Raw genomic sequence first — 57,671 nt, 5'->3', positions numbered from 1 at the left:
GTGCTGCATGCCGTTGCAAGTAAAAACAGAATGCTGAGGAAAAATCCAATTTTTATCCAACTCATGTAATTGTCCACCTTAACCGCCTCCTGTAGCTTCGCATGGTTGTATATCATCCTTTTTTTGAAGCGCTTACAAAACTTTCCCTATCATCATATGTAGAAGGAGAAAGCGCGATATCCCCATTTTCATTTTTATATAAATTTTTTTCTTTTGAGTGGCTCTGATATGACAGTAACCAAGAGAAAGACATCACGAGGACGTAAAGGTCTGCACAACAAAAAAAAGAAGAATGCAGATCACCTGCTTCCTTCTTTTGTATTCCTCCAATTATGATTCCGTTTTCTATGACTTTATTAGCATCTTTTCAAAAGTGTTATAGCCATTTGTTTCGCCTATATAAGTATAGCCACATTGTTGGTAAAAACCGCTAAGCTTGTCATTGCCCGCAATACAATCCAGACGGATTCGATCCTTGCCTGCGAAGCGGATACCTTGCTCAATCCACTGCATAAGCTCACGGCCCAGTCCCTTCCCCGTGTTATCGCGATCTACAACCAAACGATGCAGATACACAGAGGTACCTCCCTCGGAATTCATCCCGTCTAATCCCCACAATCTACAATCCCAAGCACTGGCTGCTGCTGTAAGATCACTGCGCCTGCCAAGCGATGATCGTCTGAGGTTCGGAAAATAACCACTTCTCCGCGTGAAATAGCACCACCCAGATTGTGATCATCTTCTCCTTTTAGTAATTTGCCCCATTGCGTGGAACCCTTGCTGTGCAGCCATCTGGCCGTCTTTAAAATTAACTCCTGAATCTCAGCCTGATCTTCATTACTTGCCTGATAAGCCACTAATCCTGGTTTGACGGATGGATCGACAATCGTCATTGATGTCATGCTGCACCTCAACTCTATTTTTTTATGTATAAAATATAGCATAAAAAAAATAGAGTTTGACTTCATCTGTTCTTTTTTGCAACAGCGGTTCCTTCCGCTTGCCGGAAATGATTCTTTTTGCTCCTGCTCATCAGCCATACCAGCATACACTTGATCTTCTAGTAGTAGCTTTCCCATATCGCCCAAGCCCTTTACAGAATTTCAATGGTTTCTACACTGAAATTTCAAATAGTCTCAAAATAATATTATATTCGCTAAAAAAAGAATATTACTTCTATAAATTGGTTGTTATATTGATTTTGAGAACTCCTACCTTATATGTACGTATATGAATAAAAGGGAGGAAATTTCAGATGGGTGCTATCGAAGATTACCGAAGCGAGCTTTATAGAATTGCTTGGAGAATGCAGTATCGTACAAAACGCAATCGGAAACGTGAAATTTCTTTAGAATCCAAGCCTAATCTCTTTCAAACCTCGTTTTCGGAAGAGTCTGATAACAAAATAATGATGCAATCATATATTAATAGATTAAGGTCTGAGACAGGTAAAAAAGTCATCTATGAAATTTACATAAACGATAAAGCAGAAGGCCAAGTTGCCAAGGAACTCCATATTACACAACAGGCGGTGAACAAATGGAAAAAGAAGGCGCTTCACGATTTATGTCAGATGATGAGTTTATGAAATTAGTAGAACTCGCTCAAACCAAATCTGATGTAGAGGCTATGAATGCAATTTTCCAATATTTCGATCCAGATATTAAACGATTAAGTAAATTTATCCGGATGCCAAAAGAGGATGCCATCCAGACCATGAAAACTGAACTTCTAGAGTTCATCATGAAAAAATAATGTGTCCTTGGCGATAAGCTGCTTGTGGTTACTCTACCAGAGGCAGCTTATTTAGCTTTTGCTGTAGTCAAGTTGAAAAGGACTCCTCAACTCTTCTCACATCTTGAACATAATACAGGATAAATTAAAGATTTATCCCAGCACCTATTCTAGCTAGAGGGGCTATTCAAATTCAGAGGGGAATTTTCCTAATCTAGAAAAAATTCATATTCGGTTGTGTAGTTACAGCCCCCAACTCCTATATAAGTGTAGGGGATAATCGAGCAAAGTACATGAATTAAAAAATTTATGTACTTTGCAATTTTCATGATTTGGTTGTAATTTACAGCCTTAAATCACCTACATAAGTGAGAGGGAATTGAAGACTAGCATCAAAGAATGTGGAGCCATTTAGATGGTAGCGACTCCATCAATTCCTCACAAAAAATCAGGAGGGTGATATATTATGGCAAGATCACGAGAGTATGCAGCAACAGTAACGGCAAGTCCGTATCAATTACTAAAAATGAGTGAAGCACAACGTGTCGCATTAGAGAGCGGGAATTTCAGAGGTGGTTCTGCCAACACAGCTGCAATCGTAGCAGGGCTGACAGGAATAACAGCTACGGTTCTGGGGCTGGTCTTCGTTGCAAGCACACCAGTAGGGGTAGCAATGGGAATTGCTTCCCTCGCCTCTACGCTATTTGCCTCAGGCACGGGTTCGACAGTCGAAAATGTCATTAGCAACGGTATTGCGGGCATTGATAAAATCAACAATCAAATTGCCCTTTACGGTGGAAGATACGATCTTTATCAGATTAAATTCCCGTTCCTTGAGTACACTCTACAAGACGGTACCGTTATCCGTTTTATTTCGGGTAATGGCGTTGTGCAAAAAGCACACTCCGGAAATGGATGGGAAGTTTTCTAAGAATGATTCCCAAATAACTGAGAAAAAGGTCGGTTGAGTTTGACAACCGACCTTTTTTATACAAACTAACTACTCCTTCTGGAAAGGTTTATCGATTGAATTTTTGAACGAATGGTAGTCGAATTCGTTTGTTATCATATATTCCTGCCTATTATTTTTTTCCTGATCAAAGATAGATACTAACTTATTATTCTTAAATGTAATTTCATACTTCGATGTTGAATCCTGATTGCTTTTCGGGCGGATGATAATAGTATAGTAAAAAGGAACTTTATCCCCGTTATTCATTCCGTTTGTTTTTTTTAAGCTCAATGCCAGATAATTGATCCAATATTGTTTTAACTCCACTCTTTTCCATCACATGCACGTTATAATCGGTTGGTTCATTAGTAATTTTAGTGTGCGTTCTTATGATCTGAAGGTAGACATTATCCATATCGACCTGATCTAACACAGCTTTTTGAATAGAGGTCTTTAAATTCAAAAAAATAATAAGTGCCATAAATGCCCCATGCTAGTACTAAAACAATAACAACTGCAATCTTAATAGTTCGATTCTTCATCAATTCACTTCCTTATTTTTTAGTATGATCTCTTTAAAAATATAGCTACTGTAAACGAGGAAATAGGATTCACCGATTAGAAAAAGCAACTTATGTATCCATGTTTCTTGTGACATAATTAAAAATAGGATAATTCCCAATGAGATCATAACCATAATCACTTCTACAATCGTATCGGTTACATTACTGCTCCTATGCTTAATTTGGTATTTTTCGTACAACATCCGACCAATCAAACGGATGGCGTATATACCCATCAACCAATCATAAATATAATGGGGTGGATTATTATATACAATTCGCACTGTTAGGGTAGCCAAGAAAATTATCAAAATAAGAAAATTGGATTCTTCAGCTTCGTCAGCATAGTTCTCTCATCTCAATCCATTTACAATTATTATACATTATCTATTTGATATTTTCATAAAAATAAACATACTTCGCAAAAGAAGGTAATTTTTCGCAATAAAAGGGTGTTTCTGAATCATTCCAGGAGCACCCTTTTTTTATGAGCCGGTTGCAACCCTAAAGGCTGGTTAAAACCAGCCGGGGTATCTGTAGCAAGTAGAATGGCTGATCGGTAGGTAAGGGAGTGAGCCAAGACAAGAGCGGGGAGGCTGGCTCATGCTACTGCTCTAAGGCGGGAAGAGAGTCCATCTAAGAGCCAGTATATACCGCTGGGGCGCTATTCACGCCGATAACTAGAGCGCCTAAGCCGGGAGAGAGCACCCCGACCAAGGCGCTCTACGTTCCTGTCGTTCGTCTTACGCAGCCCACAGAGCGTAAGAGCTGTGGGCTGAATCAAAGAGGGCATGCATACATCATGAGACGCTACGCCGGAGCTTCGTTAATCAACATTGTATGCATGCAAAGAGCAGCACCATGATTCCGCTGCACTCCATCGTCGTGCCCCTGTAAAAGGCTAAATCCCTAGGAATTTTGAAGAGAAGTAAGGAGGTTCTTGAAGAAATCTAGGAACATGACTTGCTTCGCTGCAAGATATTTTCCCTGGTGTTCACTTATCACAGCCTACAAGAGCAAAAAGGAGATTTTCGATAATGTTACAATAACAGCAAACAAAATATATTTTTTTACAAAGAAGGAATCTTCATTCTATTTAACGGTTGTTAAATAGAATTTGATAACTCCCTCCCTTATATACACGTATATGAACATAAGGGAGGTAAATTTCGTTGGGAGCCATTGAACATTATAGACGCGAACTTTATAGAATTGCTTGGCGAATGCAGTATCGGGAAAAACGTGATCGCAAACGTGAAGTTTCTATGGAATGCAGTCCTGACCTCTTCCAACTCTCTTTTTCGGAAGAATCTGATAATAAAGTGATGTTACAATCTTATATTAATAAATTAGAGTGTGAAACAAGCAAAAAGGTCATCTATGAAATTTACATAAACGACAAAACAGAGGCCCAGGTAGCCAGAGAACTCAAAATCACTCAACAGGCGGTGAACAAATGGAAGAAAAAGGCTCTTTGCGAATTATGTCAGATGATGAGTTTATAAAGTTAGTAAAACTTGCCCAAACCCAATCCGATGTAGAGGCCATGAATGCAATCTTTCAATATTTCGATCAAGATATTAAACGATTAAGCAAACTTTTACGTATGCCAAAAGTGGATGCTACTCAGAGTATGAAAACCCAACTTCTTAAACTAATCATGAAAAAATAAGAAATCCTTTATCGAAAGCTGTTTCTGGAACCTACCGGAAGCAGCTTATTTCGTTTTTGCTTCGACATTCTTCAGCATGGGCTAAACAGTTCAAAAGGCATTTTCTTTGATCAGAAAAAAATTCATTGTGCGGTTGTGTAGTTACACTCCCCAACTCCTATATAAGTGTAGGGGATAAATCGGGCAAAGTACATGAATCTCAAAAGGTTATGTCTTCGCAGTTTCCGCAATTTGGTTGTAATTTACAGCCTTAAATCACCTACATAAGTGAAAGGGAATTGAAGACTGATATCAAATAAATGTGGAGCCATTTAGATGTCAGCGACTCCATCAATTCTCGTCTAAAAAAAATTTGGAGGTAGCTAAATATGGCACAAGTTCATTCTCAACACACACAATATCTTTCAAAAGATCAATTAAAGGAAATGGTCGAACAATATACTGGAAAATCGGCTTCTTCATTAGGATGGGCAATCGGTTCATTTGGAATTAAAATGTGTGCTAAAGCTATTCAGGCAAAACTTCCGCCTGTGGTCTATGCATGGATTGGGGCTATTACTACAGTTGTAGCTGGTGCAGCCCTTCTTCGTGATATCAGTACCTATACTGAAAGACAGGATTTTGTAGGCCTGCTGCAAAATCTTATCGACAATCCTAGACAGTTCAACAGATTCAAAGTAGTGTCAACAATTTGGATGGAATGGCATGAAGGCCCGACAATGGGATACTACACTTACTATACGACAGTTTCCTATGATGTAGCCTAAGAAGTAACACACAAAAAGAGAGGGTGGATCAATTCCACCCTTTTTTTATGATTTCTTTAGAATTTATGCCGATGTGAATGAGGAAATATGATTCTGCTATGAGAAAAAGCGACTTATGCCACCATGTTTCTTGTGACATAAATAAAAATAGGATAATTCCGAGTGAGATCATAAGCATAATCAGTTCTACAATCGTGTCGGTTATAATACTGGTTCTATGACTGTTCTGATACTTTTCGTACATCGTTCGACCAATCAAACGAACGGCGTATGCACCCATCAACCAATCATAAATATAGTCGGGCGGATTATTATATACAATTCGCACCGTGAAGGTAGCCAAGAAAATCATCAAAATAAGAAAAATGGGATTCTTCAGCTTCGTCAGCATAGTTCTCTCCTCTCACTCCATTTACAATTATTATACATTATCCGTTTAGAATTTTCATAAAATAAACATACTTCTCAAAAGAAGGTAATTTGTCACGATAAAGGGGTGTTTCTGGATCAATCCAGGAACACCCCTTTTTTTATGAGCCGTTTGAAACCCTAAAGGCTGGTTTTAACCGGCCGGGGTATCTATAGCAAATAGGCTCGCTGATCGGCAAGTAAGGGAGCGAGCAGGGAAGCTGGCTCATGCTAGTGACTCTAAACGCCCGCTTAAGAGTCAGTACGCACCGCTGGTCCGTTATTCACGCCGATAATTAGAGACGCTTAGGCCGGGCGAGAACACCCCGGCCAAAACGCTTTACGTTCCTGTCGTTCATTTCACGCAGCCCAGGGAGCGTAAGAGCCGTGGGCGGAATCAAAGATGGCAAGCACACATCATGAACCGCTACGCTAATCATCATGTATGCATGCACAGGGCAGTACCATGATTCCGCTGCGTTCCATCATTGTGCTATGGAAGTAGAGGCGAAGAAGAAGGGATGTTCATTCTATTTAACGGTTGTTAACTAAATTGATAACTCCCTCCCCTATGTACACGTATGAACATAAGGGCGGTAAATTTCGTTAGAAGTTATTGAACAGTATAGACGCTAACTTTATAGAATTGCTTAGCGAATATGGTATTGGGAAAGACGTGATCACAAACGTGAAATTTCTATGGAATGCAGTCCTAACCTCTTCCAGCCCTCTTTTGCGGAAGAATCTGATAACAAAGTGATGTTACAATCTTATATTAATAAATTAGAGTGTGAAGCAAGATTTCCGGAACTGCACTGGTTTAAGGGAAAATCAGGAATAAAGTAAGCCTGTCAGATACTAAAACAAGGATCTACAACAGTAAGAAGAGTCACGGAATTTGATTCATATAATCCATTTTATGTTATAATCATTAAATGGAGGCAACATTTATCTTTTTTATCCATCTATAACAACAAATACATTTTTGGAGGTAAAAAGAATGAATTTCATCTCAAAAATTGCATGTATTTCTGTTTTGAGTCTTACTTTAAGTGCGGGAGCAGTATGGGCTTCTTCGGTACATATTATCGTAAATAATTTGAATATCCCCTCTGATGATGTTTATCAATCTCACGGCACTACGATGGTCCCGTTAAATGCTGTTCAAAGTTTACCCGAGGTATCCATTACATGGAATAATACTACTAAAACAGTGATAATAGATCGTAGTGGTAAAAAAACAATTTTGAAAGTTGGACAAAAAAATATAACCATTGGTTCAAAAAAAATTACATTGCCTGTTGCTCCAACTTTAAGAAACGGACGAGTTATGGTGCCTCTGCGATTTATAGCCGATTCATCCGGTGCGTATGTCTCCTGGAATCAAAAATCTCAAACGGCATATGTAGCAAAGGCAAGCAATGAAATAAAAAAGAAATATACATCTGATAAGCTTAATGTATCCAGAGGAGCAGTAATCAAACTCCCTAAAATTAGCAATTTAAAAGAATTTACCCCCAAAGGGTACGAAAATCTAAACACAGACTATTATTTTCCTGAAGGTAAATCAGATTCGTTTTTCATTCAGGAAATGGATGTAATCTCTTTCTATAAAGCTAGCAACGATCATGTTGAATTAATATGGACGGCACGCTTTGACTCAACAAAAAAAGAAAGCAATGGTCTATCTTTTTTGCCATATAAGTTATTAGAACAAGATGGTCTGAGACCTACGATTCAAAATCGAGTAGCCCATTTTAACTTTATGTCCGCCATTGGAGAAATCAGTTACAGTGTCATTGACAATAATGGGAAGGAAATAACCCAGGGACAAAAACTAGTTGATCCAACAAATTTCTTCATTGATATCCCAGGCGAACAAAAATAAACCAAAAAAAGGCTATGTCTTTCTAAATTATTGCGCATAGACATTATGAATAACGTAGTGCTTCAATCCACACACCTTCTAAATCGGGGTCTTCTGTCCGCAGATAGGTAAGCGCGAGAGTGCCTAAACCGGTGCACCTAATCGGCCTAGACACTCTCACATCAACCTAATTATATCGCCTATTTTCCCCAGTAAATGTTTCGGAATTTGGTAAAAAAATTTTAAACATACTGGCTTAGCCTATAGCAAAATATTTAGACAATTATTAGTTCCTCATATAGCAAATATGAGATCATGCGCTTCCTGCATAGTCAGATTATTCGTCTTTACGCCCTCTCTTATCTCTTAGGTGGTATAATAGCCAGTTAGAAGAATCCTACCTACTACGTTTAAATAAACTACATTAGTCACGAACGAGTTTTTTGCTCCATATTTCACAGGGGTTTTGAATTCCCGAACACTTCACCATTATATAAAATAGATTTTTTTGTCTTGATGTAAATTTCGCATATATTTAGGTGAAATCCCCTTATATATATTTATTCATAATAAAAAAACGAAATAAAGTATTATCCAGAAAGATTATGTCTTATAGTAACATTTATACCGCAACCTTCCACATCTGTTGCTTTTGCAGAACGAGCTCTACAAAGTCAACTTTTAATCTGTGCAGCAGGCACAATGCGGTACAATCCTGCAGTATCGCCAGTTGCGGGCCGTACCTCCTGAATGACCCAACCTAACGACAGCACCTGCTCCAGCCGATCATATTCGGCCTGCGTCAGTTCGGATGTGACAGCTTCGCTTCCTTCCTCCAGAGACAGCTCTGGCTCACCTCCAAGCGCCACGGCAATCCACGTACGAATGCCACGGATCGTATTGTACTTGATCTGATACCCGTCTGTTACCGCGCTGACAAACACCTCCGGTTCATTGGCCGCCAGCCCGGTGGCAAGCTCCGCATAATCAAATTGTCCGTCCGTTGGCAGCTCATTTTGCTGCACCCGACGGATGAGTTCCTCAGGGGACCAGCCTAATGAACGTAAAGATTCCAGCATGAGCGCGTCCCACTGGGAAATACGTACTCTATTCGTTGATTCAGTCATCGTTTTTTACCTCCTATAGGTTATGTACACGTACAACCAATCTTAACCTAACGGCTAACCGGGTACGCCACATAATGTCCGGGACTAATTTCTTTCAGCTCGCCAGCATCGTTGCTATCCTTGTCCCATACCCATGAACCGTCGGGTTGAGCCAAGCTATTCTGCCGCTCGCCGACCGCTCTCGGATCAGGCACAGGGATGGAGGAGAGCAGCGCCTGCGTGTAGGGGTGAGCGGGCTGCTCATACAGTTCATCTGCGTCGGCTACCTCCACCAACCGTCCATGATACATCACGCCGATTCGATCCGAAATATGCCGCACCATCGACAAGTCGTGAGCGATGAACAGATACGTCAGTCCGAACTCCTGCTGGAGATCCTCCAGCGTGTTAATGACCTGCGCCTGGATGGACACATCCAGGGCCGAAATCGGTTCATCACAGACGATGAACTCGGGATTCACGGATAAGGCACGAGCGATGGAAATCCGCTGGCGTTGACCGCCGCTAAACTCGTGCGAATAGCGGTACAGGTGCTCTCGCTTCAGCCCTACCTTCTCCAGTAAAGCCACTACGGCATCCTTACGCTCACTGCCCTGATGCAATCTGTGAATATCCATCGGCTCACCAATCAGGTCAAGCACGTTCATACCCGGATTAAGCGAGGAATATGGGTCCTGAAAAATGCTCTGAATACGCCGACGTAGCGGCTTGAGCTGCTTGTCATTCAGCTTGGAAATATCCTGACCGTCAAAGCGTACCGTACCTTCCGTATAATCGTATAACCGTGTCAGGCAGCGTCCAACTGTCGATTTGCCACTACCGGACTCACCAACCAATCCGAACGTCTCGCCGCGCTTGATGTGGAAGCTTACGCCGTCAACCGCCTTGAGCACCTCGGAGCTGCGCCCTAACAAATCCTTTGCGGTCACAAAATGCTTCTTAAGCTGGTGTACCTCCACCAAGGGCTGATCCTCACCCGCCACATGGTTGGCCTCTCTCAACGCTTCATTCACCGTCATTCCCCTCCTCTGCACGATCCGCTTCGGACGTCTCGTAGACTCCGGCAGGCACAGCGTCCGGCTCGTTCAGCCAGCAGGCTGCTCGCTGCTCAGGGCGCAGCTCCACCATCGGCGGCCGCTCCGCACAGCGGGCAAACGCGTGCGGGCACCGTTCCATGAACGGACAGCCTGATGGCGAGTTCAGCAGATCGGGGGGCGTGCCCTCAATCGGCACCAGCCGCTCACGGAAGCCGTTCGTACGCTGGGGTACAGAGCGCAGCAGACCCTGCGTATATGGATGCCCAGGACGATAGAAGATATCGTCCACACGCCCCTCCTCCATCACCATGCCTCCGTACATTACGATGACACGGCTGCACACCTGGGCGACGACGCCCAGATCATGGGTGATCAGGGCAATCGCCATATCGGATTGCTGCTTGAGCGTCTTGAGCAGCTCCAAGATTTGCGCCTGAATCGTCACATCCAGCGCTGTAGTCGGCTCATCTGCAATCAGCAGTTCCGGACTGCACGAGAGCGCCATTGCGATCATCACCCGCTGACGCATCCCTCCGCTGAATTGATGCGGGTATTGATTCATTCGACGCTCCGGTTCAGTAATACCTACCTGTCGCAGTAGCTCCACAGCTGCCTGCGTAGCTGCTTCCTTGCTCAATCCTCGATGCCTGCGAATCACCTCGACCAGGTGATAGCCTACTTTTTTGACCGGATTCAGCGAGGTCATCGGGTCCTGAAACACCATTGCGATTTGGTTACCGCGTATTTTACGCCATTGTTTTTCTGTCAGCGCGGTCAAACTTTCTCCACGGTAACGGATATCGCCGTTCAGCCGCTTGCCGGGCGGGGCAATCATCGACATGATCGCTTTCGCCGTAACGCTTTTGCCGCTACCGGATTCTCCTACAATTCCTACCGTTTCTCCAGCATCAATATGAAAGCTAACCCCTCGAACGGCCTGATTCTCCCCCTCACGAGTGAAAAACGAGACCTCCAGCTGTTCGACGGACAGCAGATGTTCTGTCATTGTGTTTTCGCCCCTTCCTGTCGCTCCTGGAGCCATTGTTAATGGATCTATGCTGTAAATCACCGTTTTACTAATTTGGGCTCAAAGCCTACACGCAGTACATCTCCCAGTACATTAAAGCTCAACACGGTCAGTAAAATAAGCAGTCCCGGAAACAATGCCATATATGGTGCCTGTGCAATATAACCTTGGGCATTATTCAGCATACTGCCCCACGTAGCGTTCGGCAGTTGAACACCAAAGCCGAGAAAGCTCAGTGATGATTCCATCATAATGGCTGAAGCGATATTGTTCGTCGCTCCTACGATAATGACTGGAATCAGATTGGGAACGATGTGCTTCAGGATAATGCCAAATGTACTTTGTCCTGAAGCCTTAGCGTATAGTACATACTCCCGTTCGCGCAGCGTCATCGTCTCTGCCCGCACCACCCGGGCGATATTCATCCACATGAGCAGGGCGATAATGACAATGATATTGCCAACGCCTGGCTTCAAAAACACACTAAGCAGCAATATAACCAGAAAAGACGGAATCGACATGATTAGCTCCAAAATCCGCATAAGCAGGTTGTCAATCCACCCGCCAAAATAGCCGCTCACAATGCCTACCACTGCACCAATACTGGTCGCAATAATCATAGACGCAAAGCCAACCAGCAATGATACACGACCGCCATACAGCGCTCTTGTAAAATAGTCCCGACCGTAATCGTCCGTTCCAAACCAGTGTGCGCCTCCGGGTGGTTGGAGGCGCTCCAGTACGTTCAGCTTATTCGGGTCCTGCGGTGATAAAAATGCGAAAATCGCTCCCAGCGAGAATACGATCAATAGTATGAGGGCGACGGCGCCCATTTTGCTCGTCATCAGCTCGATCCCGATGTTGCGCCATTTGCTCCGATTCATGTTTTCACCTCGTTGATTTAATTCTCGGGTCCGCCATGCTGTACAAGATATCTGCCAGCAGATTGCCCAGGATCAGCAGCAAAGCGGAAAATAAAGTAATCCCCATAATGACGGGATAATCCATTCCTTTTACAGCCGTCATACCCAGCGAGCCAATGCCCGGCCAGGAAAATACCGTCTCCGTCACAATGGCTCCCGCCACCAGGTCCGCAACCGACATACCAAGCAGCGTAATGATGGGCAGCAGCACATGCTTGAGCACGTGTCGAAACAAAACCAGTCGTTGTCCAGACCCGAACGCGTATTGAATCTGCACGTACTCTTCCTTAAGCTGCGTAATCGTGCTGGAACGGATGTACCTCACATAGACAGATAGAAAGCCAAAGGCCAGTACAAAACATGGCAAAATGCCATGCTTGATCACATCCAGCACCGAATCCGTTCCGATCGTACGCATCCCTGTACTTGGAAGCCAATGCAAATAAATTGCAAACAGATAAATAAGCAAAATGCCAAGCCAAAACAATGGGACTGAAATACCGATGTACGACATTAAATTAATGAGCTTGTCGATCCAGCGATTCCGATTGGCCGCAGCAATCAAACCAAGTGGAATTGCAATCAACACAGCGAGTATGATGGAGGCGCCCATTAACCCCGCTGTCGCCGGGAGACGGTCGAGAATCTGATCCAGTACAGGCTGATGATTAATTAGCGAATAACCTAGATCTCCTGTCAGGCTTTTTTTAAGCCATAATATGTACTGTACATAAGCGGGCTGGTCCAGCCCCAAGCTATGCCTCATTCTTTCAATATCTTCCAGATGCATATTCGGTGTAACAAAAGAGAGAACCGGATCACCTGGAGCCAGCTTGATCAAGCCGAAGCAGACGATGGACACAAAAAATAGCATCGGTATAACTTGCAGCAACCTTCTGGCGATGAGTTGTCTCATACGTTTTCCTTCCCCTTGCTGTTTTCGAAAAAAATAAGCTGGTTACCCCAGCTTATTTTTTGAAAACCCTGTCTTATTTGTGATAAATTTTGGACAAATCCTCGAAAATCACGACCGGCTTCAACACAGCCTGATCAATACCGCCATACTGCTTGTCGAAGGCCACAATCGTTTTGGTGTATGCAATTGGGTAGATAACCGCATCATCAGCCAAAATTTCTTGTACCTTTTTATAAATTTCTCCACGTTTAGTCGTATCCGACTCACCCGCGCCCTCTTCCAACAACTTATCTACTTCTTTATTAGAATAATGCGAATAGTTGGAGGACGATCCCGTGCTATACAAAATACGATACGCATCAGGGTCATACCCCATGATATAGCCGCTGATCGCCAGATCGAAATCCTTGGCATTCGTATCAACGAATTTTTGCGACCACGCTGAGGAATCCATACTGTTCACATCCAGCTGAACGCCAATATCCTTGAACTTCTGCTGGATATACAGCGCCTGTGCTTCCTGAACCTTGTTGCCGCCCGGAATGATAATGCGCAGCTTCAGCCCTTCAGCGCCGGCCGATTTCAGCAGCTCCTTCGCCTTGTTCACATCATTATTGAAAAATGCAACATCATTCGTGTGATACAGTACATCCTGTGTCAAAGCGGACTTTGCAGTATCTGCATAATCTTTGGAGCCATACGATACCTGGATCAATTCATCCTGATTCAGTGCATAAGAAAGCGCCTGACGTACTTCTTTTTTGTTCAACTGCTTTGTATCACTGTTTTCATTAAACATCAGGTAAGCCAAGCGGCCTTCGCTGTAAGGGAAAATGTCAAACTTATCTGTCGCTTTAATGGTGTCTACGTTTTGTGGGTCGAGATAGTTTACATTGATTTCACCATTTTGCAGGGCTAAATTAGCAGCATTCGAATCTTTAACAATTCGATATGTCACAGAATCCAGATGCGGCTTGCCGCCAAAATAGTTATCGAACCGTTCAAGTGTAACGTACTCGCCAGTTTTGTACTCTTTAAATTTGAAAGGACCTGATCCAACCGGAGTGTTGTTTTTCGTGCTTTTCTCAATATCCGCTTCATTCTCAAAAATGTGCTTCGGAATCGGGGATACCTGTACCAGGGCCGCCTCAAAAGCTGGGGCTGGCTGAGGAAGCTTGAAGTCCACCGTCGTATCATCAACCTTGCTCGCCTGTACCGGCTTGCCGTTGACCATAAAATTACTTCTCAAGAAGCTGTGCTGCTTCTCATCTAAAATTTTGTTAATCGTGAAAACGACATCGTCAGCTGTCAGCTTCTCGCCATCATGCCAAGTCAGATCCTTTTTCAGTTTTAGTGTATAGGTCAACTTGTCTGTCGAAGGAGTCAGGCTATCTGCCAAATAAAACGTCTTCTTGCCATTGTTCACTTGGAACAAAGGTGCAAATATCGCTTGATCTATCGTCAGACTTACCCGGTCACCCGCATAGTTCGGATTCAGCACCACCGGATCGGCTTGCACGCCGATAATCAGGCTGCCACCATCTTTGGGCTGTCCGTTATCGGCTGTAGTTGCATCTGTGCCAGACGCACTACCATTCGTCGCAGACGAAGATCCCGAATTTCCGCCGGAGCATGCACTTACTACCAACATTAATACGATGAATACGAATATACCTGTCAAATTACGACGCATCGCTCTAGCCTCCAAATTCTTTAAGTATGTATTGAAAAATATTATAAATCGGAATAGTCGGATTTACAATCGTTCAAAAACTGTTTATTCCCCTTGTCATTAGCATTGCAGACATTATGTGATCGAATTAGCAAAAAAGACACCCGTTAAGGGCGTCTTTTAGAAGACCAGCAAACTGATTAATGCCAAGATGGCAGGCAGACCTTGCTTTAATAAAATAGACTTATTAGCCGTTAATGCACCATACACTGCAGCCACTACTACGCAAATGACAAAAAATAATTCGATTTGCTGCCCGATCACAGGATCGGGATAGATCAAGCCCCACACCAATCCAGCAGCCAGAAATCCGTTATACAGCCCCTGATTGGCTGCCAAGGATTTGGTCACTCCTGCCAGTTCCTTCGAGGTACCGAACGTACGCATCGCGCGTGGAGTCGTCCACAAAAACATTTCCAATACTAAAATGTACACGTGCTCCAGCGCTACAATTCCAACCAATATTGAACTAAGTAGGCTCAAATCGCTTCCTCTTTTCCACATGAAATTACTCTGAGGTCATCTTAGATTGATCCTCAAAAGTATAGTTCATCTACCAAAAGCAGTAAAGAGACCGAGCCTATGGCCCGGTCTACTATTTACATGAAGTCTAAAGCCTTACATCGTTCTCGCAAAATCCAACAAAGCTTTGGACATACTGTTGATCTCGTCCGTAGATGCATTGACTTGCTGTGTTAGCGCGGCTTGTGTTTGTGTCAGCGTAGACATATTCCCGATGTTGTGCAGAATTCGCTCGATGAGTGTTTTCATTTCGTCCAGACTGGTCTCGATATTCCCGGTCGCATCCGCACTATGGATGGCAAGTTTTCTGACTTCATCTGCAACTACTGCAAACCCCCGTCCCTGCTCGCCTGCACGCGATGCCTCGATTGCAGCATTCAGACCCAATAGATTCGTTTGATTCGCAATCTCTTTAATGAAGTTCGAAATGTTTTGCGTCTCTTCTGCACTGACTTTGGCCTGATTCGCTGCCTCTGTCGATTGCTCTTGAGCCGTAGCCAATTCCTGTGCCTGGTTACTAACCGAGTTAACACCGTTCACCATTTCTGTAATGGAATCGGAGAGATGCTGAATTTTGAGCGTAAGCTCGTCTGCAACAGCCTGCTTTTCCTTTTCCACTGTGATATCACGGATGGTTCCGGCAATGCGAATAGGCACTCCTTTGCTATCGCGTATGCTTCTTCCACTGTTTTGATACCAGCGATATTCTCCATTTTTACTTTGTAGGCGACATACCATATCATATGGCGTACGATCTGAATAGTCATTTAAATGATCGACTACAGCCTTAACTGCATGTTCGGCATCATCAGGATGTATACGCGAACTCCAGCTGCTTAATACACTTGGAAAGTCCTTCTCGTCTGTAAAGCCCAAGGTGTTGCGGAATTGCTGGGACCACCAAAATATATTATCCGGGTGCTCAATGTCTCCATCCACCAAAATGACGTCATAGGGTGCCTCCACCAAAACACGATTGATGAGATCAAATCTGGTAACTAGCGCCTGAAGCTCCTCGGACTTAATCTTCTGATCGTGCACATCCAACAGAGCGCCCGCAATACGAAGCGGCACTCCCTGCTGGTCACGGATCGTCGTTCCGGTAGCCCGGAACCAGCGATATTCTCCATGCTTCAGCCTCAAACGATACTGTACGTCATAAGGGGTTTTCCCCGTAGTATCCAGTAAATGATCAGACAATTCTGCCAAAGATCTGTCATAGTCTTCGGGGTGTAGTTGAGATGACCAGCTGTCCAATACATTGGGGAATTCCTTTTCGCTCTGATATCCCAGCATAGAACGGAATTCTTCGGACCATGTGAACGTATTACTTGGATTGACGGGATCACCCGCAATGACCTCCATGTCCCATAAGCCAATCTCTATCGCCTTGGTAACAAGCTTCAAACGGATATCAACATGTTGAGCATCATTTTTCATGGACTCTATCGCTTGGTTGACATTGTTTGCGATTTCTTGAATTTCAGGAGATGCTGAGGAAACCTGTATTGCAGCAGAATAATCCTTTTGCTGTATTCTTTGTGAGAGTTTGCGGCTTTCTTCTACTAAAGGAGCAAGTGATTGAGACTCATTTTTCTTGAGAAACATATATGATCTTCCCTTCTAAGCCAGTTATATAAAACGGTATAATTTAATATCGGAATTTTATTAAGAATCATTATAAATAAATCTATAATCGTATAGGTATTAAGACTTATTTTTCGTGTCCATATACCTATATATCCATACAAAAAACATCGAAAAATGTCGAAAAAGGAAGTATGTTAACAAGTCTGGAAACAAAAAGAACACCTCTGCATTACTTCGCAAAGGTGCTCTTGGTATCCACTATTCGGTTCAATGTATCTTATTTAATTGAAGCAACGTATTCCTCGCCTTTTTCTTTATCATATTGTCCTTCCCATTTGGACATGACTACAGCCGCAAGCGAGTTTCCTAAAACATTGACTACCGTACGCGCCATATCCAGAATACGATCAATACCAGCGATAAAGGCCAGACCTTCCAGCGGGAGATTCACTGCTCCCAGCGTAGCGAGCAACACGACAAAGGAAGCGCCCGGCACGCCTGCAATCCCTTTGGAGGAAATGATCAGCACGAGTACCAGCGTGATTTGGGTCGTGATCGGCATATCAATGCCATACATTTGGGCAATGAAAATTGCAGCCAGTGCTTGATACAGCGTGGAGCCGTCCAGATTAAAAGAATATCCGATCGGAATGACAAAGGATGTGATTCCTTTCGGACACCCGAATTTCTCCATCTTCTCCATGATCTTAGGCAGAACACTTTCCGAGCTGGCCGTCGAATATGCAAGCAACAGCTCACTTTTCAAAATTTTAACCATCGTCCAGAGACGGGTACCGCAAAGCTTGGCGATAATTCCAAAGACAACCACAATAAACAGTAACATGGAGCCATACACTGACAGTACAAGCTTCAATAACGGCCATAACGAGGCTAATCCAAACTTGGCCACTGTCGTGCCAATCAGTGCAAATACACCGAACGGAGCGAGGCGCATGACCTGATTGGTTACCCAGAACATGGCGTCGGCTACACCTTCAAAGAAATTCAGCACAGGCTTGCCCTTGTTACCAATCGCTGCCACTCCTAGTCCGAACAATACAGAGAAGAATATAATAGCCAGCATATCTCCTTCGCCCAGGGCTTGAATAACATTGGTAGGTACGATGTGCACAATCGTATCTATAAAGTTATGGCCTGACTTTTCCGCAGTCTCCACATAGGAATGGATATCGCTCTTGGCCAGGTGGGACATGTCCACGCCCTCACCGGGACGAACCAGATTGGCAACAAGCAGACCAAACAGGATCGCAATGGTCGTTACAATTTCGAAGTACAGAATCGACTTCCCGCCGAGTTTCCCCAGTTTCTTCATATCTCCGACGCCGGCTACACCAATAATGAGCGTTGAGATTACAATAGGTACGACAATCATCTTGATTAAGCGGATGAAAATATCACCGATCGGCTTTAAGTAGACTTCCACCCCTGAATTGCCGTAAAATAAGGCACCAACAATAATACCTAAAGCCAGACCGATAAAGATTTGCATTGTTAAATTAATCTTTTTCACTTCATGTCCCCCCTGGCTGGTTTGTATATTTTTGCAGTATGCAGCTCTTAATATTCAGATGATGTTATTTATACTACAATCCGAACTATAAAAACCGACAGTTATCTACACATGTATTTGTTTTTTTCTATAAATTCACAAGTATTAATGCTAAGCCTGTGAATTTATCTTACATTGACTTTCTGAAACAAATACCCGGAGGTGAATATGGATGAAGCTAAATACCCTTCTTTTCCTGCTGATGCTTATCTTTGTACCCCTAGCAGGTGAGTTGAATATTCACCCGTTCGATAATACATTTCGTCTCAGCTTTGGTACGCCCGTATTTTTTTTCTTTTCTGTTATCTATACGTCATATTCCACCTGCATTATCGGGAGTGTTTGCAGGGATAGCAGTAGTTGCATTTCGTATTTCACTCAATCATTACCTTCATCCCGGCTCTTCCTTTGAAGAATTAATGACCTTGCATGGACCTACCTTTTTTTATTATATGGTTTATGGCCTGCTCTTTCAGGTTCTTAACATTAATGCTGAGCCTTACCGCGCACTGCGTGTGGGCATCCTCTCTGTGGGAATTGAGGTTGCCGCAAGTGTGGCAGAGCTTAGTGTCCGGCGAAGCATTGACGGTGATTTCTGGGACATCGTTAAGATCAGCAAAGTGGCTTTTATGGCCATGATCCGCAGCTTCTTTGTGCTTGGGTTCTATAATATGATTCGATTAAATCAATCTGTTCAGCATGAAGAGGCACAAAGACAGCAAACGGAGCGAATTTTACTCCTGGTATCGGACTTGTATGAGGAGTCAGTCCAGTTAGGCAAAACTTTGTCACATGCAGAGCAAATCACCCGTGAAAGCTATGAGCTATACCGCGAGCTGCAGCAGGATGAATCTCTGAAAGATAGAGAACATTACGCCAGACAGGCACTTCGTATTTCCGGACAAGTCCATGAGATTAAAAAAGACAGCCAGCGGATTTTTGCCGGTTTGTCCAAGCTCATTGATTCGGAAAGCGACGTGCATTATATGACCTCACAGGAACTTGGCGAGCTGATCGTCCGAACAAACAGCAAATACGCTCAATCGCTAGGCAAGTCTATCCGTTTCACGCTGAATTTCGATCCTTTGTTGCCCAAACTGCATGTTTATACAGTTCTCACTCTGATTAACAATCTGACCTCCAATTCAGTAGAAGCGATGAAAGACAGTGGAAGGATTGACGTCTCCATTCATTTTCTACCAGGACAAGAGGATATAATATCCTTTAGTGTCACCGATAACGGTCCAGGTATTCCTCAGCGCAAACGGGAAATGATCTTCACACCGGGATACACGACCAAGTATGATGAGGGAGGACAGCCTTCGACCGGCATGGGTTTATTTTATGTGCGTGAAGTCGCGGAGAGTCTTGATGGAACGCTTGAACTACTACAGAATGAAGATGAGCATACAGATAAATTACAGACCACTTTTAGAATCATATTACCTTTACGGAAACTGACGGAGAAAGGAAGATAGCCCGGATGCGTTTTTATATTGTAGATGACGATCAGGGGATTCGTTCGATGCTGGCAGACATTATTGAAGACGAGGGTTTAGGAGAGGTTGTTGGGGAAGCGGAGGATGGTTCCTACGTGAATAGCGGCCTGCTGGAGCTGAACCGAATTGATGTATTGCTGATTGACCTGCTGATGCCGCTTCGTGACGGCATTCAGACCGTGCGTGCACTCGGTGATCAATTTAGCGGAAAAATCATTATGATTTCTCGGATTGAATCCAAAAACATGATCGGTGAGGCGTACTCACTCGGTATTGAATATTATATTGCCAAGCCCTTAAACCGACTGGAAATTATTGCAGTTATCCAAAAAGTAACCGAACGCCTGCGCATGCAGCAGTCGATTACAGATATTCAGCGCACATTGCAAGGACTGTCGATGTTCACATCGAATAGCCCATCATCTACACTGGAACCGACTCGAAACATTGTAAGTTCGGGACAGTTTCTGCTCTCCGAAATGGGGATGATTGGCGAAGCCGGAAGTGTAGATTTACTGGATATGTTGGAATACTTGGACCAATATGAGGAGGAAACAGGCAATCTATCCCCCTATCTGTTTCCCTCGCTAAAGGATATATTTGCTAATATAGCGTTGAAACGATTAGGAGACTCAGCTTCAGCAATAGAGCTAAGCAAGGAAATCAAGGCATCGGAGCAGCGTGTCCGCCGCGCTATTTTCCAGACATTAAGCCATATTGTATCGCTCGGGTTGACCGACTATACCCATCCTAAGTTTGAAAATTATGCATCCAAATTTTTTTGATTTTACAGAAATCCGCAAAAAAAATGTTGGAACTGCAAAACAATGTGGAGCCTTCACTATCTCAAGCCCGCATTAATACGAAAAAGTTCGTGCAGGTGCTCTATATGGAAGCAAAACGGCTATTGCATTAAAAGAAAAGCACCCGCATCTCTCCATGTGGCTATCACATGAAGAATAAACAGGTGCACATTGTCGATGATTTAAATGTCCTTTGAATTGAGACTCATCTTCTGCTACTCCATAGCTTCCAAGAAACCTACGCCATCGGACAGCAGACGCTTCAAGACATTTAGTTCTTCCGAGCTGTAACGATCTAAAAATTGAAATAACTGATGCTGTGCCTTAGCATGCAGCCGATCATGTACAAGAAAGAGCTTTTTCCCCAACGGGGTTAGCCGAAAATAAATCTCTTTTTTGTTGTCGTTCAGCTGGGTTCTGCGAATCCAGCCTTCCTTGAGCAGCTTGGTGCTAACTTTCGAAACGGTCCCCTTGCTCAGCTCCATTCGTTCCGCTAAGGTTGTAACATTGATCGGCTCATGCCTCCCAATACAATCCATAACGTGCACATCCGTCATATTGAGCGAAGTCATTCCGTCAAAGTGCTCGCGGATTTCCTCGAGAAAGATCATGCCCTCTCTCTGCTGATGCTGCTCCAGCTGGTGATTCATCTTAATAAGCAAATCATAGACATGCTGAACCGATGTCGCCTTCTCCATACGAACAAGTAGTCACTCCTTTGGCATACTCCTCCTTTCATTATAGCCCACATTTGTTTCACAGGAAACAATATGGTCATGATCATACCTTTTTCCTTTATATTAACGTGACAATGCATCCTTAATAACACTCAATATATCCGTTTGTTTCACAGAAACAGCCCAAGCGATATACCCATCCGGACGGATGAGAACCGTATGCACATCTCTCCATCCAACGGGCAATTCTTCAGCTACGGCCTCCACATATGAAATATGTGAAAGTGAGATATGGCGAAACTCATTCGATACCTTAGTATCCTGTGCAAGATGGAGAAGCACAAATCGGCCTTCATGAAGAAGATCGTAAGCATACGATGTCACTCCGTTAGGCAACCGCAATTCAAAATCAGCAAACCGTTTCCCGTTCAGCGGATGCTGCGGTATATTGCCAGCCCCTGGATAACATACATCCAGTGCACTAATCTGCTCTGCCATAGACCGATTAATTTCCGGATGGCGGAACCATTCCTCATGTAATTGGCGGTGCGCCAAGACAGCAGGCGTAAAATCCATTAAGCGGGTCTGAACCTCGGTATTCCGTAAAAACTGCGTATTAACCGGATAGCGTTCGTCATGATAGCTATTCAGCAGCGTGTCTGGAGCCCAGCCACGAATCACTCCTGCTAGCTTCCATCCCAGATTCGCAGCCTCTTGCAAGCCAACATTCATTCCCTGCCCACCTGCCGGGAAGTGGATATGCGCAGCATCACCTGCTAGCAGGATTCTCCCTTTACGATAGGTCTGCGCCTGCCGCGTTGCATTCCCAAATCGAGATAACCAGCGAGGATTGGATACGCCAAGATCCGTACCAAGCAGATCGTACAGCTCTGTGCGCACTTCTTCCAGCGTTACAGGTGCGTCTTTCGGGACATCCATCAATCGAAGTGTAGTCAAAATAACCCGATAAATACCTGGAGACACGGGGGCAATCATCACCCCGCCTCGTTTACTATATTCGGAATGTACGCCATTTTCAGGCGGATTGGCTAACTCTACATCCGCTAATACAGCAGTCAGAGTAGTATCCGTGCCCGGAAAAGCAATCCCCGCTTGTTTCCGCACGATGCTCCCGGCCCCATCCGCTCCTACGACATAGGCAGCAGTCATCACCGATACATTGGCTTGTGGTCCAGACGCGCGTACACTCACCACTTCTACGCCCTGCTCCTGCTCCCGTACAGATACCACTTCCATGCCACGATGGACGACAACTCCCAGCTTGAGCGCATGCTCCTCAATCAACTGCTCTGTAATCACCTGTGGGATAAACAATGTATAATTGGAGGAACTATCAAGCACAGAAAAATCCAAGCGGGTATCCAGCATGGCAAAGTGACCTGTACGTATAGGTCTGCCGTGCTTCATAAACCGCTCCTTCAATCCACGCATATCAAACATCTCAAGTGTCCGTGGATGTAGCGTAAGCGCACGCGACTGGCGAATAGGCTCCTCCAAACGTTCAATTACACATACGCTTACCCTCGCCAATGCCAACTCAGCAGCCAACCACATCCCAACGGGTCCGCCGCCTACAACAATCACTTCGTAATCCATGTTCACACCCCTATCTAAAAACTTTATTCCCACCACATATTGTTTCAACAGAAACAATATATATATACAGAAAGCTCCCCTTAACGTTTCCGTATATACTAAACAACACATATAAATGTCGTTTATTGTTTCCGTTGAAACAATACTATTGTAATTTAATTGAGAACAATTATCAACTACTTTATTAAAATGATTTCTGCCCTTTATTTTAAACCACGTATTCATTTACATTTTGGAAAATATAATTGTATAATCGTAAAATAAGACTAAGCTAGAAACAAGCTCTCATAGAAGGGATGATCCTACATGTCGGATGCCAACCAATTATTCGGTCAAGCGCTGGTTAAATCACTGGTCGGGGAACGTGGACATATTCGCGTGGCTCGGGCTTTGCCAGATATTAACGTCGAGCTAGCAGGGAAGAAAAACGCAGAAATGCCCTACAGCATTTATCAACTACTGAAACATATGATTTACTGGCAGCAATTTATGTTGGAGCATTTGGAAGGACGGAAGCCCCAGCTTCCGGGCAATGTCATGGAAAGCTGGCCCGAAGAAACTGGACCGCAAAGCGAAGAGGCATGGCAGGCTGTCATTAATGAATTTTTACAAGGCGTAGATCGGGCAGTGCAAATTGCCGAAACCGCGCAACTGGATGAATCACTGGCTCATTTCCCAGGTGAAACAAAAGCGGGATTGCTGCGAAATATCGCTTCCCACAATTCCTATCATTTGGGTGAAATTGTACTGCTGCGCCGTATTTATGGAGCTTGGCCACCACCAGGAGGCGGCTTTCCTGCATAAAGGCACACCTACCCTTGCCATACGTGTCACAACTCCAAAATGGCATTGGGATTTAGGCACAGCGTAGAGTACGCCTGCGTATCCTATGAAGGAACCCGCTAGCGAATGGAAGCCGTTCATGCATAATCAGGAGTCATCGGAAAAACGGTTCCCATAATGCAAGCTCAAAGAGAGGCTTCTAGGATATGGTAAGAAACTTATATTTAAATCGTAATATTGCCTGTATGATCGTGATCAGCCTTATTGCTAACATGAGTGGAAGCATGATCCTTCCACTCTTTGCTATTTATGTAGAGCAATTCGGGATATCAACACTTGGCATGAGCATTTTATTTTCTTTGTTTTATGTGGGAAGATTTCTTGGTGGAGGCATGGCAGGACAAATATATGAAAAGATCGGTGCAAAACGCTTGGGGTTGAGCTTACTCATCGCCGAAATTGTTTGTATGCTTCTGTTCCCGGTTGCAGGAAGCTTCATTGTTTTATCTATACTTAGACTTCTTCAAGGCTTGGTGGCTATAGGGCTAACCGTCTTCGTCAGAGTCACGATCAACCATATGAGCACCGCAGAGAATCGAGGCACGCTCAATGGATATATCAGCAGCAGTGAAGGTGCTGGTATGATTTTAGGCCCTCTTATAAGTGGAGTTATCGTTTTTTATTTTTCTTTATCCTTTCCATTCTATTTCGTTGCTTTTTTTGCCTGTATATCCTTCGTTGCCGTTTCAAGAATGACTTTCGCTAATTCTCTCTTAAAGCCACAGCCACAGCATCCCCCCTTTCAAAAATCGCAGAGAAGAATCAAATTAACGAAACAGTTGTTGCTTTATTCCACCGTTCATTTTCTTGAAATGAGTGCATTTGCTATATTTTTAACATACTTCTCAGTATATGCGACCTACAAGCTCCATTGGAGTCCAGCAGAAATCAGCTTAGCCTTTACAATCATCGGCATATCAACCTTTGTATCAGCACCCTTTATTGGCAAAATATCTGATATACTCAAGGATCGCTTGCTGCTATGTATCATCGGTCTATTGTTGATCATGATGGAAATCATCCTATTTCTGTGGTTCACAGAACCGTGGATCGTATACTTAGGGATGTTCATCGGAGGTATAGGAGGAGCCAGCTATCTGGATTCCTTTTACTCGCAGCTAGGAGATGTTATTCCTGAAGACAATAGAAGCTCATTTATCGGCAATGTCGTATCTTTATCCGAATTGGGGGCCATTGCGTCTCCGATCATCGCAGGTGCACTCATGGAACGTTTTAGCCTCAGTACCCCCTTTTATTACAATATGATATTAGTATTGATTGCGATTGTTATTCAATATGTCATTCGATTAAAATCGAACTCCGTAAAAAAAAGGCCAATCGCATAAGCAACTGGCCTCCTTTGTGTTCATCACAGTTCCAACTCGACTGCAACGCCGAAATGATCGGATACAACGGGTCCTGTTTTCCCGTTCAGTACGACCGTTGAAGATTGAACATGTGCGGCCTTATTGGAAAAGATGTAGTCAATACGGAGCGGCTCCGCATTACTTTCCCAGCCAGCAATAGCCTTGATAACCGTGTGTCCTGCATCACGTACAGCTGCATTCGAATAGGTGTCCGACCAACCGGATTGCAACACATAGTCATATCCTTCTCCGCGCACTTCAGCCGCGTTGTTGAAATCCCCCATCACAAACATAGGAGCCGGAGCTAAAGGAGCGAGCACTTCGATTGTACGATCCCATAGTCCGCGGAAGGATTCCTCATCATTCCACCAGTTATAATGCCCACTGACAAACCAGGCCTGCACTCCGTCCACCACAGTCTGAATGCCCACAATTTTACGCGAGCGGTAGTTGTCATAGTCCTGTACCGAGGAAACATATTCGTTCACCGTAGCTGTAATCGGTGCTTTGGACAGAATCGCCAAACCCTCGTCATATTTGGCAAAACCCACATGCGCAGGAGCCCACGTCCAGTGATAGGCATCGGACAATAGCCCATTCAGTACATAAGCATAGTTATCACGTTTAATGACAACTTCAGGATCTGCACTATAGTACGCGCCCAAATCGTCCGCTGACAAAGGAGTCTCTTTCATGGACTGATTCACTTCCTGCAAAGCAATGACATCAAACTGCTGTTCATCAATAAAAGCAGCCAATTGCTTCAGCTTATCGTGCTGGTTTTCTTCCATCCAAGCATGTGCATTTAAGGTTAACAATTTCAAGCTAATCACCTATTGAGTATGTCTTGTATATCTGATTTAAGCACATCGGCCTTTGGTCCGTAAACCGCTTGTACCCCATTATCTACTTTAATTAAGCCCAAGGCGCCTAGCGCTTTCCACGTCTTTTCATCCCCGACAGCTTCTGTATCCTTCACCGTCACACGCAGACGGGTCATGCAAGCATCCACCTCGACAATGTTCTGCTCACCCCCAAGTGTCTTGATGATATCCGCAGCCAATTGATTTTGAGTTGAAACCGCTGCCACACCATCCGTTAATGTACTCTCTGCCTCGGAAGTCGCTTGAGGCTCCTCATCCGTATAGTTCCCCAGTCTTCCTGGCGTAGCCATTTTGAATTTACCGATCATAAAATACGCGATAAAGTAGGTTGCTACCGCAAACACAACACAAGTCAGCACGAAGTTGATTATATCCTGTACCAACCCCGCATTTATAGACAATGGCAATCGAGTCAGCAGTTCAATCATACCAAATGAATGTAAACGCAGATGTATGATATCAGCCATTCCGAACGCGATTCCGGTAAGAATAGCATAAACTACATACAACACGGGCGCTACGAACATAAACATGAACTCCAGCGGCTCCGTCACCCCTGTTAAAAAGACGGCTGCTGCTGCAGAGAAAATCATTGACTTGTACTTGCTGCGTTTATCTTTATCTACGCGGCGATACATAGCCACGGCCAGCCCCATAAGGATACCCGCTCCGCCGATCATCTGTCCTACTTTGAAGCGGGCAGGCGTTACGTCTCCCAGCAAGCTGTTGTAGGCTGCCGGATCCGTACCACGAAGTGCACTGAGATCACTAGCCCAAGCCAGCCACAGCGGGTCTTGCCCAGCAACAACGCTTCCTGCTCCAGAACCCGTGAGCACCGTGTAAACGCCACCAAGTTGAGTATAGTTAATAGGAACGGTCAGCATATGATGAAGACCAAAAGGAATCAGCAGTCTTTCTAGTGTACCATAGACAAACGGCGCTACAAAAGGAGCCGACTCTCCCGAAGTCGCCAACCAGACGCCAAATTGGTTAATCCCTCCTTGGACAAATGGCCAGACAGCAGACATGATCAAACTAACGATTACAGACCATAAAATCACGACAAAAGGAACAAAACGCTTACCGTTAAAAAAAGCTAGAGCATCGGGGAGCTTGCGGTAATTATAATATTTATTAAATACCACGGCCCCAACGAAGCCGGAGATGATACCGACAAACACGCCCATATTGAGTGCAGGCGCCCCCAAAATAGAGGTGAAATAACCACTAACTGGAATCGTTGCACCGAAGAGGGTATGGGTAGTTGCTCCCTCTTGTGTTAGCATCTTCGAGGATACGCCCAAAATCGTTCCTGTTGAAATATTGATGAGAACAAAAGCAATTAAGGCCGCAAAAGCTCCGCCCGCTCGTTCCTTAGCCCAGGAACCACCAATCGCCACGGCAAACAGGATGTGTAAGTTGTTGATAATACCCCAACCCAGATTCTCCATGACCCCGCCGACAGTCACCCAGAAATGAATATCGCCAGCCAACATCGCTACTACTTTACCAAGTGAAATCATAATCCCGGCTGCTGGCATGACAGCAACAACCACAAGAAGTGCCTTCCCAAGCTTTTGCCAAAAATCAAATGATAGAAGTTTTTTCATGCTCGTTCAGTCTCCATCCCTTATAGTATGTATAGCATGGGTAGTGCTCAATAAAAAATATTATGCAATCGGTTGCACGATTATTATAATGATATCGCTTTCTATTGGCAATACCCTAGTTATAAATATCTTGGTTAATGATGATAGAAATACTCGAAAAAGCCGCTAATTTGTTGAAATTGGAGCAATATCGTATGATAGAACATAATATTTTCTGCTTGAGATAGCAAAAGGAGACGAAGACGATGGCAGTAACCATCAAAGATGTCGCAAAACGTGCTAAAGTTGCTACTTCCACCGTATCCCGTGTCATTCAAGACAGCCCCAAAATCAGCGAAGCCACCAAGGCACGCGTTCGCAAAGAAATGAAGGCGCTTGGCTATGAACCCAACTATTCCGCTCAAAGCCTGGCTAACCGTGTCACACAGTCGATAGGCATTATTATGCCTGAATCGGACGTGGCGATCTTTCAGAATCCTTTCTTTCCAGAAAGCCTACGCGGGATCAGCGAATGGGTAAACGAGCACAACTATACACTGTCGATTGTCACAGGCAAGACGAGTGATGAATTGCTATCCCGCGTAAAGTTGATGACCCGGACCGGACGCGTTGACGGCTACATTGTCCTGTACTCCAAGCAAAAGGACAGCATCGTGGAGTATCTTCATAAAGAGAAAATCCCCTATACCGTCATCGGCAAGCCTCAGCAGTTTGTCAGTGAAACTACCCATGTAGACAACGATAACTACCAGGCTGCCAAAGATGTGGTCACTTATTTGACGGGGCTGAAGCATGAGCGCATTGCTTATGTTGGCGGTGATCAGGAACACATCGTAAATCTTGAAAGACTCCGAGGCTACCAAGATGCACTACGAGAGGCTGGCTTGCCTCTACCAAAAGAATACGTGGTTAGGGAGCCCTTTAATCTGGAGGACATGCGCACGTTATTACAGGCTTCCCCGCCACCTACAGCGATGATCGTTAGCGATGACCTTGTAGCCATGGCCGTACAGAAAATGCTTGCTCAGTTAGGCGTATCCATGCCAGAGCAGCTCTCCATGGTGAGCTTTAATAACTTGATGCTGGCTGAGCTGATGAATCCCCCTCTTACTTCCGTGGATATTGATATCTTCAGCCTTGGTTATCAGGCTGCCAAAAGTCTGATCGAAAAAATTAAAGACCCGAAAGAATTGACCAAGCACATCATTGTTCCCCACCGAATTGTAGAGCGCAAATCAAGCCAGACACTATGAATCTCTAAGAAATGAACAAGAACTGATTTTGTGGATATTCATAAAATCAGTTTTTTTTGCGTTGACAGGGCAAACGGTTGCACTATATACTGAACTCGCTCATATATTGGTTCCGTTAAAACAACGATCTCATTTTCCGAGAGGGGTACGCAATCATGGTTTACAACCGATTATTTGACGTAGATAGTTGGAAGCTGACAACACACACTCTACATAGCACACACATGCGATTACAGGAAAGCTTAACGTCCATAGGCAACGGTTATATGGGCATGCGCGGCAATTTTGAAGAAACTTATTCAGGGGATCATCATCAAGGGACGTATATCTCCGGTATATGGTTCCCTGACAAAACAAAGGTAGGCTGGTGGAAGAACGGCTATCCTGAATATTTTGGCAAGGTCATCAATGCCATGAATTTCATCGGCATCCGTCTGATTGTAAACCAAGAGGAAGTGGACTTATTTACGGCACAGATCAGCGATTTTGTGCAGGAGCTGGACATGAAGCAGGGAATCCTGCGGCGCGCTTGTACTGTGAACGACCAGGTTCGTATCACTACAGAGCGTTTTCTGAGCATTACTACACGTGAATTATGCCTGATTGATTATCAGGTCGAAAATATAAGCGATCAGCCTTTAAGCATTGAGCTTGTTCCTTATTTGGACGGCAATACGAAAAATGAGGACACCAACTATGACGAGGTATTTTGGCTGGAAGAGGCCCGTGAGGTTCAAGAGCAATTCATCAGCCTGTCCACAACGACGATAGATAATCCCTTCGGTATTCCGCGCTTTACCGTAAACGCTACCATGGGTATTGTAACCGAGGGGCAAGATGAGCAGACGACGGAAGAGGGCTTTTTGTATGCTGCACGCCACTATCAATATAACGTCTCGCCAGGTGACCGTATCCAACTGCAAAAAATTGTAGCCGTCACCACTTCACGCGATATGGAAAAGGATGCATTGATTCCGCAAGGTGAACGCATCGCCGTGGAAGCTGTCAACAAAGGCTACACCTCTCTAAAGCAAGAGCATATCGACGCTTGGGCCAGACGCTGGGACAAGGCAGATGTCGAAATTGAGGGGGATACGGAGGCCCAACAGGGAATACGTTTTAACATTTTTCAGCTATTCTCTACGTACTACGGTGAAGATGCCCGTCTAAATATTGGACCGAAGGGCTTTACGGGTGAAAAATATGGCGGTGCCACCTATTGGGATACAGAAGCATATGCCGTACCTATGTACCTGGCGCTTGCAGACCCGGACGTAACGCGAAATCTGTTGCTGTACCGTCACCAACAACTGGAAGGTGCCAAGCATAACGCAGCCCAGCAAGGGCTTCGAGGGGCATTGTACCCTATGGTCACTTTTACAGGCGTGGAATGCCATAACGAATGGGAAATTACCTTCGAGGAAATTCATCGTAACGGTGCGATTGCTTATGCCATTTACAATTACACCAATTATACGGGGGACTTGACCTATCTGCATGACTACGGAATCGATGTACTAGTCGAAATTAGCCGCTTCTGGGCCGATCGAGTTCATTTTTCTAACAGTCGTCAGCAGTATATGATCCACGGGGTTACCGGGCCGAACGAATACGAGAATAACGTCAATAACAACTGGTATACCAATACGTTGGCTGCGTGGGTTCTGAAATATACATTATCGGTCTTGCCTCAAATTTCGACTGAGAAAGCGCAGCGTCTGGCAGTTACAGCTGATGAGCTTGCACATTGGCAAGATATCATCAACAACATGTATTATCCGTATGATGAAGAGCGGGGCGTCTTCGTACAGCACGATACTTTTATGGATAAAGATTTGCAGCCTGTATCCACTTTGCATCCGAGCAATCTGCCACTTAATCAGAAATGGTCATGGGATAAAATCCTACGTTCCTGCTTCATTAAGCAAGCAGATGTGCTGCAAGGGCTCTATTTCTTTGGAGACCAGTTCACGCTGGAGGAAAAAGCGCGAAATTTTGCATTTTACGAGCCGATGACCGTTCATGAATCCAGTCTATCTCCTTCGATTCATGCCGTGCTGGCCGCTGAACTCAAAATGGAAGATAAGGCAGTCGAAATGTATAAACGGACGGCCCGTCTGGATCTGGATAACTATAATAACGATACCGAAGACGGACTCCATATCACCTCCATGACAGGAAGCTGGCTGGCGATTGTACAGGGATTTGCCGGGATGAGAACCTATAATGAAACACTCAGCTTTTCCCCTTTTCTACCGAAGGACTGGAACAAATATACGTTTAAAATCAACTATCGCGGCCGCTTGCTAAGTATTCTCGTACAGGAGGGTGAAGTAATCATTACCCTGCTGGACGGAGAACCGCTGACGCTGGAGCTGTATGGACAGCCAACGCACATTACCAGTGGGCAATCGTTAATGGCGAACAGTGCTTCATAAATGGACCAGACAGGGGGAAAGCATATGAAAGCAGTTATTTTTGATCTGGACGGAGTCATTACAGATACGGCTGAATATCATTTTCAGGCATGGGGCAGCTTGGCGGCAGCGCTCAGCATCCCTTTTGATCGGGAATTTAATGAACAGTTAAAAGGAATCAGCCGTACGGAATCACTCGAAAAAATACTAGTGCGTGGTAACCTGTCCGATACGTTATCAGAAGAAGGCAAGCAAGAACTGGCCATGCAAAAAAACACCGAGTATCAGCGGCTTATCTCAGCTTTAACTCCCGCAGACGTTCTTCCCGGTATTAAAGCGCTTCTGAAGGAGCTTCGTGAAGCCCGAATCGGCATCGCGCTCGCCTCTGCGAGCAAAAATGCAGCGTTTATACTGGATCGGCTGGAGCTAGCACACTATTTTGACAGTGTGGTGGATGTTACGGCCATTCGGAATGGCAAGCCTGACCCAGAAATTTTCCTCGCCGGAGCTGCGAATTTGGGCGTTCAGCCTGCCGATTGTATCGGCATAGAAGACGCACAGGCCGGCATTCAGGCGATCAAGGGCGCCGGGATGTTCGCGGTCGGTGTAGGAACGCCTTCGCAAATGCAAGGTGCGGATATCGTGGTAGCCACTACAGCCGAGCTTTCTTTGAGTATGCTGGAGGAACATTTTTACGAGTTCAAAAAATGATCTCATTCTGATTAAGTTCATATGACGTTATGTATGACTAGAGACGAACACCATTAGGTGTTCGTTTTTTTCTTGTACTGTACAAAAGGATTCATGAATATTTATCACTATTTTACACATATTACATGCATATCATGCTTAAGTTTTTTGAAGGGGGAAACGTCATTGGCAAGACCACTCAAGGCGAAATTGGACCATCTAAAAAAGACCCTGGGTCATCTTCCTGATGTCGTCTTCAAAAAAATGAATGTAGGCCAAACGGGAATTCATGTCATTATGATCTATCTCTCCGGTATTGCGGATACAAGTATGATTAACGAACAAATCGTCAAGCCGCTCATTTTAACTGGAGTCCGTGAAAACCACTCCCCAGTTAATCCTGAGAAAATAAAGGAGGAGTTGATACAGCAGACAGCATTTACGATCGATATGACAGAAGGGACAGACCTTGAGACGTGTGTAAGCAAAGTATTATCGGGATATACTTGTCTGCTGATCGAAGGAACGGATGATGTTTTTTTTGCTTCTACAGGCAAATTTCCTTCGCGAAGTGTTGATGAACCCAGCACCGAAACTTTGGTTAGAGGACCAAGGGAAGGTTTTATTGAGGATTTGGAAAGTAACCTGGCAATGGTTAGAAGGCACATCAAAGATATTAGTTTCAGAATAGACAAAATAACCATTGGAAGGAGATCCTCCCGTAAATTAGCAATCTTGTACATATCGGATATCACAAATCCGGAGCTAGTTCAGGAAGTGAAGCGAAGAGTCAAAACGATTGATGTGGATGATGCTTCTGATACCGGGGTTATTGAGCAATGGATCGAGGAACATCCATGGTCTCCGTTTCCCCAGATTCAAGCCTCTGAACGCTCGGATAAAGCGATAACGGCCTTAATGTCAGGGAGGGTTGTCATTATGCTAGATGGCACCCCTTTTGTCCTAATTGCTCCCATGACCTTCTGGATGCTGGCTCAATCCCCAGAGGATTATTATGAGCGTTTTCCTTTAGGAACATTTTTCCGTATGCTTCGTTTAATGGCGTTGTTCATTGCAACATTCCTGCCTTCGTTGTACGTTGCACTCATTTCTTTCCATCCTGGATTAATCCCGCCTGAGCTGGTCATATCTATCGTTGCCTCAAGGGAGGGAATCCCTTTTCCCGTTTTTGTGGAGGCTTTAATTATGGAAGTGGCATTGGAAATATTGCGTGAGGCAAGTCTGCGGCTACCCAAAGGGATAGGACAGGTCATCGGTATTGTAGGCGGTCTTGTTATTGGACAAGCAGCTGTCGAGGCGGCGGTTGTAAGTGCTTTTCTGATTATTGTTGTTGGTCTTACTGCCATTGCGTCCTTTGCAAGCCCGCAGTACAGCGGCAGTATCGGAATCCGGCTTCTTCGTTTTCCCATTATGATGATCGCAGGGGTTTATGGGCTGTATGGAGTAATTTTAGCCTTTATTTTTTTAGGCGTACACATGGTCCAGATCAAAAGCTTTGGAGTTCCTTACATGTCACCCCTGGCCCCTGTTCGGCTAAGAGATCAACAAGACACCTTGATACGGGTTCCTTTTAAATACCTCAGAAAGCGTCCGATCATGCTAAAAACACAGGACGAAACACATTCTAACAGGAAAAGGAAGTAAACCTATGATTTCTTACGCCTTTCTGTTTCGTCGCACCCTCTGGGTGCAAAAATGCTTTGCCGCATGGATCGTGTGTGCTCTCCTCACCGGTTGTTGGGATAGCAGAGAGATCGATAACTTGAGTATTATTCAAGGTGTCGCCATTGATATGGATCAGCAGGATATGCTGGAACTTACCTACCAGCACTTAATCGCGCAGAAATCCAAAAAAAATATGTACAGCAACGTAACAACCTTTAACAAGGATTCCATCCAGTCTGCTTCCAGGGAACAGGCCAAGCAGGTATCCCGTGCTCCTTTATATAGTTTTATTCGCCTGATTTTGATTAGTGACCAAGCTATACAAAAAAGAAGAATCGACCAGTTGTTAGATACGTTTACTCGCTCCTATAAACCAAGTCGAAAATCACTTGTTATGATCATAAAAGGCAATGCAAAAGAAGCGCTCAATAAGATCGGTAAACATCAAGAGATCCCTTCTATTGACCTTGAAGCAATGGCTAAAAACAGCAATTTAAACTCAAAAATACCTTATAGAATAACATTAGGGGAAATTTCTACGCATATCTCACAAGGAGCTGACTTCATCGTTCAAGGCATAGAAACCAATGGAGGCAACCACTTCTCTGGCGCAGCTCTGGTCAGCGGCAAAACGAAGAAATTTGCTTATTGGCTGGACGAAGAGGATGTCATCGGAATCAACTGGATGCTGGGAAAAACGAAGGGCTCAATTATTAGAATTGAGGACTCAAAAACGAAACAACACATGGTCTTTGAAGTTGAGGATGTCCATAGAAAACTTATTCCCCACCTCAATGGACAGGATCTCTCATTCACAGTTCGTATTAAAGCAGATATCAAATTAAACGAAAATTCGGTTGATTTTGAGGACTTCTTGAAGGAATCGTTCATCCGAACCGCTACACAAGAGGCACAGGATGAAATCAAACATACCGTATCCCAATCGCTAAACACACTCCAGAAAGAAATGAGAGCAGATGTGGTCGGTTTTGGCACAAAAGTAAAAGTGAACTATCCCGCTTACTGGGATCAGGTAAAGGAAAATTGGCAAGATACATTCAGTCAAATACCAATCGATGTTAAGGCTAAAGTACAGATCGAGCGAACTGGTGCTTATACAAAAGGAGAGGGTGAATAATGTCTAATATACCTTCCATGAAAAAGGAAAAAATATCCACCCTGCAAGCCTTATTTACCGTCACTTCGACCGTGTATGCTGTGGGTATTGTCAGCTTACCAAGAACCATTGCGGAGAAGACGCACACGCCCGACGTGTGGCAGGGACTTTTGCTGGCAACTCTGCTTGGAATCGTTGTCATTTTTATCCATGTTAAATTGTGCCATAGATTCCCAGGGAAGACGTTCTATGAGTTCAATCCTGTGATTGCAGGTAAATTCATCGGCTTTCTGATCAATATCGCATTTATTGTGTTTTGCACGATGATCTGCTCTCTTGTATGTAGAATGATGGCGGAATTCCTCAAAGGTCTTGCACTGGAGAGAACCCCAATAAGCATGATTCTCTTGCCGTTTCTTCTGCTTATTGGGTATTTGACCTGGGGCGGTCTCCATGCAATGGTTCGATTGATCGAGCTTTTTTTTCCTTTAACCTTTATTGTTTTTTTATTGTTGATCATTCTTAATATCAACCATTTTAATCTTGATAATTTGCGCCCTGTTTTCCATAAAGGTTGGCGTCCGATCTTTGAATCACTTAAAGTTATACCTTTCTCTACAATGGGTTTTGAATCGATCCTTATATTAACTAATGTGATGACCCACCCACAAAAAGCATGGAAGGCTGGGTGGATTGGCTACTCGATTGCAATGGGTTTGTATATTTTAATGGTAACGATGGTCATTGGCTGTATGTCAGTAGAAGAAGTTTCCCGATTGCAGTGGCCCGTCGTTTCTTTTGCACAGCAAATTGAATTCCCCGGTGCGTTCCTGGAACGATTTGAAATATTATTTATTATTTTGTGGACGATCAAAATCTTCATGACCGCCTCAAATTATTATTTCTATATTGTTACTGGAATCAGCCAGCTCACCCAAAAGTGGAACAAGTATATCTGTTATCTCCCGTTAATTATATTATTTTGCCTGAGCATGTATCCCCAAAATTTTATTGAAATAGGCAACTTCGATAAAATAATAGGTTATGTTGGAATTGTTGTATGTGCAGCAGTACCTTCAGTGCTTCTTGTCATCTCTATGGTCTTCCATCGAACAGAGAGTCCGGATGGGAAACAGTAGAGGATACTTCCTCCTCGTTCTTGCCAATGCCCCCCTTATGCTATAGCGTAAGGGGTTTTACTTTTTAGACAGCGGTTATTCCTCGAAATTTTCCAACTGCCCCCTCCACTCAATTACATTCGTGAACTGATATAATGGAAGAGTTAAGCTACTATTAGATCAATATCAGATCAACTATTCTCTCTTAGGAGACTATTGCATATGAAACCAACCTATCTTATGGATGATATACAGTGGCAGCAGCTCATTCAAAACGTGGCTGACCATTTTAATGATGTGACAATCAAACGAGGTTTTCAGTACTTTAAGCAGGGAAAGGTCAAAGAATTCGTAATGCCTAATGCTGACCATATCGCGGCTGTCGTGGACGGGAACGAGCTCTATGAAGTGGATCTTCACTTGAGCGCTTTTGCTGCCAGCAGATGTACATGCCCTGTTCGCACCAACTGCAAGCATATGATCGCTGTATTACTGAATTACGCGAATGAACAGGAACGTTCGGTACACGCATTAGTGAACGCTCATTCGGCGGGATTTGCACGGTTGGCTACAAAAGCAGACACCCGTACCACACCTGCTTTCCGGTCGAACCCTTCGCCGGATCACAAGGAAGCAACAAGAGATGCTCTCCGTAAAAAAGCAAGCAACCTACCGGACATGCCCGTTTCCGAATGGCATGATCTGTTCGATCAGTGTATCGCCCTTAATCATGTGCACACTCAAAATTCCCAATATGTGCAAAGTGCTTTAGCTTCGATCTATGCTGTGAAGCCGCCGCTCTCACCCGGTATGCAGCAGCTATATGGACTGCATGCCCATCTGCGTGTACTGGAGAAGCTGGTACCTCAGGCCCCCAGGACGGGTTACCCCACTCATACCTATATGGGCTACTACACACAAATTGCCGCAGATGAGCTGAAAGAGGCGATTGAGCGTGATTTTGAAAGTCCACTGGAGCTGACTGATGAACCGATGCACGAAGCCCGTATGGCAGAAACTTTAGCTTATTTGCGCCAGAAAATGCTGATAGAGTCGCGGAACGGTACTTATTTTTCAGACGCATATTATCAGTTCTGGCTGTACTGGGTGCATCCTGCAAGGCGGGACTCTAGCATATATACGGAAGAATTACAGCATTTACATGCAGCTGAAGAGGAGCGTAGTGCTACGTTGGCACGCCTTCCGTGGATGCTGGCTCGGAGCTGGATGTATGTTTACCAAGCGCAGGATCCTAAAGCCTGGGAGCTGCTACATGAGGCAGAACAAGCTTTTCCACTAAACATCTCCTCCAGCCAATTGCTATTGTTCTTACATGCGTTGCGACAGGGCGAAGATTGGATACGTCTCAAAGACGGCCTGCGACATATCGGTCCCCTGCTTCATAGTCATCGGGATGATCATTTACAGGATTATATGCATCATTGGGAGCTGGTTTTGCAACATCTCCCAGAAGCAGAGCAGGACATGTGGAACACGCTGGTGGATATGCTTCCATTTGCGGGTGGGCTGTATGAAGAGGCCCTGCTTGCTCATGAGAAATGGCGGCAATGGATCGACTATCAGCTAAGCATACGCAGTGAACCTTTAAGTTTTCGGGTGAGCGTGCTGCAACCTATTGAAAAGAATGCTCCCGAGTTGCTGCTACCCTTTTACCATCAAGCGGTAGAACGATATGTGCTGGAAAAAAACAGGGCCAGCTACAAAGCAGCCGTTAAGCTGTTAAAGCGATTGTTTAAGCTGTACAAAAAAATGAAGCAAGAAACACGCTGGGAGCTGTTCTTCACGACCTTTACCAGCCGTCACAGCCGCCTGCGTGCGCTACAGGAGGAATTGCGGAAAGGGAAATTGTTATCATGAGCCAATATACCGAAACGATTACGGTGCACATCCAATTAACTACCTATGGAGACGCGCTAATTTATGGCGATTCCTCCATGAACTATAGCATTTCCGGTCAAATGTTGAAGCAACGTTTGTTTGCTTGGCATGAGGCTTCATTTTATGGCACCGAGCTAGAGATTCAGCATGTTCAAGACACAGATATTATCGTGCTGCCCTCGGAGCAAGTGATTCCTTTTCTGGCAGAGCAGGAGTTGCTGAAGCACATCGAATGGATCTGGGACGAAGCCAATGCCCCGTGGCTTCGGCTGATCCCTCTGTTGGCTCACTGCATTGAAATGAAAGCCTATGTGCCCAGCTTCACGTCGTTCCAGGCAGGGAAGCTGCACTGGAAGTGGGATGCAGAAGCGTTGGAAAATGTCCAACCGGCAGAGCTTGCCTTGCTGGACAGCCTGGATGAGAACGAGCGCGATGGGCTGGTAGCGGCGTTCTCGGCCGCTGTATTTCAGCGCTGGTACGGCACCGAAGCGGAAGCCGCCGATTTGCGAAGAGAGTATCCGGTTCTCTTCGCTCCCCAACGCCAGGTCGCAGCAGGCCTGGATGCCCAGGCATGGCTGATCTCCATTGGCTGGAAGGCCGATACGGCGCCGTTCCGCCCGCTTCTGCAACTGCTGGAGCCAGAGCTGGAGGACGACGAGCCGTCCTGGCAGCTCAAGCTTGTGTTGCAGGACAAGCAGGACCCGGCCTTGCTGGTGCCTGTACAGCTCGCCGCTGATGGCTATGCATCCGGATCATGGCCTGATGCATGGACGGCGCATGTGCGTGAGCGCTCAGGCGGGTGGCTGGAACGCTTGACCGCTATTTTGCCCGCAGGGCAGCGTGCCGGAAGCCGTGATGACATACTGAGCCGCCCGCTCTCTGACGAAGCCGCATGGCAATTCCTGACGACCGACAGCCAGCGTCTGCTGGAAAGCGGTTGGCAGGTGCTGCTGCCAGCCTGGTGGGAGGCAGCCACCCGCAAGAAGCCAAAGCTGCGGGCCAAGGTTCGCCCAGGCGAAGGGGCGGGAGAGCGCACGAAGGGCAGCTCGCTGTTCGGACTGGACTCCATTGTCCAGTTCGATTGGCGTGTGGCCATCGGCGATGCCGATCTGAGCGAGTCGGAGTTCACCGAGCTCGTGGCTCGCAACGAGCGCTTGGTGCGCTTCCGCGGCCAATGGATCGCGCTCGACCCTGCGCTGCTGGCGCAAATCCGCCGCGCCATGGCCGGGATCGACAGCACTCAGGGATTGTCCTTTCAGGACATCCTGCAGCTGCATCTGCTTGGTAACACCGACGAGCCTGAAGGCGACGCCTCGGGCGAGCAGCCGGAGGACCCGGCACGCTTCCGACTGGAAGTAGAGCTGAACGCTCATCTACTGAAGCTGATCAGCCAGCTCGGACGGCAATCGGAATGGCCCGCTTTGGACGTACCCGATGGGCTGCAAGCCGAGCTGCGGACGTATCAGCAGGACGGGTATGCATGGCTTGCCTTTTTGCGACGCTTCGGATTGGGCGCGTGCCTAGCCGATGATATGGGACTCGGCAAAACGGTGCAGTTTATCACTTATTTACTGCACCTACAGGACATTGCCGCCGAGACGGGTGTGCACTCCAGTTCGTTGCTGATTTGCCCGACTTCGGTGTTGGGCAACTGGCAGAAGGAGCTCAGCCGCTTCGCTCCTTCCTTGAAGGTCATGCTGCACTATGGAAGCAAGCGAGAACAAGGAGACTTGTTCCGCGAAAAAGTCGAGCAAGCTGATGTCATCCTGACCTCCTTCGCTACGGCAACTCTGGACCAAGAGCTGCTGCAGAGCATGACTTGGGATTCGATCTGCCTGGATGAAGCGCAAAACATTAAAAATGCGCAAACCAAGCAATCCACAGCTGTGCGTAGCTTCCCTGCACGTCATCGTATCGCGTTGACAGGAACACCTATTGAAAATCGGCTGTCCGAGCTATGGTCTATTTATGACTTTATCAATCCAGGTTATTTGGGCAGCTCACGCGCCTTTAGCAATCGCTTCATGAATGCTATTGAAAAAGAACATAATGAGCAGCGCACGTTGGATTTGCAAAAGCTGGTTCAGCCCTTCATGCTACGGCGCAAAAAGAAGGACCCTGCGATACAGCTTGATTTGCCTGACAAGAATGAGATGAAAACGTACATTCACCTCACCTCCGAGCAGGGTGCGCTCTATGATCAGATTGTTAAAGAACTGATGGAACGGATGCAGAAGCTGGAGGGGATCGAGCGCAAAGGAGCCATTTTATCAGCCCTGACCCAGTTGAAGCAGCTTTGTGACCACCCTGCTCTCTTAACCAAGGAGGCGCTCCTGGATGCAGCAGCTTCTGATTATAGTCAGCCCGTTCTTGAAGCGGTTATTAGCCGTTCATCCAAGCTGGAGCGCATTCTGGCTATGGTCAAGGAGCTACGGGAAGAGGGCGAGCGCTGTCTTATTTTTACACAGTATATTGGTATGGGTCAGATGCTTCAGCAGGTACTCGCTCAGGAGCTTCAAGAACCCGTGCTCTATCTAAACGGCAGTACATCCAAATCTGCGCGTGACCGAATGATTGATCAATTCCAATCACATACGCTTCCCCCTGACGAGCAGCCGTCCGTGTTTATTTTATCGCTCAAGGCCGGAGGGGTGGGCCTCAATCTGACAGCTGCCAACCATGTCTTTCACTTTGATCGCTGGTGGAATCCAGCTGTGGAAAATCAAGCTACAGACCGAGCCTACCGGATGGGACAAACCAAAGATGTACAGGTTCACAAATTTATCTCGTTGGGTACGCTGGAGGAACGTATTGATGAAATGCTGGAGAGCAAGCAGCAGCTCAGTGACCAAATTATCACCAGCACCGAGGGCTGGATTACTGAGCTGTCTACAGACGCGTTAAAAGACCTCTTCACGCTACGGCGCGATTGGGCATAATGAGGTGCTAAGTTCGTTATACGCCTATTTTAAGGAAGAGTAGTTTATAGCACGGTCCAACACTCCTTTGTGTGCATTTAATATCTCATCACAACAAAGGAGTTGATTTTTAGTGGCCATTCGTCCTCCACAAACGCTGAAATCTACGGGCAGAAAGGTTCCTGTTACGAGATATCGCAATGTGAGTCCAACACAAACCCTTCGTAGATTTACAGTTATCTGGGCTAACAATGATGGTGTACCTTTTAACACGTCTGGATTTTTTGCAACACTCCGGCGTTTAGATGGAACCTTTGTGCAAGCTGCAGGCTTCGACCGCTTTGGTACTGCCCGATTCAACAGAGTCCGCACACCTACGAACCAGCCTTATATTCTGCGTACTTTTAGAGATGATGGAGTATTATTCCGCGTTAGATCCGTACCTGCTGGCGTGTCCTCATTTGTCGTTATTGGTTAAATTCGTACCGAACGCAGCCTAAACGTGTTTAACAAAAAAAGCAGTCAGAACAGAGCGCATCTGTCCTGACTGCTTTTTTTCAAACTACCTACCTACTCGGAATCTTCTTCCACTTGTACGTCTTTCGTAGCGGCTGTATTGTACACCGTTTTGAGCCAGTTCTCACTCGACCAGTTCAGCTTGCCTGCGCCCGCTCCATCCTTGGCCTGCAATTGAGCAACCAGGTTGGCAGGGTCTTCGGCTGTATAGCTGTATGGCAACGTTGTGAACCCATTCCAAGAGAAGGTCTTAGCCTTCGCTGGATAAGGAGCTAATGGGCTATTCGCAGCGTCACTGCCGCCTCTGAACACGGCACCGTTGTCCGAAAAGATAACATCCTCGGCTTTGATTTTACCTGTATAATCCGCTTTGTTAGGGTCTTTTTGATTGTTACGTACCGGAGAAAACACATCAATTAAATACGATTTTTCTAGCAGCACTGCGCCGTTTTCTGTTGAAATCGCACCATTACCCACGACGTCAAAATGATATCCTTTGGCAGCGATCGCTTTGGCCATGTCGGACGTAATTCTTTTTTTGGCTCTGGCCAATCCAGCATCATCCATAACGATGTTATATGCATGCGCATTACCACCACGCAAACGTGGCATACGGTCCTGAATATCCAGATAATAATTATGATGCAGCGTCACTTCCAAATCCGCATTGTCGCCTGCCATTTCCGTGGCACCCACCAGATGCGCTTTCTTTTGTCCTGCTGCAATATCAATGATATCTTCTTTACTCATGCCTACTGCACTGCTTCTCAAATAAGCGTACATAGGATAGGAGGACTTATCTGCTTCCATGGCATTGACTTGTTGGGTTACCCAGCTGTTGGAACTGCGGTCATCTCCTTTGAACAAGGACCAGGAAATCGTAACTCCGTTACTTCCCTTTTTCACATCTACCAGGCCATCATAGGCTTTGTTAAATGTACAATGGTCGATCCATACCTTGGAGCTTGCACCTTCGATTGTAATATAATCCCAGTCATTTTTGTCATAGTTTCCTTTGGTTGCTTCATCCCATTCCCAAAGTTCATCAAATTCAAGGTTACGGAAAATCAAATTAGAGCTTCGTTTGATGACAAAACCGGCATGCTTGATTTTCGCACCATTGGCCGAGAAGATTGTAACTCCATTCATATTCTCGATATAGACTTTGCTCACCCCTGTCTTTTTCAGAACAGGATGTGTTTGTACAGGATTGTTGGCACTAAATGGCATTGCCTTCGCAGCGCTAGGAATTTCATTCCAGCCAAGGTCCAGATCATTCATAATCTCAATCACTTTAACCTTGCTGCCTTTTTTCAATGCTTCGTTGAGATCTACAGCATTGTACACCTTTTTGTAATTGGCATCGGTATCGGCAATGTTCCCACCACCTGTATTACCATACGAAAAGCCAGTCAAATTATAATTATTTTTGGAGGTTACACCAGGCTCCACCCCAGGAGTCGGTTGTTCTGTACCCGGTGTCGGCTTCACAGGTGGTGTACTTGTACCCCCTTCTGAAGAAGCACCGGATACAATCACATTATCGAACTGAGCAACTGTTTTAGACGTTACCAGACCCATGGCTCCAGCTGTGAGGCTGGTGTCTGTTGCGGACAGCTCCAGCTGATCATTAACATACATTTTGATTTCCGGACCAGATAGCTCCAGCTTCACTCTGTACCATGTATGGGTGTCCAGTTTGTATTTTTTATTGGTAGCCAGTGTCTTCATGGAGCCTTTGACTTTTTTGCGAATCTCAAGAGCACCGCCCTTTTTGTTGTACAACGATGCTGCATAGAAGTTGTTAGAATCCGTGTATCTACCTGCCACATATACTCGATTAGAGCCATTAAAATCATTTACATATACATCTGCTTGCACACTATAATTCGTCCATGAGGTATTGCCTTTTACGGAATGGCTTTCGCTTCGACTAGATTGTTGGTATGTAGAACCATTCCCGTCCTTGACCACAGACCAGTTCCCCGAATCTGTGGACCAGCCTTGAGCTTCTCCTTGTTCAAAATCGTCACTTACCTGTACATTCTCATCAGCCTGTGCATGGCCTAATAGCGGTAATGATAAAGACAGTGCCAACGTACTGCTCAGCATTACACTTGCACATTTTTTTAACAAACTCGATTTCATATCACAATTCCCTTCTCAATTGGATTTATGAATACTAAAGCAAACGGTATATAACGTATTGATGGAGGAAATCATATCCATGCACCAATGAGGGCCCCTAATCGCTATACTCCAATAATTATAGGCACTTAAATAAATATTAAAATATGTCTAATTACTTATCTTTTGTCTTAATTTTTCTATTAATTTTTCGTTCTTTTTCGCGAACACACCAAATGATGTTTCATAAAATCACAAAAAACGAGATTTTTTTATTTTTGAATAAGACATACGGTTGTCATATTGAGAATGGTACATATAAAGGGGTGAGTATCACCAATTTCTCATGTAAAGGAGCGATTAGATGTCTAGCTACGACTACGCTTCCAAATCAGAGTTAAAAGAAGCCATTCATACCGCCTACTTACGGTTTGACGGTGAATTCCAGGACATCGACGAAAGCCACAAGGATACTCGAATCGACGAAGTAGATAAAACACCCGCAGAAATGATTGCCTACCAGCTCGGATGGCTTCATCTCGTCATGAGTTGGGACAAAGACGAACGGGAGGGAAAAACCGTTATCATGCCCGCTCCGAATTACAAGTGGAATAGACTAGGCGAACTATACCAATCATTCTACAAGACCTATTCCCACCACTCTCTATATGAATTACGCGATATGTTCAAGTTGGCTGAGCAAACGTGGCTGGATTGGGTGGACACACTCAGTCATGAAGAACTCTTCACCCAGGGCGTTCACAAGTGGACAGGCACCAATCCGAACTGGCCTATGGCGAGATGGATTCATATCAATTCCGTAGCACCGTTCAAAACATTCAGGGCCAAGATCCGGAAATGGAAGAAATACAACGTGCAACATTGATGAAAAAAAGCGTGCATTGTGCTACAATACTTGAGTTGTATCGGGATACATTTAGGGAAGGGTAAGTGAAACGCCATGCTAATTATTGGTATTGCCGGCGGTACAGGTTCCGGTAAATCGACGGTCGCACGCGCCGTCGTTGAGCGTCTGGGATCTAATAAAGTGACTTTCATATCTCAGGATAACTACTATAAAGACCATTCACATCTGAGTTATGACGAACGTGCTTTGGTCAACTATGATCATCCGTTTGCCTTTGACAACGACTTGCTGATTGAGCATCTTCAATGTCTGAAAAAAGGACAAGCAACTCAAGCGCCCGTGTATGACTTTACGGTTCATGCTCGTTCCACGGACGAGACGGTAGAGCTTCTGCCGAATCATATCGTTATGTTGGAAGGTCTGCACGTACTGTCAGACGAAAAACTCCGCAGCCTGCTTGATATTAAGGTATTTGTGGATACGGATCCAGATGTTCGCATTCTCCGTCGGGTTCTTCGCGATATTGAGGAACGCGGTCGCACCATCCATTCGATCCATGATCACTATTTAACGACGGTTAAACCGATGCACGAGGCATTTATTGAGCCTTCCAAGAAATACGCCGACCTGATCCTGCCTGAGGGAGGACATAACGAGGTTGGTATTCAACTGCTGTCTATTTTGACTGAAAAATATTTGGCAGGAGATCGGACATGGGGTACTGTATAAAGTAATCCCGGTTGTTCAGGCTGTCGAGATTTTCTCGGCAGCCTTTTTTGTCTTTTGTATGCCATTTGAACTAAATTATCTTTGGAATCACCCTGCCGTTTATGTTAGCATGTAAAGATTAAAAGCTTTAGATTTTAGTTAAAGTTGGAAGCGTTATCAACTATGTCCGTCAGATGATTAGGCCCTCGCCTTAATGGCGTCTTTTTTGAATAGATATAATTATGGAGAGTGCTGTCATGAATGAGCTATGCAACATTTTAATTGTAGATGATGAAATATTGGTACGGCAAGGGATCAAACATCATTTGTCGTGGGAACAATACGGATTTCGAATTGTAGGTGAGGCATCCAATGGGAAAGAAGCGCTGGAGCTGATCGAAGCCTTGCGTCCTCATATTGTCATTACGGATATCGTAATGCCGATCATGGATGGCGAGGAGCTGACACGCATCGTCAGACAGAACTATCCAGATATCGAAGTGATTGTGCTCAGCAGCTACGGCGAGTTTAATTATGTGCGCTCCACCTTTCAGCAAGGTGTGGCTGACTATATTTTAAAGCCCAAGCTGGACACAGATGAGCTGCTTCAGGTGCTCCAGCGAACAGCCCGCAAAATTCCATCCATTCAGTATCAAGAGGATGCCGGGAATAACCAAATTACGATGGAACATGTGATCGAGAAATTGATCTCCGGCTATAGCATAGACTATGAAGCTGAGCTGCTGAAGCAAGCATTCCCTTATGCCCGTTTTGCGCTCATAGGTATAGAACAGTCGGCACAGCAAGATAAGGGACGCTCTACCACTCTCTCTGCTTCAGACCTATTTTCCAAGCTTACAGATCGAGTAGCCTCTGCCTGTGAACACGTGGTTCTGCGCCAGCTGCCATCGGATGGGTATGCGGCCGTTTTTTTAGCCAATCTGGGGCCACGGGAATTAGATGCCTGGATGGCTGCGGTTAGGGAAGTTGCTCAAGAGATGAAGCAGCTCGATCCGCAGACGGGCTGGGCGGTCAGTCATCTATTTGATGATTTTAATCAGATTAGCGATGTCTATCAGGATGAACTGCCGAAGCTGCTAAGCTATCGCTTTTATTTCCCGGAGACAGCACTGCTCATAGAAGATGAACTCCCTCAGCCTGTTCAGGTGAATCGTTCGTTTAACTTAAAACAGTTTACGGAAGAGATGAAGCGTGAGCATTTTGATACAGCTTTTCAGGATTTGAGGTCTTATGTAGCCGCCATGTCCGGCAACTATACCTCGACCGCTTTTGAATTCAAATCGCTGCTCGGAAATATCGTGTTCAACATTACAATTTTGCTCGGGAATCAGGGGTATGATATGAAGGAGCTGGATGCGGCGAAATATTCGTATTTCAAAACAATTAATGATGCCCCTCATGTACATGAAGCCGTACGGTTGCTGGAGACTTTTTTGGAGGAAGCGAACCGACAGATCCTGGCTAAGACGCAGCAAGGAAGTAGTGCAAGCATGAAAAAATTGCTGGAGTATATTGAGGAACATCATGCTGAAACACTCAATTTGACGACCCTTGGGCAATATTTCCATTTTAACCCCTCTTATTTGTCCAGTTATTTTACGGCACACCATACAGAGGGATTTAGCGAGTACCTGAACAAAATTCGGGTTGAAAAAGCTGCTGAACTACTGCGATCGGGGACGTTGCCCATTTCAGATATTAGCAGTACAGTAGGCTATTCGGACCCCAGCTATTTTACTAAAGTGTTCAAAAAAGTGAAGGGATACTCTCCCAGTCAGTACCGCCGGGAACATCTCCATTAGAGAACAAGCGCATATCTGCCAGCAGAAAAGAGATAACATATGAAAAGATATATCCATAAGATCAAATATCAAGGTCTGTTCTTCAAAATCTTTATTGTTATGGTGGTCAGCATCACTGCGGTATCGTTGCTGACCTCTTTGGTGACGATTCGAATGTCTGAACGACTATTCGCTGAGACATTCAGTATTACCAATGCCAAGGTGCTTAGCCAGATTCAATCCAGCTTTGAATCCTTCAATGACTCTATCGTGAATGCTGTAACCCACGCTTCGGAAAATGGAACCGTCAAAAACTATTTGACTAGCGGCCAATCTGACTCGATTAACTCGGCAAGGATTTACTTCGGTATGGCACAGCAAATGAAGCAAATTAAATCGAACGTCGATGCTTATGATGTCGGTGTCGCTGTAACAGGTCTGAACGGACGGAGCTTTTACTCCGATTCCTCCTATTGGCCTGTAACTGCGGAGCAGCTTAAGAGCAGTGCTATTACGGCCCGAAGTGTAGCACGCCCGGCACAGCTTATGTATCAAATGGATACGGAGTTATTTCATCAACAAATGACTAGCACCGTCCAAAAACCCTCACCCTATATTATCGCCTCTAAACCATTTATGGAGCGAACCAGTGGCACCTTGTACGGAATGATCTACATTGCCATTCGGGAGCCAGAATTTCGGCGTTTTTATAACAATTTCACGAGTAACGGTAATGATGTGCTTATTTTGGACAAATCAGGACTGATCGTATCGAGCAACCGTCAGGACCTAATCGGACAACGCTCCAGTGAGCTGCTGGGCTATGCCACCAAAATCAATGAACAGGGACTAAACTATATTAATGCGGATGTAATGAATAAGGAGAGCATCGTTCTTTCCAACTATATCCCTTCATTTGATTTTTATCTGGTGAACATGATCGATAGACAAACCGCGGTTGGGCAAATTATTGACGTTAAATCTGTTGTATGGATCTGCATCGCCATCGTACTGATTGCTTTGGTGATTGTTTTTCTGATTTCTCGTCGCCTGATTCGTTCTTTGACTCGGTTGGTCAAGCAAATGTCGACGATACGTGAGAAAAATTTTGATAATTATATCCCGGTTACGGGCAGCTACGAGGTCAGACAGCTAAGTCATGCTTACAACTACATGCTCGATGAACTAAATGATTATATTCGTAAGCTTTTAGAAACCCAAAAAGGCCAACGAAATGCAGAGCTTGCTGCACTACAACGGCAGATCAATCCACATTTTCTGTACAATACATTGGCTTCAATCAAAATGCTGGTACTCAAAGGAAACAAGGAAACCGCCGCCGAGACGATTAATGCGCTCATTTCCTTGCTGCAAAATACAATCAGCAATGTGAGCGAAACGATCACCATCGAGCAGGAAATGGCCAACATGCAAAATTATGTATTTATTAATCATGTGCGTTATGGGCAGCGGGTACAGGTAAATTATTTTGTATCACCCGATTGTCTGGAGTATCATGTGCCCAAGCTTATCATTCAGCCTTTTATCGAAAACTCTTTTTTCCATGCGTTTAATGAGAAAAACACAGGACACATCTATATATTGGTGTCGAAAACAGAGGATACATTGATCTGTGAGGTGGTCGACGATGGAGACGGTATGGATTTGGACGGGCATACAGCGCAGGACGGACTGCCGAACCCCAAGAGCAAACGCCAACTATTTACGGGCATCGGCATCCAGAATGTGCACAATCGCATTACCCTTTTATATGGAGAAGAATATGGTGTGACCATTTCCAGCAAGAAGGGCGAGGGCACCAAAGTAAGAATGACACTGCCACTGATCGTAAAACCCGCTCCTCCTACCCCATAAAAAATATAGGCTGAACTAAACAAAAAAGGTGGAACAAGAATGGAGTGGCGGAATGGTGCTAGCCATCTAGACACAACAGCGATGGGAAGCACCATTCGGCCGCGCAGTGGCGCTTCGTGGAAACCTTTAGTTCAATCTATAAAAAGTACCTAAGTCTAAAGAAACTACAAATGTAAGCGGTACCTTTTTTGATAAATCATAATAATAAGACCAATCTGTATAAAGATATTCCTAACTGCCATCAAAGCAAGGATGATAAACTAAATTCATAAACAAGGTAACCGCTTTCAAAAAAAAAGTTCTACATGGTTAGCCACATATAAAAAAAAGAGTAGGGGTTGAACAAAATGAAAAAAAATGTCTTTCCTTCTGCTGATCGCAAGCTTGATCTTGCTATCCGCGTGCTCCAGCAATTCTGAGAAAGCAGCTACGACCACAGATTCAGGCAAGAAAGAAATTACAGTCTGGGCTTGGGATCCGAACTTTAACATCGCAGCCCTGAAGCTGGCAAAGGATCGTTATGTTGCCAAACATCCTGATGTAACCGTAAACATTGTCGAATATGCTCAAAACGATATCGTTCAAAAAATGAATGCCGGCCTCAACTCCGGTTCTACTAAAGGATTGCCGAACGTGGTTTTAATTGAGGATTACCGGGCACAGAACTTCCTGCAAGCCTATCCCGATTCTTTCCATGATATGACTAATTCGATCAAAGCATCTGACTTCGCTGATTATAAAATCGGACCGACTAGCTACAACGGCAAGCAATATGGAGTTCCTTTCGATTCCGGCGTTATGGGATTGTATGTAAGAACGGATTATCTGGAACAAGCTGGCTACAAAGTAGCGGACTTGACCAATATTGATTGGGACAAATTTATTGAAATCGGTAAAGCTGTAAAACAAAAAACAGGCAAAGATATGCTGACTCAAGATCCGAATGACCTCGGTCTGATCCGTGGCATGATCCAAACTGCAGGTTCTTGGTACCTGAAAGAAGACGGTAAAACACCAAACCTGGCTGGTAATCCAGCTTTGAAAGAAGCGCTCTTGACGTACAAATCCTTGTTCGACGCCAACATCGTTAAAATGAATGCCGACTGGAGTCAATTCTTGGCCGCATTCAACAGCGGTGCAGTTGCTTCTGTACCTACAGGTAACTGGATTACACCTTCGATTAAGGCAGAAGCTTCGCAATCCGGTAAATGGGCTGTTGTTCCTTTCCCTAAACTGAAAAATATACCTGAATCCGTGAATGCTTCCAGCCTCGGCGGCAGCTCCTGGTATGTCCTCAACTCGGACGGTCAAGATACCGCTGCTGATTTCCTGAAAGAAACATTCGGTTCAGATACAGAGCTGTATCAAGATATGCTGAGCAAAATCGGAATTGTTGGTTCATTGAACGCAGCTTCCAGCGGTAAAGCTTATGACGTGGAAGATGCTTACTTCGGTGGCGACAAAGTATACAAGAAATTTGCTGATTGGACTAAACAAGTTCCAAAAGTCAATTATGGCCTGCACACTTATGCCATTGAGGACATCATGACTGTTGAAATTCAAAACTACCTGAACGGAAAAGATGTAGATGCAGTTCTGAAGGACGCTCAAGGACAAGCGGAAGCACAGCTTAAATAAGTCAGTCCATCTAGCCAAGGCTAAACAATAAAACGATAAGCACTTAAAACCTTGGGCTTGCGAGTTCAAGGTTTTATTGCTGCATAGGGAGTTGACATGGTATGAAGACAGCCGCGCCCAAAATGACTACAACACGTCTTAAAGCAGGTATGACAGGATGGTTGTTCATATCCATCGCAGTGATCATGATTGCCGCCTTTTATTTCTATCCGATGATTCAGGCGCTGATCTTATCCTTTAAGACGGGTACTGGGTCTAATCTGAGCTTTAACGGCATTGATAACTATAAACGTCTGTTCACCGATAAAATGTTCATCACCGCCGTGAAGAATACGTTTATCTACTTAATTTTCCAGGTACCTTTAATGGTCATTCTGGCTCTGTTTATTTCCGTATTGTTGAATGATAAAAACCTGAAATTCAAAGGCTTTTTCCGCACCGCCATCTTCTTGCCGTGTATCACATCCCTTGTAGCCTATTCGGTTGTTTTCAAGTATCTGTTCTCGGCTGACGGTTTGGTAAACTCCTTGTTGCTGAACCTGCACGTGATTGGCACGCCAATCCAATGGATTACAGATCCTTTCTGGGCCAAAGTAACGATTATTATCGCGATCACATGGCGCTGGACGGGGTACAACATGATCTTTTACCTGTCGGGTCTTCAAAACATTGACAGTTCCATCTACGAAGCGGCCCGTATTGACGGAGCTTCCCCGATCCGGCAGTTTTTCAGCATTACCGTTCCACTGCTTAAACCGATTATCCTGTTCACCTCGATTACATCGACGATTGGTACACTTCAGCTCTTCGATGAAATCATGAATATTACCAAAGGTGGACCAGGTAACGCGACATCTTCTATTTCACAATATATTTATAATCTGTCCTTCAAGTATTCATCCGACTTTGGTTATGCGGCGACCGTATCTTATTCCATCGTCATTATGATCATTATCTTGTCGATTATCCAGTTTAAAGTGGCAGGTGAGAAAAAATGATGAAAACAAAAAGAGCATTTACGTACGCCTTTCTGATTCTTGTGTCATTCATTTCGATTTTCCCGTTCCTGTGGATGCTATCCAGCTCCACGAACCTGTCAGTCGATGTGACCAAAGGCAAGCTTCTGCCTGGCTCCCACCTGATGGATAACATGCACAATCTGCTCGAACAAGTAGACATCGTTACTGCGCTCAGTAATTCTGCAAAGGTTTCCATCTCAACGACGTTGCTGGCTATGCTCATTGCATCACTGGCTGGTTATGGCTTTGAAATTTACAGAAGTAAAGCGAAAGACGTTGTCTTCAATGTCCTGCTGATGTCGATGATGATTCCGTTTGCGGCGATTATGATCCCGCTTTACCGGATGTTCGGCAGCATTTCTAATGTGATACCGTGGATCGGCATTGATACGCTCTCTTCTGTCGTTATTCCAACCGTAACTACGGCGTTCCTGATCTTCTTTTTCCGTCAAAGCACCAAGATGTTTCCCAAGGATCTGCTGGAAGCTGGCCGGATGGATGGATTATCTGAGCTGGGTCTGTTCTTCCGGGTGTATATGCCTACGATGAAAACAACCTATGCCGCTGCCGCAATTATCACGTTCATGTCCAGCTGGAACAACTACCTCTGGCCTCTGATTGTACTGCAAACGCCAGAAAATCAAACCATCCCGCTGTTGATCTCGAACCTCGGCTCCAGCTATGCACCGGACTACGGCGTTATCATGATCGCCATTGTCCTGTCCACATTGCCGACTGCACTGGTATTCTTCCTGATGCAGAAGCACTTTGTCGCAGGTATGGTCGGCTCGGTAAAATAATAGATTTCTGTATACGGTCTTCATTCAATTTAAAAATAAGGAGTGTTCGCCTTGACCATTCATACCCCTAGTCTGGACTGGCTCACCGATGTAACCAAATTCGCGGTAAATCGCTTGCCTGCCTATTCCGATCATAAATATTACGCCACGCTTCAGGAAGCAGAACACCAGGCCGATATGGCCTGGCGTCACAGCCTGAGTGGGAGTTGGAAGTTCAACTATGCGACGAATCCAGCCACTCGCCCAGCAGAATTTTATGCCCCTGACTTTGAGTATAGCGGCTGGAGCGATATTCAGGTTCCAGGTCATATTCAGACGCAAGGCTTCGGCCAAATGCAGTACGCCAATACGATGTACCCGTGGGACGGACATTCGGATGTTCGCCCACCTCATATTCCAGAAGACCACAACCCGGTCGGTAGCTATATCAAAAGCTTTGTTTTGCCTGAAAATATGGCTTCTGACGCGCAACCTGTGTTCATTTCTTTTCAAGGTGTTGAGTCGGCTTTCTATGTATGGCTGAACGGACAATTTGTCGGTTACAGCGAGGACAGCTTTACACCGTCTGATTTTGAACTGACACCCTACCTGCAAGCTGGCGAAAACAAGCTGGCGGTAGAGGTATATCAAAGAAGTACGGGAGCTTGGCTGGAGGATCAGGATTTTTGGCGTTTTTCCGGCATTTTCAGAGACGTATATTTGTACACGATCCCTACTGTTCACGTACGCGACCTGCATGCCAAGGCGGACCTGGATGCTACCTACACACAGGGCCTGCTGGAATTGAAACTGACTTTGGAACAACCAGCAACAGCCCATACAACTGTCGATGTGAAGGATGCCACCGGACATATAGTAGCTTCTTTGAAAGCTGACTTTACAGAGGGCACCGCTTCGCTGTCAGCAACTTTGGAGCAAGTAGAGCGCTGGAGCGCGGAAAAGCCTTATTTGTACACGTTGTTCATTCAAATTTATGATGCCAATGGAACACTCGTCGAGGTGATCCCACAAAAGGTCGGCTTCCGCAAATTCGAGATGGTGAACAAGGTCATGCATCTGAACGGCAAGCGCATCATCTTTAAGGGTGTGAACCGCCATGAATTTAACGCTCGTACCGGACGTGCAATTTCCCGTGAAGATATGCTGTGGGATATTCGGACGCTCAAGCAGAACAATATGAACGCTGTACGTACCTCTCATTATCCGAATCAGACACTGTGGTATGAACTGTGCGATGAGTACGGGGTATACGTGATTGACGAAATGAACCTGGAAACACACGGTTCCTGGCAAAAACTCGGCGCAGTCGAGCCTTCGTGGAATATTCCGGCCAATCTGCCTGAGTGGCAGGATATCGTTATGGATCGCGCCATTTCCATGCTGGAACGGGACAAAAACCATGCATCCATTCTGATCTGGTCCTGCGGAAATGAGTCGTATGCAGGCGAAGTGCTACGCAATGTCGCTAACTATTTCCGGTCCACCGATCCGAGCCGTCTGGTACATTACGAAGGCGTGTTTCACAATCGTACGTACGATGATACCAGCGATATGGAGAGCCGGATGTACGCTAAGCCCGCTGATATCGAGCAATACCTGAACGACAATCCACAAAAGCCGTATATCAGTTGCGAATACATGCATGCGATGGGCAATTCCGTGGGCGGCATGCACAAGTATACCGAGCTAGAGAACAAATACGAGTTGTATCAAGGCGGTTTTATTTGGGATTACATCGACCAGGCGGTCATGAAAAAAGATCGCTACGGACGCGAGTACCTCGCGATCGGCGGCGACTTTGACGACCGTCCAACAGACTATGGCTTCTGTACGGACGGAATTGTCTATGCGGACCGGAAGGTTTCACCAAAGATGCAGGAGGTCAAATTCCTGTATCAAAATCTGAAGCTCATCCCGGATACCCAAGGTGTGACCATTCGCAACGAAAACCTGTTCGAGGGAACAGGGGACTATGAGCTGGTATACAGCCTGTTGCATGAAGGCCAAGAGATCACGCGAAATGTGAGTCATGTGGATGTGGCGGCTCAGACCGAAGCCTATATTCCATTGACGTTCCCAAGCACAGACGGGAAGCCTGGGGAATATGTCATTCACACGGCGCTTGTATTGAAGGAAGCGACGATTTGGGCTGAGGCTGGGCATGAAGTAGCCTTCGGACAGCATATTTTCATTGTGGAAAATCCAAATCCGCTGAAAGCTCCTACAGGTGGAGCCCTACGAGTGGTGCATGGCGATGTAAATATTGGCGTTCACGGTGCAGATTTCAGCATCATGTTCTCCAAAGGAGCAGGTAGCCTGACTTCACTTCGCTACGCAGGACGTGAGATGATTGCTACGCCTCCTGCCCCGTTGTTCTGGCGGGCGACCACAGACAATGATCGGGGAACCGCACTCGGTTTTGAAGCTGGTGGCTGGTTCGCTGCAAGTCTGACGCGTAAATGTGTGGACATCGAGGTCACGGAAGAGCAGGCAGACCGTGTGACCATTACGTTCCGCTACACGTTGAGCATTCATGCAGACGTACAGGTAACGGTAGCCTATACCGTCTTGGCGGATGGCAGTCTGAACGTAAAATCCACCTATGAAGGTGTATCGGGACTGCCTAACCTGCCGATCTTTGCCCTTTCGTTCAAGGTTCCAGCGGACTACCGTCATCTGGACTGGTATGCGATGGGACCAGAGGAGAATTACATCGACCGGGCCTTCGGTGCTAGACTTGGCGTATTCCGCAACGAAGCTGCGGATAACGTGTCCGGGTATGTCGTGCCACAGGAATCCGGCAATCGTACAGGCGTGCGCCGTGTCGATATTACTGACGATTCCCAGCGGGGCATCCGCATTACCGCACCTGCCACCGCGCCGGTGGAATGCAATATATCGCCGTATACAGCGTTCGAGCTGGAAAGTGCATACCATGTGTATGAGTTACCGAACGTTTATTACACCGTTGTCACCGTAGCTGGCAAGCAAATGGGCGTAGGCGGCGACGACAGCTGGGGTGCTCCAGTACATGAGGAATATCAAATCCCAGCCGATCAAAAGCTGGAATTCGAGTTCACCGTGCAGCGGATATAAATAAACGCACCGTATAGACAAGTATATGTAATAAAAGCCCTTCTGCTGCTTCCCTGATGGAAAGCCGGAAGGGCTTTAGTATTTTCTCATTCCACTCGTACTGTCAGCAGAAATAAAATCCTAAACAACTGTCGCTGTTCCATTAAACTAACGTGTCCCGCTAGTTTAATACTTTAAATTGTTTTTGAGAGCCTGCATAGATGTCACATAGTAATTAAACTCGGAAGCTACCTCAAACCCTATGGATTGATAGAGATTCAGCGCACGTCTATTGCTTGTCACGACTGCCAGGCGAATTATAGAACATTTCTGCTCCAGTATAAGTTGGACTGCACCAACAAGAATTTTACGACCGAATCCTTTATCTTGTTGAGATGGAAGGACACATAAGTCATGTATTACAGCAGTGTCCCTATTCAGGTAATTCACTCTTATCATCCCTATGGGTGTAAGACTGTCTGAAGCGATGTAACTCATTCGTTCAGGTTCTTTCGTACGAGCAAAGTAGCTCCTAGTCCAAGACTCTGAATCTCCAAAGGCTTGTGATGAACAAGTCACCATAAAACCCAAATCCGGTTCCTCTGCTAATCGCAGCATGATGTCCGTACCCTTTAACATATCTTCTTTTAATTGTTTTAAATTCATTGAAAATTCGGACGTACGGAAACTCGCCCCTAAATTCTTAATAAATTCAAGGCCTGACTCTGAATTTGATGGTACTCGAAAGCGGCAGGATTCAATTAGCTTTGTTTGCATTTCGGACATCGCACGTTTCAGCAGAGCATTGAATACACCTTGACGTCGAAAGTCCGGGTGAACCATCCCGTTCATATTAGCTTCAGTTCCATCAGAAGTATACCAACTAATAAAACCAATTAACTTATTATTGAAAAAGCACAAGTAAGCCTCGTCTCCGCCTATGGCTTTAAGACTTTCTACACCCACCCTTAAACCGGATCTGTCATTGGTCCTGCAAATTTGCTCCAGCGTTCGAACACGTTCGATTTCAGCGTTTGAAAAATCCTTCATTTTGCTAATTTGATATTCTCGCATGTAGTGTTGGTCCTCATGAAGAAGGAAATACGCAGTCTATGGACGAGTAGGCGCTATCCTTCTAGAATCTGTCCGCTGATTTATGTTTACCATTGTGACCGCCTCCTCGTGATGAATAACTTGCCACCCAGCATTTAAGTATAAACGGCCCTGCTGCACCCGGCTAGCTTGTAGCCAGATTAACATATGTTCGCGTGAAATCAAGGTTTTGCAAGTCCCTTTGATCTATAAAAAACTCCAAATACCCTGCGTCCCACCAGCACATACCGACCTCATTCAAGGATGATACAGAGAGCAAAACATGCCAATTTTCCGAAGCTTGATCGTGCTTTTCCCGGTTCGCCTGGTATTCTTGCAGCTGAGGCAGCACTTCGGATCGCAAATGCTCCGCATACTCCGTACTTCCCCTATGCATAGCTTGCTCGACTTCCTGATGGATCTGACCCTCACTCTTATGCGAATTAAACAGCAGACCCTTCAGCCCGTTTCGGCACAGATAAGCATCGCGCCGAGTGTTCCCGGCAAAAGACTGATGCTGTCCCCACACCGTGTCGCTATGTTCATATAGAAGCTCATAAAGCTCTTCGTACTGATCTAAAAGAATATCTCCCAGCTCACCCTCCGATGGCAGCGTCAAGATCGGCTGAAAAGAAATTGCATACGAGGTGAAATCCCTGTTCTCGGCACATACTTCAACCTCCCCATTCGGCGGCAAAGTTTTCTTCAAAGCGCTGCTGTCACCGTTATAGTAAAAGACTTTATGGTCAATATCATAAGCTGGCTCATCCAGCCCAAGAAAAAAGTATAATATGCCCTGATGAGGCAATCCCTCGAATGGTGAAAAAGGCAACTCGCTTAGATTGATCTGAGCAATAAACGTATAATATTCTCCGTCTGAATTACACGGCCACTCTATTGTGGGCGGCAGATCTGGATAGCCGGCGATCCGACTATTCCCAACGTTTTCATAGTTTTCCTCATGCTCTAGCTGAAATTGTATAGTAGCTTCGGCTTCCTGATAGATCTCTTCTTTTAACTCATCATCAAGTGAATGCTCTTCGAGTATTCGAGTCAGTTCTTCCTTTAATGGTGATTGCAGCATCTCACTCGCCCCTTTTGACAATGTATTATGTATTGATTGCTCTCATTAAATCTCTCTTAAATCAGATTATCAAATTATAGTCTGATAAGCCATGCCTGCTGTAAAGCAGAAATGGACTAGACATTGTTCATAAATGTTTTGTGATAGGCATTCCGGTATTGTGAGGGAGTCATATGGACTCGCTTTTTGAACAATCGCATAAAATACTTCTCATCCGTGTACTCCCGCTTCTTCCGCAACCTGCTTAATGCTCATATCTGTA

Annotated in this window: 46 protein-coding genes and 3 pseudogenes (1 of these 49 running past the window's edge); 28 read left to right on the top strand and 21 right to left on the bottom strand. The window is 45.2% G+C overall.

Annotation, left to right across the window (positions count from 1 at the left end; translation table 11 throughout):
* Positions 1–77: the start of an ABC transporter substrate-binding protein gene (locus C400_RS0100840; protein ID WP_017425661.1), read on the bottom strand. 1,222 nt of this gene lie to the left of the window's left edge; only the first 77 of its 1,299 coding nucleotides appear in the window; it begins with the start codon at positions 75–77; its stop codon lies beyond the left edge, outside the window.
* 268 nt (positions 78–345) lie between these two features.
* Positions 346–902, bottom strand: a pseudogene (locus C400_RS0100835) (GNAT family N-acetyltransferase).
* Between the two features lie 353 nt (positions 903–1,255).
* Between C400_RS0100835 and C400_RS0100830 the strand changes: the two are divergent.
* From C400_RS0100830 to C400_RS0100820, 3 genes are all read left to right on the top strand, one after another.
* Complete coding sequence (locus C400_RS0100830; protein WP_017425660.1) at positions 1,256–1,588, top strand: hypothetical protein; 333 nt, start codon at positions 1,256–1,258, stop codon at positions 1,586–1,588.
* Positions 1,540–1,755, top strand: coding sequence for a helix-turn-helix domain-containing protein (locus C400_RS0100825; RefSeq protein WP_225164832.1), 216 nt, complete (start codon positions 1,540–1,542; stop codon positions 1,753–1,755). Before C400_RS0100830 ends, C400_RS0100825 begins: the two co-directional genes overlap by 49 nt.
* Before the next feature lie 445 nt (positions 1,756–2,200).
* Positions 2,201–2,665: a hypothetical protein gene (locus C400_RS0100820; RefSeq protein WP_017425658.1), complete on the top strand. Its 465-nt coding sequence runs from the start codon at positions 2,201–2,203 to the stop codon at positions 2,663–2,665.
* Positions 2,666–2,945: 280 nt separating this feature from the next.
* On the opposite strand, the gene C400_RS0100810 is transcribed toward C400_RS0100820, so the two are convergent.
* A complete protein-coding gene (locus tag C400_RS0100810; RefSeq protein WP_017425656.1) occupies positions 2,946–3,167 on the bottom strand; it encodes a hypothetical protein in 222 nt (73 codons plus the stop codon).
* Positions 3,168–4,421: 1,254 nt separating this feature from the next.
* Between C400_RS0100810 and C400_RS0100800 the strand changes: the two genes are divergently transcribed.
* From C400_RS0100800 to C400_RS0100790, 3 genes are all read left to right on the top strand, one after another.
* Positions 4,422–4,754, top strand: a complete 333-nt coding sequence (locus C400_RS0100800; protein ID WP_017425654.1) for a hypothetical protein — start codon at positions 4,422–4,424, stop codon at positions 4,752–4,754.
* Positions 4,733–4,921, top strand: a complete 189-nt coding sequence (locus C400_RS0100795; RefSeq protein WP_017425653.1) for a hypothetical protein — start codon at positions 4,733–4,735, stop codon at positions 4,919–4,921. The genes C400_RS0100800 and C400_RS0100795 overlap by 22 nt, the downstream gene beginning before the upstream one ends.
* Before the next feature lie 368 nt (positions 4,922–5,289).
* Positions 5,290–5,688 carry a hypothetical protein gene (locus C400_RS0100790; RefSeq protein WP_017425652.1) on the top strand — a complete coding sequence of 133 codons (399 nt, stop codon included), beginning with the start codon at positions 5,290–5,292 and terminating at the stop codon, positions 5,686–5,688.
* Positions 5,689–5,716: 28 nt separating this feature from the next.
* On the opposite strand, the gene C400_RS0100785 is transcribed toward C400_RS0100790, so the two are convergent.
* Positions 5,717–6,079, bottom strand: a complete 363-nt coding sequence (locus C400_RS0100785; protein ID WP_017425651.1) for a hypothetical protein — start codon at positions 6,077–6,079, stop codon at positions 5,717–5,719.
* A 1,017-nt stretch (positions 6,080–7,096) separates the two neighbouring features.
* On the opposite strand from C400_RS0100785, the gene C400_RS0100780 reads away from it, so the two are divergent.
* Complete coding sequence (locus tag C400_RS0100780) at positions 7,097–7,984, top strand: copper amine oxidase N-terminal domain-containing protein (protein WP_017425650.1); 888 nt, start codon at positions 7,097–7,099, stop codon at positions 7,982–7,984.
* A gap of 653 nt (positions 7,985–8,637) precedes the next feature.
* Here the strand turns inward: C400_RS0100780 and C400_RS0100775 are convergent.
* From C400_RS0100775 to C400_RS0100735, 9 genes are all read right to left on the bottom strand, one after another.
* A complete protein-coding gene (locus C400_RS0100775; protein WP_017425649.1) occupies positions 8,638–9,090 on the bottom strand; it encodes a hypothetical protein in 453 nt (150 codons plus the stop codon).
* 47 nt (positions 9,091–9,137) lie between these two features.
* Positions 9,138–10,109 (bottom strand): ABC transporter ATP-binding protein, encoded by a 972-nt coding sequence (locus C400_RS0100770; RefSeq protein WP_172494045.1) that lies wholly within the window; start codon positions 10,107–10,109, stop codon positions 9,138–9,140.
* Entirely contained in the window at positions 10,096–11,133 is a 1,038-nt protein-coding gene (locus C400_RS0100765; protein ID WP_017425647.1) for an ABC transporter ATP-binding protein, read from the bottom strand. The genes C400_RS0100770 and C400_RS0100765 overlap by 14 nt, the downstream gene beginning before the upstream one ends.
* 59 nt (positions 11,134–11,192) lie before the next feature.
* The gene (locus tag C400_RS0100760; protein ID WP_016820191.1) at positions 11,193–12,038 is read right to left on the bottom strand and encodes an ABC transporter permease; all 846 of its coding nucleotides are present in this window, start codon (positions 12,036–12,038) and stop codon (positions 11,193–11,195) included.
* Positions 12,039–12,042: 4 nt separating this feature from the next.
* Positions 12,043–12,993 (bottom strand): ABC transporter permease, encoded by a 951-nt coding sequence (locus C400_RS0100755; protein ID WP_016820190.1) that lies wholly within the window; start codon positions 12,991–12,993, stop codon positions 12,043–12,045.
* A gap of 73 nt (positions 12,994–13,066) precedes the next feature.
* Positions 13,067–14,686 carry an ABC transporter substrate-binding protein gene (locus C400_RS0100750; RefSeq protein ID WP_017425646.1) on the bottom strand — a complete coding sequence of 540 codons (1,620 nt, stop codon included), beginning with the start codon at positions 14,684–14,686 and terminating at the stop codon, positions 13,067–13,069.
* Positions 14,687–14,845: 159 nt separating this feature from the next.
* Entirely contained in the window at positions 14,846–15,208 is a 363-nt protein-coding gene (locus C400_RS0100745) for a DUF1304 domain-containing protein (protein WP_026065336.1), read from the bottom strand.
* Positions 15,209–15,343: 135 nt separating this feature from the next.
* Positions 15,344–16,855 carry a methyl-accepting chemotaxis protein gene (locus C400_RS28370; RefSeq protein ID WP_017425644.1) on the bottom strand — a complete coding sequence of 504 codons (1,512 nt, stop codon included), beginning with the start codon at positions 16,853–16,855 and terminating at the stop codon, positions 15,344–15,346.
* 259 nt (positions 16,856–17,114) lie between these two features.
* Complete coding sequence (locus C400_RS0100735; protein WP_017425643.1) at positions 17,115–18,368, bottom strand: cation:dicarboxylate symporter family transporter; 1,254 nt, start codon at positions 18,366–18,368, stop codon at positions 17,115–17,117.
* A gap of 311 nt (positions 18,369–18,679) precedes the next feature.
* Here C400_RS0100735 and C400_RS0100730 point away from each other — a divergent pair, with 311 nt between their 5' ends.
* Positions 18,680–19,885: a sensor histidine kinase gene (locus C400_RS0100730; RefSeq protein ID WP_232795291.1), complete on the top strand. Its 1,206-nt coding sequence runs from the start codon at positions 18,680–18,682 to the stop codon at positions 19,883–19,885.
* A 5-nt stretch (positions 19,886–19,890) separates the two neighbouring features.
* Positions 19,891–20,822 (top strand): annotated as a pseudogene (locus C400_RS0100725) (response regulator).
* A 102-nt stretch (positions 20,823–20,924) separates the two neighbouring features.
* Here C400_RS0100725 and C400_RS0100720 read toward each other — a convergent pair.
* Positions 20,925–21,407 (bottom strand): MarR family transcriptional regulator, encoded by a 483-nt coding sequence (locus tag C400_RS0100720; protein WP_017425640.1) that lies wholly within the window; start codon positions 21,405–21,407, stop codon positions 20,925–20,927.
* Between the two features lie 102 nt (positions 21,408–21,509).
* Positions 21,510–23,003 (bottom strand): monooxygenase, encoded by a 1,494-nt coding sequence (locus C400_RS0100715; protein WP_017425639.1) that lies wholly within the window; start codon positions 23,001–23,003, stop codon positions 21,510–21,512.
* 306 nt (positions 23,004–23,309) lie between these two features.
* Between C400_RS0100715 and C400_RS0100710 the strand changes: the two genes are divergently transcribed.
* Positions 23,310–23,807: a DinB family protein gene (locus tag C400_RS0100710; RefSeq protein WP_016820181.1), complete on the top strand. Its 498-nt coding sequence runs from the start codon at positions 23,310–23,312 to the stop codon at positions 23,805–23,807.
* Between the two features lie 185 nt (positions 23,808–23,992).
* Entirely contained in the window at positions 23,993–25,192 is a 1,200-nt protein-coding gene (locus C400_RS0100705; RefSeq protein WP_017425638.1) for an MFS transporter, read from the top strand.
* A 23-nt stretch (positions 25,193–25,215) separates the two neighbouring features.
* Here the strand turns inward: C400_RS0100705 and C400_RS0100700 are convergent, their stop codons facing one another.
* Entirely contained in the window at positions 25,216–26,037 is an 822-nt protein-coding gene (locus C400_RS0100700) for an endonuclease/exonuclease/phosphatase family protein (RefSeq protein WP_017425637.1), read from the bottom strand.
* A gap of 5 nt (positions 26,038–26,042) precedes the next feature.
* Positions 26,043–27,707, bottom strand: a complete 1,665-nt coding sequence (locus C400_RS0100695) for a PTS transporter subunit IIBC (protein ID WP_016820178.1) — start codon at positions 27,705–27,707, stop codon at positions 26,043–26,045.
* 245 nt (positions 27,708–27,952) lie between these two features.
* Here C400_RS0100695 and C400_RS0100690 point away from each other — a divergent pair, with 245 nt between their 5' ends.
* The 9 genes from C400_RS0100690 to C400_RS0100650 all read left to right on the top strand — a co-directional run bounded on the left by C400_RS0100690 (position 27,953) and on the right by C400_RS0100650 (position 41,283).
* Positions 27,953–28,960 (top strand): LacI family DNA-binding transcriptional regulator, encoded by a 1,008-nt coding sequence (locus C400_RS0100690; protein WP_017425636.1) that lies wholly within the window; start codon positions 27,953–27,955, stop codon positions 28,958–28,960.
* Positions 28,961–29,115: 155 nt separating this feature from the next.
* Positions 29,116–31,398: a glycoside hydrolase family 65 protein gene (locus C400_RS0100685; protein ID WP_016820176.1), complete on the top strand. Its 2,283-nt coding sequence runs from the start codon at positions 29,116–29,118 to the stop codon at positions 31,396–31,398.
* Positions 31,399–31,422: 24 nt separating this feature from the next.
* Positions 31,423–32,088, top strand: a complete 666-nt coding sequence (gene pgmB, locus C400_RS0100680) for a beta-phosphoglucomutase (protein ID WP_017425635.1) — start codon at positions 31,423–31,425, stop codon at positions 32,086–32,088.
* Positions 32,089–32,253: 165 nt separating this feature from the next.
* Positions 32,254–33,732 (top strand): spore germination protein, encoded by a 1,479-nt coding sequence (locus C400_RS0100675; RefSeq protein ID WP_017425634.1) that lies wholly within the window; start codon positions 32,254–32,256, stop codon positions 33,730–33,732.
* A 4-nt stretch (positions 33,733–33,736) separates the two neighbouring features.
* On the top strand, positions 33,737–34,891 hold the full coding sequence (locus C400_RS0100670) for a Ger(x)C family spore germination protein (RefSeq protein WP_017425633.1): 1,155 nt from the start codon (positions 33,737–33,739) through the stop codon (positions 34,889–34,891).
* 17 nt (positions 34,892–34,908) lie between these two features.
* A complete protein-coding gene (locus C400_RS0100665) occupies positions 34,909–36,009 on the top strand; it encodes a GerAB/ArcD/ProY family transporter (protein WP_232795290.1) in 1,101 nt (366 codons plus the stop codon).
* Positions 36,010–36,210: 201 nt separating this feature from the next.
* The gene (locus C400_RS0100660) at positions 36,211–37,866 is read left to right on the top strand and encodes an SWIM zinc finger family protein (RefSeq protein ID WP_017425631.1); all 1,656 of its coding nucleotides are present in this window, start codon (positions 36,211–36,213) and stop codon (positions 37,864–37,866) included.
* Positions 37,863–40,826 (top strand): DEAD/DEAH box helicase, encoded by a 2,964-nt coding sequence (locus C400_RS0100655; protein WP_017425630.1) that lies wholly within the window; start codon positions 37,863–37,865, stop codon positions 40,824–40,826. Before C400_RS0100660 ends, C400_RS0100655 begins: the two co-directional genes overlap by 4 nt.
* A gap of 112 nt (positions 40,827–40,938) precedes the next feature.
* Positions 40,939–41,283, top strand: coding sequence for a hypothetical protein (locus tag C400_RS0100650; RefSeq protein ID WP_016820169.1), 345 nt, complete (start codon positions 40,939–40,941; stop codon positions 41,281–41,283).
* Positions 41,284–41,375: 92 nt separating this feature from the next.
* Here C400_RS0100650 and C400_RS0100645 read toward each other — a convergent pair whose 3' ends face one another.
* Positions 41,376–43,469 (bottom strand): pectate lyase family protein, encoded by a 2,094-nt coding sequence (locus C400_RS0100645; RefSeq protein ID WP_017425629.1) that lies wholly within the window; start codon positions 43,467–43,469, stop codon positions 41,376–41,378.
* A 343-nt stretch (positions 43,470–43,812) separates the two neighbouring features.
* On the opposite strand from C400_RS0100645, the gene C400_RS0100640 reads away from it, so the two are divergent.
* The 8 genes from C400_RS0100640 (at position 43,813) to C400_RS0100605 (ending at position 55,254) form a co-directional block, all read left to right on the top strand.
* Positions 43,813–44,334 carry a ClbS/DfsB family four-helix bundle protein gene (locus tag C400_RS0100640; protein WP_017425628.1) on the top strand — a complete coding sequence of 174 codons (522 nt, stop codon included), beginning with the start codon at positions 43,813–43,815 and terminating at the stop codon, positions 44,332–44,334.
* A gap of 75 nt (positions 44,335–44,409) precedes the next feature.
* Positions 44,410–45,045, top strand: coding sequence for a uridine kinase (gene udk, locus C400_RS0100635; protein ID WP_013368919.1), 636 nt, complete (start codon positions 44,410–44,412; stop codon positions 45,043–45,045).
* Positions 45,046–45,281: 236 nt separating this feature from the next.
* The gene (locus C400_RS0100630) at positions 45,282–46,847 is read left to right on the top strand and encodes a response regulator transcription factor (protein ID WP_017425627.1); all 1,566 of its coding nucleotides are present in this window, start codon (positions 45,282–45,284) and stop codon (positions 46,845–46,847) included.
* 39 nt (positions 46,848–46,886) lie between these two features.
* Entirely contained in the window at positions 46,887–48,701 is a 1,815-nt protein-coding gene (locus C400_RS0100625) for a cache domain-containing sensor histidine kinase (RefSeq protein WP_017425626.1), read from the top strand.
* A gap of 357 nt (positions 48,702–49,058) precedes the next feature.
* Positions 49,059–50,339: an ABC transporter substrate-binding protein gene (locus tag C400_RS0100620; protein ID WP_017425625.1), complete on the top strand. Its 1,281-nt coding sequence runs from the start codon at positions 49,059–49,061 to the stop codon at positions 50,337–50,339.
* Positions 50,340–50,440: 101 nt separating this feature from the next.
* Positions 50,441–51,337: a carbohydrate ABC transporter permease gene (locus C400_RS0100615; protein WP_016820161.1), complete on the top strand. Its 897-nt coding sequence runs from the start codon at positions 50,441–50,443 to the stop codon at positions 51,335–51,337.
* Positions 51,334–52,158: a carbohydrate ABC transporter permease gene (locus C400_RS0100610; RefSeq protein ID WP_026065335.1), complete on the top strand. Its 825-nt coding sequence runs from the start codon at positions 51,334–51,336 to the stop codon at positions 52,156–52,158. Before C400_RS0100615 ends, C400_RS0100610 begins: the two co-directional genes overlap by 4 nt.
* A 51-nt stretch (positions 52,159–52,209) precedes the next feature.
* On the top strand, positions 52,210–55,254 hold the full coding sequence (locus C400_RS0100605) for a glycoside hydrolase family 2 TIM barrel-domain containing protein (RefSeq protein ID WP_017425623.1): 3,045 nt from the start codon (positions 52,210–52,212) through the stop codon (positions 55,252–55,254).
* A 165-nt stretch (positions 55,255–55,419) separates the two neighbouring features.
* On the opposite strand, the gene C400_RS0100600 is transcribed toward C400_RS0100605, so the two are convergent.
* The 3 genes and pseudogenes from C400_RS0100600 to C400_RS28520 form a co-directional block, all read right to left on the bottom strand.
* Positions 55,420–56,307, bottom strand: coding sequence for a GNAT family N-acetyltransferase (locus C400_RS0100600; protein ID WP_017425622.1), 888 nt, complete (start codon positions 56,305–56,307; stop codon positions 55,420–55,422).
* Between the two features lie 163 nt (positions 56,308–56,470).
* Complete coding sequence (locus tag C400_RS0100595; protein ID WP_017425621.1) at positions 56,471–57,409, bottom strand: YwqG family protein; 939 nt, start codon at positions 57,407–57,409, stop codon at positions 56,471–56,473.
* Between the two features lie 116 nt (positions 57,410–57,525).
* Positions 57,526–57,671 (bottom strand): annotated as a pseudogene (locus C400_RS28520) (AraC family transcriptional regulator); the annotation flags it as partial.

This window comes from Paenibacillus sp. ICGEB2008 (genome assembly GCF_000307675.1).
GTDB lineage: Bacteria > Bacillota > Bacilli > Paenibacillales > Paenibacillaceae > Paenibacillus > Paenibacillus polymyxa.
Note: the sequence above shows the minus strand (reverse complement) of the source record. Positions and strands in the feature narration are given on the sequence as shown.

Excerpts from the sequence above, each read along its gene's own strand:
- C400_RS0100710 (WP_016820181.1), top strand. The coding sequence starts at position 23,310 with ATGTCGGATGCCAACCAATTATTCGGTCAAGCGCTGGTTAAATCACTG.
- C400_RS0100640 (WP_017425628.1), top strand. The coding sequence starts at position 43,813 with ATGTCTAGCTACGACTACGCTTCCAAATCAGAGTTAAAAGAAGCCATT.
- C400_RS0100685 (WP_016820176.1), top strand. The coding sequence starts at position 29,116 with ATGGTTTACAACCGATTATTTGACGTAGATAGTTGGAAGCTGACAACA.
- C400_RS0100615 (WP_016820161.1), top strand. The coding sequence starts at position 50,441 with ATGAAGACAGCCGCGCCCAAAATGACTACAACACGTCTTAAAGCAGGT.
- C400_RS0100795 (WP_017425653.1), top strand. The coding sequence starts at position 4,733 with ATGTCAGATGATGAGTTTATAAAGTTAGTAAAACTTGCCCAAACCCAA.
- C400_RS0100720 (WP_017425640.1), bottom strand. The coding sequence starts at position 21,407 with ATGGAGAAGGCGACATCGGTTCAGCATGTCTATGATTTGCTTATTAAG.
- C400_RS0100780 (WP_017425650.1), top strand. The coding sequence starts at position 7,097 with ATGAATTTCATCTCAAAAATTGCATGTATTTCTGTTTTGAGTCTTACT.
- C400_RS0100620 (WP_017425625.1), top strand. The coding sequence starts at position 49,059 with ATGTCTTTCCTTCTGCTGATCGCAAGCTTGATCTTGCTATCCGCGTGC.
- C400_RS0100715 (WP_017425639.1), bottom strand. The coding sequence starts at position 23,003 with ATGGATTACGAAGTGATTGTTGTAGGCGGCGGACCCGTTGGGATGTGG.
- C400_RS0100790 (WP_017425652.1), top strand. The coding sequence starts at position 5,290 with ATGGCACAAGTTCATTCTCAACACACACAATATCTTTCAAAAGATCAA.
- C400_RS0100645 (WP_017425629.1), bottom strand. The coding sequence starts at position 43,469 with ATGAAATCGAGTTTGTTAAAAAAATGTGCAAGTGTAATGCTGAGCAGT.
- C400_RS28370 (WP_017425644.1), bottom strand. The coding sequence starts at position 16,855 with ATGTTTCTCAAGAAAAATGAGTCTCAATCACTTGCTCCTTTAGTAGAA.
- C400_RS0100775 (WP_017425649.1), bottom strand. The coding sequence starts at position 9,090 with ATGACTGAATCAACGAATAGAGTACGTATTTCCCAGTGGGACGCGCTC.
- C400_RS0100690 (WP_017425636.1), top strand. The coding sequence starts at position 27,953 with ATGGCAGTAACCATCAAAGATGTCGCAAAACGTGCTAAAGTTGCTACT.
- C400_RS0100825 (WP_225164832.1), top strand. The coding sequence starts at position 1,540 with ATGGAAAAAGAAGGCGCTTCACGATTTATGTCAGATGATGAGTTTATG.
- C400_RS0100610 (WP_026065335.1), top strand. The coding sequence starts at position 51,334 with ATGATGAAAACAAAAAGAGCATTTACGTACGCCTTTCTGATTCTTGTG.
- C400_RS0100820 (WP_017425658.1), top strand. The coding sequence starts at position 2,201 with ATGGCAAGATCACGAGAGTATGCAGCAACAGTAACGGCAAGTCCGTAT.
- udk (WP_013368919.1), top strand. The coding sequence starts at position 44,410 with ATGCTAATTATTGGTATTGCCGGCGGTACAGGTTCCGGTAAATCGACG.
- C400_RS0100670 (WP_017425633.1), top strand. The coding sequence starts at position 33,737 with ATGATTTCTTACGCCTTTCTGTTTCGTCGCACCCTCTGGGTGCAAAAA.
- C400_RS0100830 (WP_017425660.1), top strand. The coding sequence starts at position 1,256 with ATGGGTGCTATCGAAGATTACCGAAGCGAGCTTTATAGAATTGCTTGG.
- C400_RS0100765 (WP_017425647.1), bottom strand. The coding sequence starts at position 11,133 with ATGACAGAACATCTGCTGTCCGTCGAACAGCTGGAGGTCTCGTTTTTC.
- C400_RS0100755 (WP_016820190.1), bottom strand. The coding sequence starts at position 12,993 with ATGAGACAACTCATCGCCAGAAGGTTGCTGCAAGTTATACCGATGCTA.
- C400_RS0100625 (WP_017425626.1), top strand. The coding sequence starts at position 46,887 with ATGAAAAGATATATCCATAAGATCAAATATCAAGGTCTGTTCTTCAAA.
- C400_RS0100760 (WP_016820191.1), bottom strand. The coding sequence starts at position 12,038 with ATGAATCGGAGCAAATGGCGCAACATCGGGATCGAGCTGATGACGAGC.
- C400_RS0100770 (WP_172494045.1), bottom strand. The coding sequence starts at position 10,109 with ATGACGGTGAATGAAGCGTTGAGAGAGGCCAACCATGTGGCGGGTGAG.
- C400_RS0100810 (WP_017425656.1), bottom strand. The coding sequence starts at position 3,167 with ATGGCACTTATTATTTTTTTGAATTTAAAGACCTCTATTCAAAAAGCT.
- C400_RS0100705 (WP_017425638.1), top strand. The coding sequence starts at position 23,993 with ATGGTAAGAAACTTATATTTAAATCGTAATATTGCCTGTATGATCGTG.
- pgmB (WP_017425635.1), top strand. The coding sequence starts at position 31,423 with ATGAAAGCAGTTATTTTTGATCTGGACGGAGTCATTACAGATACGGCT.
- C400_RS0100600 (WP_017425622.1), bottom strand. The coding sequence starts at position 56,307 with ATGCGAGAATATCAAATTAGCAAAATGAAGGATTTTTCAAACGCTGAA.
- C400_RS0100630 (WP_017425627.1), top strand. The coding sequence starts at position 45,282 with ATGAATGAGCTATGCAACATTTTAATTGTAGATGATGAAATATTGGTA.
- C400_RS0100595 (WP_017425621.1), bottom strand. The coding sequence starts at position 57,409 with ATGCTGCAATCACCATTAAAGGAAGAACTGACTCGAATACTCGAAGAG.
- C400_RS0100665 (WP_232795290.1), top strand. The coding sequence starts at position 34,909 with ATGAAAAAGGAAAAAATATCCACCCTGCAAGCCTTATTTACCGTCACT.
- C400_RS0100655 (WP_017425630.1), top strand. The coding sequence starts at position 37,863 with ATGAGCCAATATACCGAAACGATTACGGTGCACATCCAATTAACTACC.
- C400_RS0100750 (WP_017425646.1), bottom strand. The coding sequence starts at position 14,686 with ATGCGTCGTAATTTGACAGGTATATTCGTATTCATCGTATTAATGTTG.
- C400_RS0100660 (WP_017425631.1), top strand. The coding sequence starts at position 36,211 with ATGAAACCAACCTATCTTATGGATGATATACAGTGGCAGCAGCTCATT.
- C400_RS0100785 (WP_017425651.1), bottom strand. The coding sequence starts at position 6,079 with ATGCTGACGAAGCTGAAGAATCCCATTTTTCTTATTTTGATGATTTTC.
- C400_RS0100695 (WP_016820178.1), bottom strand. The coding sequence starts at position 27,707 with ATGAAAAAACTTCTATCATTTGATTTTTGGCAAAAGCTTGGGAAGGCA.